The organism is Streptomyces sp. NPDC002788 (assembly GCF_053592115.1).
On sequence record NZ_JBSFVB010000009.1, the window covers coordinates 1 to 47693 of the forward strand.

The 47693-nt window shown below is 72.6% G+C and carries 38 protein-coding genes, 1 rRNA gene and 1 pseudogene; 19 read left to right on the top strand and 21 right to left on the bottom strand.

The annotated features are described in order from the left end of the window. A 16S ribosomal RNA gene (locus ACWD1U_RS17865) occupies positions 1-83 on the bottom strand; the annotation flags it as partial. Between the two features lie 548 nt (positions 84-631). Here ACWD1U_RS17865 and ACWD1U_RS17870 point away from each other — a divergent pair. Then, positions 632-1081 (top strand): PTS sugar transporter subunit IIA, encoded by a 450-nt coding sequence (locus tag ACWD1U_RS17870; RefSeq protein WP_451108506.1) that lies wholly within the window; start codon positions 632-634, stop codon positions 1079-1081. Between the two features lie 79 nt (positions 1082-1160). Beyond that, positions 1161-2831, top strand: coding sequence for a phosphoenolpyruvate--protein phosphotransferase (gene ptsP, locus ACWD1U_RS17875; protein WP_451108508.1), 1671 nt, complete (start codon positions 1161-1163; stop codon positions 2829-2831). A 62-nt stretch (positions 2832-2893) separates the two neighbouring features. Here the strand turns inward: ptsP and ACWD1U_RS17880 are convergent, their stop codons facing one another. Further along, entirely contained in the window at positions 2894-3784 is an 891-nt protein-coding gene (locus ACWD1U_RS17880) for a hypothetical protein (protein WP_451108510.1), read from the bottom strand. Positions 3785-3819: 35 nt separating this feature from the next. Beyond that, entirely contained in the window at positions 3820-5016 is a 1197-nt protein-coding gene (locus ACWD1U_RS17885) for an MFS transporter (RefSeq protein WP_451108512.1), read from the bottom strand. Positions 5017-5127: 111 nt separating this feature from the next. On the opposite strand from ACWD1U_RS17885, the gene ACWD1U_RS17890 reads away from it, so the two are divergent. Continuing rightward, positions 5128-6447, top strand: a complete 1320-nt coding sequence (locus ACWD1U_RS17890; protein ID WP_451108513.1) for an aminotransferase class I/II-fold pyridoxal phosphate-dependent enzyme — start codon at positions 5128-5130, stop codon at positions 6445-6447. A 3-nt stretch (positions 6448-6450) separates the two neighbouring features. Here the strand turns inward: ACWD1U_RS17890 and ACWD1U_RS17895 are convergent, their stop codons facing one another. Further along, the gene (locus ACWD1U_RS17895; protein WP_451108515.1) at positions 6451-8418 is read right to left on the bottom strand and encodes an acetoacetate--CoA ligase; all 1968 of its coding nucleotides are present in this window, start codon (positions 8416-8418) and stop codon (positions 6451-6453) included. A gap of 211 nt (positions 8419-8629) precedes the next feature. On the opposite strand from ACWD1U_RS17895, the gene ACWD1U_RS17900 reads away from it, so the two are divergent. Continuing rightward, on the top strand, positions 8630-10993 hold the full coding sequence (locus tag ACWD1U_RS17900; RefSeq protein WP_451108516.1) for a glycoside hydrolase family 31 protein: 2364 nt from the start codon (positions 8630-8632) through the stop codon (positions 10991-10993). A gap of 2 nt (positions 10994-10995) precedes the next feature. Here ACWD1U_RS17900 and ACWD1U_RS17905 read toward each other — a convergent pair whose 3' ends face one another. Together ACWD1U_RS17905 and ACWD1U_RS17910 are read right to left on the bottom strand one after the other, a co-directional pair. Beyond that, positions 10996-11529, bottom strand: coding sequence for an NUDIX domain-containing protein (locus ACWD1U_RS17905; protein WP_451108517.1), 534 nt, complete (start codon positions 11527-11529; stop codon positions 10996-10998). A 47-nt stretch (positions 11530-11576) separates the two neighbouring features. Next, positions 11577-12386, bottom strand: coding sequence for a M15 family metallopeptidase (locus tag ACWD1U_RS17910; protein ID WP_451108519.1), 810 nt, complete (start codon positions 12384-12386; stop codon positions 11577-11579). Between the two features lie 248 nt (positions 12387-12634). On the opposite strand from ACWD1U_RS17910, the pseudogene ACWD1U_RS17915 reads away from it, so the two are divergent. The 3 genes and pseudogenes from ACWD1U_RS17915 to glpK all read left to right on the top strand — a co-directional run. Beyond that, a pseudogene (locus tag ACWD1U_RS17915) lies at positions 12635-13364 on the top strand (diguanylate cyclase domain-containing protein); the annotation flags it as partial. Positions 13365-14036: 672 nt separating this feature from the next. Then, on the top strand, positions 14037-14834 hold the full coding sequence (locus ACWD1U_RS17920; RefSeq protein WP_451108521.1) for an MIP/aquaporin family protein: 798 nt from the start codon (positions 14037-14039) through the stop codon (positions 14832-14834). Positions 14835-14855: 21 nt separating this feature from the next. Next, entirely contained in the window at positions 14856-16376 is a 1521-nt protein-coding gene (gene glpK / locus ACWD1U_RS17925) for a glycerol kinase GlpK (RefSeq protein WP_451108523.1), read from the top strand. Between the two features lie 84 nt (positions 16377-16460). Here the strand turns inward: glpK and ACWD1U_RS17930 are convergent, their stop codons facing one another. The 4 genes from ACWD1U_RS17930 to ACWD1U_RS17945 all read right to left on the bottom strand — a co-directional run bounded on the left by ACWD1U_RS17930 (position 16461) and on the right by ACWD1U_RS17945 (position 21179). Next, positions 16461-17066 carry a GTP-binding protein gene (locus tag ACWD1U_RS17930; RefSeq protein ID WP_451108525.1) on the bottom strand — a complete coding sequence of 202 codons (606 nt, stop codon included), beginning with the start codon at positions 17064-17066 and terminating at the stop codon, positions 16461-16463. A 301-nt stretch (positions 17067-17367) separates the two neighbouring features. Beyond that, a complete protein-coding gene (locus ACWD1U_RS17935) occupies positions 17368-17763 on the bottom strand; it encodes a DUF742 domain-containing protein (protein ID WP_451108526.1) in 396 nt (131 codons plus the stop codon). Positions 17764-17772: 9 nt separating this feature from the next. Next, positions 17773-18207 carry a roadblock/LC7 domain-containing protein gene (locus tag ACWD1U_RS17940; protein ID WP_451108528.1) on the bottom strand — a complete coding sequence of 145 codons (435 nt, stop codon included), beginning with the start codon at positions 18205-18207 and terminating at the stop codon, positions 17773-17775. Beyond that, entirely contained in the window at positions 18204-21179 is a 2976-nt protein-coding gene (locus ACWD1U_RS17945; protein ID WP_451108530.1) for a nitrate- and nitrite sensing domain-containing protein, read from the bottom strand. The genes ACWD1U_RS17940 and ACWD1U_RS17945 overlap by 4 nt, the downstream gene beginning before the upstream one ends. Before the next feature lie 530 nt (positions 21180-21709). On the opposite strand from ACWD1U_RS17945, the gene ACWD1U_RS17950 reads away from it, so the two are divergent. Continuing rightward, positions 21710-22162 carry a hypothetical protein gene (locus tag ACWD1U_RS17950; protein ID WP_451108964.1) on the top strand — a complete coding sequence of 151 codons (453 nt, stop codon included), beginning with the start codon at positions 21710-21712 and terminating at the stop codon, positions 22160-22162. Between the two features lie 405 nt (positions 22163-22567). On the opposite strand, the gene ACWD1U_RS17955 is transcribed toward ACWD1U_RS17950, so the two are convergent. From ACWD1U_RS17955 to ACWD1U_RS17975, 5 genes are all read right to left on the bottom strand, one after another. Then, entirely contained in the window at positions 22568-27205 is a 4638-nt protein-coding gene (locus ACWD1U_RS17955) for a hypothetical protein (protein ID WP_451108531.1), read from the bottom strand. A 35-nt stretch (positions 27206-27240) separates the two neighbouring features. Beyond that, positions 27241-28122: a hypothetical protein gene (locus ACWD1U_RS17960; protein WP_451108532.1), complete on the bottom strand. Its 882-nt coding sequence runs from the start codon at positions 28120-28122 to the stop codon at positions 27241-27243. Then, positions 28119-28256 carry a hypothetical protein gene (locus tag ACWD1U_RS17965; RefSeq protein ID WP_451108534.1) on the bottom strand — a complete coding sequence of 46 codons (138 nt, stop codon included), beginning with the start codon at positions 28254-28256 and terminating at the stop codon, positions 28119-28121. The genes ACWD1U_RS17960 and ACWD1U_RS17965 overlap by 4 nt, the downstream gene beginning before the upstream one ends. Further along, entirely contained in the window at positions 28256-29782 is a 1527-nt protein-coding gene (locus tag ACWD1U_RS17970; RefSeq protein WP_451108535.1) for a hypothetical protein, read from the bottom strand. Before ACWD1U_RS17970 ends, ACWD1U_RS17965 begins: the two co-directional genes overlap by 1 nt. Positions 29783-29912: 130 nt before the next feature. After that, the gene (locus ACWD1U_RS17975; protein ID WP_451108537.1) at positions 29913-30608 is read right to left on the bottom strand and encodes a GntR family transcriptional regulator; all 696 of its coding nucleotides are present in this window, start codon (positions 30606-30608) and stop codon (positions 29913-29915) included. 171 nt (positions 30609-30779) lie between these two features. Here ACWD1U_RS17975 and ACWD1U_RS17980 point away from each other — a divergent pair, with 171 nt between their 5' ends. From ACWD1U_RS17980 to ACWD1U_RS18000, 5 genes are read left to right on the top strand one after another with little or no spacing between them, the layout of a single operon-like run. Beyond that, positions 30780-32081, top strand: a complete 1302-nt coding sequence (locus tag ACWD1U_RS17980; RefSeq protein WP_451108538.1) for an MFS transporter — start codon at positions 30780-30782, stop codon at positions 32079-32081. After that, entirely contained in the window at positions 32078-32905 is an 828-nt protein-coding gene (locus ACWD1U_RS17985; RefSeq protein ID WP_451108540.1) for a putative hydro-lyase, read from the top strand. Before ACWD1U_RS17980 ends, ACWD1U_RS17985 begins: the two co-directional genes overlap by 4 nt. Before the next feature lie 17 nt (positions 32906-32922). Next, entirely contained in the window at positions 32923-33681 is a 759-nt protein-coding gene (locus ACWD1U_RS17990) for a LamB/YcsF family protein (RefSeq protein WP_451108542.1), read from the top strand. After that, entirely contained in the window at positions 33678-34295 is a 618-nt protein-coding gene (locus tag ACWD1U_RS17995) for a 5-oxoprolinase subunit B family protein (protein ID WP_451108544.1), read from the top strand. Before ACWD1U_RS17990 ends, ACWD1U_RS17995 begins: the two co-directional genes overlap by 4 nt. Continuing rightward, positions 34292-35170 (top strand): 5-oxoprolinase subunit C family protein, encoded by an 879-nt coding sequence (locus tag ACWD1U_RS18000; RefSeq protein WP_451108546.1) that lies wholly within the window; start codon positions 34292-34294, stop codon positions 35168-35170. Before ACWD1U_RS17995 ends, ACWD1U_RS18000 begins: the two co-directional genes overlap by 4 nt. 49 nt (positions 35171-35219) lie before the next feature. Here ACWD1U_RS18000 and ACWD1U_RS18005 read toward each other — a convergent pair whose 3' ends face one another. From ACWD1U_RS18005 to ACWD1U_RS18025, 5 genes are all read right to left on the bottom strand, one after another. Further along, positions 35220-35387 carry a hypothetical protein gene (locus tag ACWD1U_RS18005; protein ID WP_451108547.1) on the bottom strand — a complete coding sequence of 56 codons (168 nt, stop codon included), beginning with the start codon at positions 35385-35387 and terminating at the stop codon, positions 35220-35222. Further along, positions 35384-36571, bottom strand: a complete 1188-nt coding sequence (locus ACWD1U_RS18010; protein ID WP_451108549.1) for a glycosyltransferase — start codon at positions 36569-36571, stop codon at positions 35384-35386. The genes ACWD1U_RS18005 and ACWD1U_RS18010 overlap by 4 nt, the downstream gene beginning before the upstream one ends. Next, positions 36568-37695 carry a glycosyltransferase family 4 protein gene (locus ACWD1U_RS18015; RefSeq protein ID WP_451108551.1) on the bottom strand — a complete coding sequence of 376 codons (1128 nt, stop codon included), beginning with the start codon at positions 37693-37695 and terminating at the stop codon, positions 36568-36570. Before ACWD1U_RS18015 ends, ACWD1U_RS18010 begins: the two co-directional genes overlap by 4 nt. Before the next feature lie 184 nt (positions 37696-37879). After that, positions 37880-39298 carry a HEAT repeat domain-containing protein gene (locus ACWD1U_RS18020; RefSeq protein ID WP_451108553.1) on the bottom strand — a complete coding sequence of 473 codons (1419 nt, stop codon included), beginning with the start codon at positions 39296-39298 and terminating at the stop codon, positions 37880-37882. 300 nt (positions 39299-39598) lie between these two features. Further along, complete coding sequence (locus ACWD1U_RS18025; protein ID WP_451108555.1) at positions 39599-39991, bottom strand: ankyrin repeat domain-containing protein; 393 nt, start codon at positions 39989-39991, stop codon at positions 39599-39601. 298 nt (positions 39992-40289) lie between these two features. Here ACWD1U_RS18025 and ACWD1U_RS18030 point away from each other — a divergent pair, with 298 nt between their 5' ends. Together ACWD1U_RS18030 and ACWD1U_RS18035 are read left to right on the top strand one after the other, a co-directional pair. Next, a complete protein-coding gene (locus ACWD1U_RS18030; RefSeq protein WP_451108557.1) occupies positions 40290-40484 on the top strand; it encodes a hypothetical protein in 195 nt (64 codons plus the stop codon). Between the two features lie 52 nt (positions 40485-40536). Next, positions 40537-42204 carry a hypothetical protein gene (locus ACWD1U_RS18035; protein ID WP_451108559.1) on the top strand — a complete coding sequence of 556 codons (1668 nt, stop codon included), beginning with the start codon at positions 40537-40539 and terminating at the stop codon, positions 42202-42204. 97 nt (positions 42205-42301) lie between these two features. Here the strand turns inward: ACWD1U_RS18035 and ACWD1U_RS18040 are convergent, their stop codons facing one another. Further along, entirely contained in the window at positions 42302-43801 is a 1500-nt protein-coding gene (locus tag ACWD1U_RS18040) for an SCO1417 family MocR-like transcription factor (protein WP_451108561.1), read from the bottom strand. Between the two features lie 64 nt (positions 43802-43865). Here ACWD1U_RS18040 and yczE point away from each other — a divergent pair, with 64 nt between their 5' ends. The 4 genes from yczE (at position 43866) to ACWD1U_RS18060 (ending at position 47352) form a co-directional block, all read left to right on the top strand. Beyond that, positions 43866-44555 carry a membrane protein YczE gene (gene yczE / locus ACWD1U_RS18045; RefSeq protein ID WP_451108563.1) on the top strand — a complete coding sequence of 230 codons (690 nt, stop codon included), beginning with the start codon at positions 43866-43868 and terminating at the stop codon, positions 44553-44555. Continuing rightward, on the top strand, positions 44552-45319 hold the full coding sequence (locus tag ACWD1U_RS18050) for a glycerophosphodiester phosphodiesterase (protein WP_451108565.1): 768 nt from the start codon (positions 44552-44554) through the stop codon (positions 45317-45319). The genes yczE and ACWD1U_RS18050 overlap by 4 nt, the downstream gene beginning before the upstream one ends. A gap of 49 nt (positions 45320-45368) precedes the next feature. Further along, positions 45369-46712: an MFS transporter gene (locus ACWD1U_RS18055; RefSeq protein WP_451108566.1), complete on the top strand. Its 1344-nt coding sequence runs from the start codon at positions 45369-45371 to the stop codon at positions 46710-46712. A 265-nt stretch (positions 46713-46977) separates the two neighbouring features. Then, positions 46978-47352 carry an RNA polymerase-binding protein RbpA gene (locus ACWD1U_RS18060; RefSeq protein ID WP_030247095.1) on the top strand — a complete coding sequence of 125 codons (375 nt, stop codon included), beginning with the start codon at positions 46978-46980 and terminating at the stop codon, positions 47350-47352. The last annotated feature ends 341 nt before the right edge of the window (positions 47353-47693 follow it).

Sequence of the window (47693 nt, forward strand, 5' to 3'; positions counted from 1 at the left end):
ACCGAAGTGGTTCATCGTTCGACTTGCATGTGTTAAGCACGCCGCCAGCGTTCGTCCTGAGCCAGGATCAAACTCTCCGTGAATGTGTACCGGTAATCCGGTCGACACCACGAGAGCGGAACAGCCAGGCGGAATAAGCCCGGCCGTTCACAGCGTCCTCGCTGTGTTTTTTCAAAGGAACCTCGCCCCAGCAGATGCTGGAGACGGGGTATCAACATATCTGGCGTTGACTTTTGGCACGCTGTTGAGTTCTCAAGGAACGGTCGCTTCCTTTGTACTCACCCTCTCGGGCTTTCCTCCGGGCGCTTCCCTTCGATGTCCCCAACTCTATCAGCGTTTTTCCGGCCCTCTGACCACCGTCCTGCAGGCATGCAGAAGGCGACCCAGAGATAGGATCTGACGAGTTGGTTGCTGCCGGGCCAGGGCGCGAGATCGCGTCGCTCAGCCCCATGCAGGAGTACGACTGTACACGCGGCCGTGGAGCGCGCGCAAATCCCTCTGAGGTATGGTCTAGACCACTTCGGGGTGCTCGCGAGGATCCGGCACTTCAGGTGACATACGCTGCTGAACAGTGCGCCGTCCGGTACCTACAGGGACGGCCATATCGATCTCCACCCCTGGGAGGCTTCCCATGACCACCGTGACGTCCCCGCTCGCAGGACGCGCCATCGGACTGGCAGCCGTGCCGGATCCCGTCTTCTCCGGGGCCATGGTCGGCCCGGGCACAGCGATCGACCCCGTACGTGAGCCTTCCGAGGCAGTCTCTCCCGTGGACGGCATCATCGTCTCCCTGCACCCGCACGCGTTCGTCGTCGTGGACCCGAGCGGACACGGCGTGCTCACCCACCTCGGCATCGACACCGTGCAACTCAACGGCGAGGGGTTCGAGTTGCTCGTCAACAAGGGCGACCTCGTCGGCCGCGGTCAGAGCATCGTGCGCTGGAACCCGGCCGCCGTCGAGGCCGCCGGCAAGTCCGCGGTCTGCCCGGTCGTGGCGCTGGAAGCCACGGCCGAGGCCCTCTCGGATCTTCGCGACAACGGCGATGTGAAGGCCGGCGACAGTCTCTTCCTCTGGAAGTGACGTCATGGCCGTCCTCAGACGGCGAGTACGACAAACAAACGCGGCGGCGGGAGCCGTCGCACTACCGGAGACGGGTGAGATGGAGACAACGCTGCGAGGCGTCGGCGTCAGCCACGGTGTGGCGATCGGCGAGGTTCGGCACATGGGAACGGCGGTCCTCGAGCCGCCTGCGAAGCAGATCCCCGCGGAGGAAGCGGAGCGTGAGCAGGGGCGCGCCCGCAAGGCTGTGGAGGCAGTGGCGGCCGATCTGATGGCGCGCGGCAATCTGGCCGGGGGTGAGGCCCAGGCGGTGCTCGAGGCGCAGGCCATGATGGCCCAGGACCCTGAGCTGATGGCCGATGTGGAGCGGCGGATCGCCGTGGGCAGTACGGCCGAGCGCGGGGTGTACGACGCGTTCGCCTCGTACCGCGAGCTGCTGGCGGGTGCCGGTGAGTACCTCGCCGGTCGGGTGGCCGACCTCGACGACGTGCGGAACCGTATCGTCGCCCGTCTGCTGGGGGTGCCGATGCCGGGTGTCCCGGACAGCGACGAGCCCTACGTCCTCGTGGCCCGTGACCTCGCGCCTGCCGACACCGCGCTGCTGGACCCGACTCTGGTGCTCGGTTTCGTCACCGAGGAGGGCGGTCCGACCAGTCACAGCGCGATTCTGGCGCGGGCGCTCGGTGTGCCGGCCGTGGTGGCGCTGCCGGGTGCCGGTGAGCTCGCCGAGGGCACGATGATCGCGGTCGACGGCAGCACGGGTGAGATCTTCGTGGACCCGAGCGATGAGAAGAAGGCTCAGCTCGAGGCTGCTGCCGCCGAGCGCAAGGCCGCGCTGGCGGCCTCGACCGGGCCTGGTGCCACCGCGGACGGACACAAGGTGCCGCTGCTCGCGAACATCGGTGGTCCCGCGGATGTGGCGGCCGCCGTCGAGGCCGGTGCCGAGGGTGTCGGTCTCTTCCGCACCGAGTTCCTCTTCCTGGACGACAGCAAGCAGGCGCCGGCCAAGGACAAGCAGGTCGCCGCGTACCGGCAGGTCCTCGAGGCGTTCCCCGAGGGGCGTGTCGTGGTGCGGGTGCTGGACGCCGGTGCGGACAAGCCGCTGGACTTCCTCACGCCGGCCGACGAGCCGAACCCGGCGCTCGGCGTGCGTGGTCTGCGGACGCTGCTCGACCACCCGGAGGTCCTGCGCACGCAGCTGACCGCGCTCGCGAAGGCCGCGGAGGGGCTGCCGGTCTACCTCGAGGTCATGGCCCCGATGGTGGCGGACCGCACCGATGCCCGGGCGTTCGCGGACGCGTGCCGTGACGCCGGGCTGCGGGCGAAGTTCGGCGCGATGGTCGAGATCCCGTCGGCCGCGCTGCGGGCCCGCTCGATCCTGCAGGAGGTCGAGTTCCTGTCGCTGGGCACGAACGACCTGGCGCAGTACACCTTCGCCGCCGACCGTCAGGTGGGTGCGGTCTCCCGTCTGCAGGACCCGTGGCAGCCCGCGCTGCTCGACCTGGTTGCGCTGTCCGCCGAGGCGGCGAAGGCCGAGGGCAAGAGCTGTGGCGTCTGCGGCGAGGCCGCGTCCGACCCGCTGCTCGCGTGTGTGCTGGCTGGTCTGGGCGTCACCTCGCTCTCGATGGGCGCGGCGTCGATTCCCTACGTGCGGGCGACCCTGGCCAAGTACACGCTGGCGCAGTGCGAGCGGGCCGCTGCGGCGGCGCGGGCGACGGACAGTGCTGAGGACGCGCGCAGCGCGGCGCAGGCGGTGTTGTCGGGCGAGTAGACCGCCCGGCCGAGGCTGCCCGGGAGGGGCGCTCCACCGAGGTGGGGCGCCCCTCCCGCGTTTCAGTGGTGGTGTCCTTGTGTGGGTTTCTCGTCCCCGAGGTCGGGGGGCGCGCAGTAGTCGACGTTGGATTCCGGGGAGATGAGGTCTCCCGATTCGATGTCGGTGCAGTAGGCGTCGAAGACCTCTCCTGCGGTGAGGGGTTCGAGTCCGTAGCAGCGAAGGCGCCAGCCGTAGACGCGGTCGGGGGTGCCTGGGGCGCCGGCGCGGATGACGAGGCCTCCGGGGCTTCGGGTGGCCAGGCCCAGGGCGAGGACGGTGGTGAACTCCAGCGCCTCCGTCTCGTCCAGTTCCGGGGTGCTGCCGTCGTCGGCGACGTGGAGGGCGGCGATGAGGGTCTCGGGTGGGCCGGTGACACTGCAGACGAGGTGCCGGTCGCCGGGCGGCGCCGTGGCGAGGATGCGGACGAGGAGGCCCGAGGCGCGGGTGAAGGCGGCGCGTCCGATGTCCTCACCGCAGGCCGTGCAGGCGCCCAGGCGGGCGAGGAGTGTCGTCGCGTACTCCCAGGTGGCCTGTCGGACGGCCTCGTCGACGAGGGACGCGAGGAGGTCGGCCAGCGGCTGGCCCTCGTACGGCAGGGTCGGGCCGGTGACCGCGAGTTGCGCTGTGAAGCGGGTGCGGCTCGACGGGTTGTCGGGGTCGAGGCCCTGTTGCGTGCAGAACTCGGCGTACTCCTCGGGGTCGAAGAGGGCCACCGTGGTGTGGCTGCCTTGCAGGGCGCGTGTCCTGAGGAGCCCTTCGACGTGTTTGAGGTAGCTCGTGTGATCGTCGAACGTGAAGCTGCGGTAGCGCCGCATGGCTCGGAAGTCGTGCTCGTCGGTCAGCAGGCCGATGGTGCCGGCGATTTCGCGGCGCAGGACGCGTCGCAAGGTCCGGTTGTCGGTGTGCGCCATTGTGTCCCCCTGTTGCGCGGTCGATCAATGCTCACTCACAGTAATCGGCCGCACTGACAGTGGCGTCCGGCGAGGCGGTCGCGGACGAGGCGGTGCTGGATCGCGCAGGTCAGGGCGATGGTGGCGCCGAAGGTGGCCCAGCCGATGGGGCCCGTGGCGATGGCCGTGGTGACGGCGAGTGGTCCGATGCTGCGCTGGGCGGACTGGGCCAGGCCGTGGACTCCGAGGTAGCTGCCCTGGGCGGTCTCGGGGGCGAGAGCGACGGAGAGTTCCCAGGAGATGGTGGCGTGGAGCATTTCGGCGAGGGTGAAGAGAACGGCGGATGCGGTGAGGAGGACGGTGGCGGTCGCGGCGCCTTTCGTGGCCGAGAGGGCCATGGTGACACCGCCGAGGGCGAAGACGGCAGAGAGGGGGAGCAGGAGGGTGCGGGCGGCTGTGGTGGTGGCGCCGAACCGGGAGAGCGGAACCTGGAGAGCCACGACCAGCACGTTGTTGAGGACCATCAGCAGGGGTGCGAGGCCGTGCGGTGCGTCGCTCGCGTGGGCGATCCACAGGGGCAGGCCGACCTTGAAGACGGCGTCGTCGAGGAAGAGGACGGTCTCGGTGGCGACGTAGGCGAGATAGGTGCGGTCGCGCCAGGGGTGGGCGGGCTCGGCCGTGGGGGCGGTGTCCTTCGAGGTGGCGACGGTGCGGGAGGGGGACGGAGGTTCGCCGCAGCGCCGGGTGATGAGCGCGTAGCAGATGAAGGACAGGGCATCGCCCGCGAGGAGCCACTGGTACGCGCTGGTGGTGCCGAGGGCGAGGGCGCCGGCGGCCGCGAGGCCGCCCAGGGCCCAGCCGGCGTTGGCGACGGTTCGGTGGACGGCCTGATAGCGGACGCGGTCCGGTCCGGCGACGCGGGTGGCGTAGAGCCTGGTGAGGACGCTCGCCGCGCGGTCTGCGAGGCCGCCGACGGCGCAGTAGGCGAGCAGCAGCGCGTAGGTGTCGGTCGTGAGGAGGGCCAGTGAGGCCAGGGCTCGCGCGACCTGGACGGCGATCAGGACGCGGGTGAGGGGAATCCGGTCCGCGATACGGCCGGCCAGGGGTGCACCAGCGATGCCGATGGCTCCGGCGGCGGCGACGAGGGTGCCGACTTCGGCGACGGTGAGGCCGGCGACGTACGTGAAGTAGAGGACGGCGACGGATGCCCACAGGCCGCTGCCCACGCGGTCGACGAGGGCGGCGGCGAGCATTCTTCGTCCGTCGAGGCCTCCGGGAATGCGTCTCGACCATGCCGCTGATCGGCGCGCTGGATGCACGGCTCCCCCTTGCCCCAAGATATGTATTGATACATACTATTTAATGTGGCAACACAATATGGGATCAGTGGAACGACGGCCAAGGGGATTGCCGCGTCCGTCGAACGCGGCGTGGCAGAGGGGGCCTTGGGGCCGGGGGCCGTACTGCCGCCGGTGCGGCGGCTGGCGGACGAACTGGGGGTGAGTCCGGGAACGGTCGCCACGGCCTACAAGGAGTTGCGGCAACGCGGCATCGTGGTCACCCGCGGGCGGGGTGGGACCGTGGTCGCACCTCAACCCGCGGTGGCGTCCCGGAGGCCGCCCAGAGTCCCCGAAGGACTGCGTGACCTGGCCGGCGGCCACCCCGATCCCCGGCTGCTTCCAGGCCTCGTCCCGTCCTCGGGCCTGTCCACGACGGCGCGGTCGCATCGTTCGACGCCCAGGCTGGCGCGGCTGGAAGACGCGGTACGGGACCTGTTCCGGCGTGACGGGGTGCCCGTGGAGCAGGTGACCTTCGCGCACGGTGCGCTGGATCTGATCGGGCGGCTGCTCTCCGTCGAGCTGCGGCCGGGCGACGCCGTCGCCATGGAGGACCCGGGGTACCACCATCTGCTGGATCTGCTGACGGCCTTGGGGCTGCGGGCCGTCCCTGTGGCCGTGGACGACGAGGGCATGCGCCCCGAGGCCTTGAGTGGTGCCCTTCGGGCGGGCGCGCGGGCGGTGGTGTGCAGTCCGCGGGCACAGAATCCGTACGGCGGGTGCTTCTCCGCAGAGCGCCGGGACACGCTTGCCGGCCTGCTCCGCGACGAGCCCGACGTGCTGGTCGTGGAGAACGACCACGCCTCCGCCGTCGCCGGAGCTCCCCTGCACTCACTGACCGCCGGAGCGCTGACGCGCTGGGTGCACGTGCGGACGGCGAGCAAGTTCCTGGGGTCCGACCTGCGCTGGGCCGCGGCGGCCTGTGACCCGACCACGCTGGCGCGGCACGACGGACGGCTGCTGCTGACCTCGGGCTGGGTCAGCCATCTGCTCCAGGAGACGGTGCACGGCCTGCTGACCGACGACGGCACGCGTGCGCTGGTGGCACGAGCCGGGGAGACGTACGCGCTGCGGCGGGACGCACTGCTCGGGGAGCTCCGCGGGCGGGGTTTCGAGGCGCACGGGGCGAGCGGGATGAACGTGTGGGTGCCGGTGCGGGACGAGTCGGCTGTGGTGAACGGACTGCGGTCGTACGGCTGGTGGGTCGCGGCGGGAGCGCGGTTCCGGCTGTCGTCCGGCCCGGGTGTTCGGATCTCCGTCGCCGGGCTCGAGCCTGCCGAGGCGGTGCGGCTGGCCTCGGACTTCACCGCCGTGTCCGGTGAGTCCGAGGCGACCTATGGAGGCTGACGGTCAGGCCCGTTTGCGGGCCAGATCCTCGTAGAAGTGCAGCAGATCCAGGTTGTCGATGGAACCCGCGTTGACCGCCTTCTCCAGCGGGGTGCCCTGGAGGAGGCGCTTGACCGGTACCTCGATGCGCTTGCCCGTGAGGGTGTGGGGGACGCCGGGCACCTCGATGATCTCGTCGGGCACGTGGCGCGGGGAAAGCTGCTCGCGGATGGTCCGCTTGATGCGGTTAAGCAGGGCCTCGTCGAGGACGGCGCCGGGAGCCAGGTGGACGAAGAGGGGCATCCAGTAGCCGCCGTCCGGCTGTTCGATGCCGATGACGAGGGACTCCCTGATCTCGGGGAGGCGTTCCACGGCTTCGTAGATGTCGGCGGATCCCATGCGGACGCCCTGGCGGTTGAGCGTGGAGTCGGAGCGGCCGTGGATGACCACGGAGCCGCGGGAGGTGACGGTGATCCAGTCGCCGTGCCGCCACACGCCGGGGTAGGTGTCGAAGTAGCTGTCGTGGTAGCGGCTGCCGTCGGGGTCGTTCCAGAAACGGATGGGCATCGACGGCATGGGGTTGGTGACGACGAGCTCGCCGACCTCGTCGATCAGGGAGTTGCCGCTCGGGTCCCAGGACTGCAGGTCGGTGCCGAGGCAGGGGGCCTGGAGCTCGCCGACGTGGACCGGGAGGGTCGGTACGGCGCCGGCGAAGCAGGAGCAGACGTCGGTGCCGCCGCTGACGGAGGCGATCCACAGGTCGTCGCGGACCTCGTCGTGCAGCCAGCGGAAGCCGTCGGGCGGAAGGGGGGAGCCGGTGGTGGCGACGCACTGGACGGAGGAGAGGTCGAAGTCGCGGGACGGGTGGACGCCGGCCTTGCGGCAGGCCATGACGTAGGCGGCCGAGGTGCCGTAGAGGGTGGCCTTCGTGCGTTCGGCGATGCGCCACTGGGCGCCGGTGTCCGGATAGCCGGGGCTGCCGTCGTAGAGGACGATCGTGGTGCCGGTGAGCAGGCCTGAGACGAGGAAGTTCCACATCATCCAGCCGGTCGACGTGTACCAGAAGAAGCGGTCCTCGGGGCCGAGGTCGCAGTGCAGGCCGAGTTGCTTGAGGTGCTCGACGAGGATGCCGCCCTGGGACTGGACGATGGCCTTGGGCAGACCGGTGGTGCCGGAGGAGTAGAGCACCCACAGGGGGTGGTCGAAGGGCACCTGCTCGAAGACGGGTTCCGTGTCGGCGGAGGTGAGGGCCGACCAGTCCAAGGCTCCCTCCGGTGCCTCGGTGCCCAGGAGGGGGATGTGGACGACGGCGCGCAGGGTGGGCAGTTCGCGGCGCAGCTCGGCGACGATCTCGCGCCGGTCGTGCTCCTTGCCGCCGTAGCGGTAGCCGTCGACGGTGAACAGGACGACGGGTTCGACCTGCTGGAAGCGGTCGAGGACGCTGCGGGCGCCGAAGTCGGGCGCGCAGGAGGTCCAGACGCCGCCGACGGCGGCTGTGGCGAGGAGGGCCACCACGGCCTGCGGGACGTTGGGGAGGTAGCCGCTGACGCGGTCCCCGGGGCGTACGCCGAGGGCGCGCAGCTCGGCGGCCAGGGAGCCGACCTGACGGCGCAGTTCCGCCCAGGTGACGGGGAGTGGTTGGTGCGTCTCGTCGACGTGCAGGAGGGCCGGCTCGTCCGCGTGGGTGCCGGCGGCGCGCAGAGCGTGTTCGGCGTAGTTGACGGTTGCCCCGGGGAACCACTGGGCGCCCGGCATCGAACGGTCGCCGAGCACGCGCGCCCAGGGGGCCGAGAAGCGGACGTCGAACCACTCCGTGACGGCTTTCCAGAAGGTGTCCAGCTCCTCCAGGGACCAGCGATGCAGGGCCGCGTAACCGCCCTCGGCGGGGGCGCCGTGCTGCTCGGCGGCCCAGGCCTGGAACCTGGTGATCCGCGCCCGGGCGATGCGCTCGGGGTCGGGCTGCCAGAGCGGCTGGGCATTGACGGTCGACATGGTCGGCTCCCGGACTGTGCGCGTGGTGTGCGTCCTCCGCGCACGGGCTGGGGTGTGCGCGTGAGCGGCTGGCACGGACAATGCCATGTGATGGATGTCGGCACCAGGGTGCGCCCCACATAGTCCGTGTCGTGAAGATGTGGTCCTGGCACGGGTGAACGGCAGTTGAACGACACACCCGCGTGGGGCCGTCAGTGGCAGGGTGAGCAGCATGAACGGTCGTGACCTTGTGCGTTCGGTGAAAGCGGTGGCTTCGGTGGGGGCGGCGCAGGGTGTGCGTACCGTACGAGCAGCGTGGCGCAGGCGGCGGGCCGACGCCACCGGGCTGCCGTCGCGGGGGGCGGAGCGGGCGCGGGTGCCCGGGCCCGTGCAGGCGGTGGAGCCGGGCCCCGGGGGCGGTGTCGTCCGGTTCAGCCGGTCGGAGCTGCGGATTCTCGTCGCGGTGAACGGGGCCGTCTTCTGGGGCTGGGACGGGGCCGAGCCGGAGCCGTCGTACGCGTTGGCCGGCCGGTGTCCGGAGCCGGATCCGCGGGCGAGGCTGGAGCCGGACACGGACGGCGGCTGGCGGGTGGTGGCCGAGCGCGTGACGGTCGTCGTCTCGCGGCACGGCGCGGTGGAGGTGCAGACGCCCGGCGGCGTGACCCTGCGGCGCGATCTGCCGCCGCGGTGGTGGGAGCCGGTCGGTGGCGGCCCGGCGCGGTGGATGCAGCGGTCGGAGGTGGCCGCCGACGCCCGGTTCTTCGGGCTGGGCGGACGTGCGTCGGGCCCTCGGCTGCCGGACGGGACGTACCGGCTGTGGAACACCGACCCGGGCCGTCCGTTCGCGCCTGGTGACGACCCGCTCCACGTCACGATGCCGGTGCAGCTGGTGGTGTCGGACGGCGGTACGCATCTGGTGTTCCACGACAGCTCGTGGGACGGCACGGTGACGCTGCGGGAGGGCGAGGAGGGCGCGGGTTCCGGGCATGACCGCGCCGGGACGAGCGAGCTGCGCATGGACGGGGGGCCACTGCGCTGCTGGGTCATGGCGGGCACCCCCGCGCGCGTGCTGCTCGCCTGGGCCTCGCTCACCGGGGCGCCCGCGCTGCCGCCCGCGTGGGCGCTCGGTCATCACGCGCGGTGGGGGTTCGGCAGTGAGCAGGAGGTGCGGAGGGCCGTCGCGGGCTGTCTGGAGCACGGGCTGCCGCTCGACGCCGTGCACCTGGACATCGACCACCTGGACGCGCACCAGGTGTTCACCGTCGACCAGGACCGCTTCCCGAAACTGCCCGTCCTGGCCGAGGAGCTCCGGCGGGACGGCATCCGGCTGGTGTCGGTCGTCGACCCGGCCGTCAGGGCGCTGCCCGGCAACTCCGTGTATGACGGCGGGACGGCTGAGGACGCGTTCGTGCGGGACGCGGCGGGTGAGGTCGTGGAGGGTGTCGCGTGGCCCGGGGAGGCGGTGTTCGCGGACTTCACGCACGCGGGTGTGCGTGAGTGGTGGGGCGGTCTCTACGAGGAGCGGCTCGAGCAGGGGTTCTCGGGTTTCTGGCACGACATGAACGAGCCGACGTCGTTCACCGCCTTCGGGGAGTCGACGCTGCCGCGTTCGGCGCGGCACTCCCTGGAGGGGCGGGGTGGTGATCATCGCGAGGCGCACAACGTGTACGCGCTGTGCATGGCGCGGGCGGGCTTCGAAGGGCTGCGGAGACTCGCGCCGCAGGAGCGGCCGTTCCTCTTCTCCCGCTCGGGGTGGGCCGGCATGCAGCGCTACGGCGGGGCGTGGTCGGGGGACGTGGCCACCGGCTGGCCCGGGCTGCGCGCGTCCCTGGCGCTGGTGATGGGGCTGGGGCTGTGCGGCGTCCCGTACTCGGGGCCGGACGTCGGGGGCTTCGACGGTGATCCGTCACCCGAGCTGTATCTGCGGTGGTTCCAGCTGGGCGCCTACCTTCCGCTGTTCCGTACGCATGCCAGTCTGCGGGCGGGGCGAAGGGAGCCGTGGGAGTTCGGGACCGAGGTGCTGGAGCACGCGCGCGTGGCGCTCGTGGAACGCCGGCGGCTGCTGCCGTACTTCATGACGCTGGCGCACCTGGCCCAGCGTACCGGAGCGCCCTATGTGCGGCCCCTGTGGTGGACGGCTCCGGAGGAGCGGGCGCTGCGGGACTGCGGGGACGCTTTCCTGCTGGGTGACAGCCTGCTGGTGGCGCCGGTGCTCGACCCGGGGGCCGATCGGCGTGCCGTGCAGTTGCCGCGGGGGCGCTGGTACGACGTGGCGACGGAGGAGGCGTACGAGGGACCGGGGCAGGTGCTAGTCGACGCGCCTGTGTCGCGGATCCCGGTGTTCGCGCGCGCGGGTGCCGTGCTTCCCGTTCGCGGGGAGGACGGAGCACTCGAACTGGAGGTGTGGGCACCCGCCCGGGGACGGACCGGTGGCGGCCTGGTCGTGCCGGACGGGGGTGACGGGTGGGACGAGCCGGAGATCGAGCGCTACACCGCCCGGTGGATGGGCTCGCGCGTGGTCGTCGAGCGGGAGGGCGAGGACGGCGTGCGCCGGCCGTCCCGCCCCGTGCGCGTCCGCGGGGCCGGGGAGCGCTGAGCTCAGTACCGGCCCTCGAACCAGGCCCGTACAGCAACGGTGTGCAGTGGGAAGGCCAGCTCCTGCGGCCTGCGCAGGAGGTGCCGGCCCTCCGTCTCGTCCGTGGCGGCGGAGGCGGGCAGACCCTCCGCCGGGCGTTCCGGGAGGAGGCCGAACAGCAGCAGGTGTCCGTCGGGCGAGCTCATCGCGTCGACGAGCCGTACGTCGCGGCCGACCGCGTCGATGCCGGTCTCCTCCCTCAGTTCGCGTACGACGGCCTGCCGCCAGTCCTCCCGGTGGTCGACGTATCCGCCGGGCAGGGCGATGCCCCCGCGCGCGGGAGCGATGGTTCGGGTGATGACGACCAGGGCGGTGCCCTTGGTGTCGTACACGGGCTGGAGGGCCACCGCGACCGGGAGCGGATTGCGGTAGGCCACGGTGCCGCACCCCGGGCAGGTGCGGGGCCAGCCGGAGATGCCCTCTCCGTAGGGCGCGCCGCAGCTCGAACAGTGGGAGTCCGGCGCGGAGTTGGAACTGGAGTGCTGATATTCGGACACGCGGCGGACTGTAGCCGATCACGGGGAGGGCGTCGTGGGCGGGCGGCTCAGTGGCGGCCTGCGAGCGACTTCCTGGACACGGGGAAGTCGAAGTACGTGTCCGGGTAGGGCTCGGGCTGGTAGGTGTAGTGCCACCACTCCTGCGCCAGGTTCACGAAGCCGAGACCTTCTAGGGTGCTCTTGAGCAGCAGCCGGTTGGCGCGCTGTTCGCCCTGGACGCGCGGGTCGAGGGTGTGCGAGAGGGTGTCGAAGCAGTCGAAGCCGGTGCCCATGTCGACCGAGTTGTCGGGGAACCGCTCGCCCTGCGGCGCGAAGCACGGCACGAGGGTCTCTCCGGGGCGGTACGGCCGGGTCGGCTTCGCGGGCAGCCTGACGAGGGTGACATCCAGGGTCGATCCGCGGCTGTGGCCGGACTTCTCCGCGATGTAGCCGTCCGCGAACAGCCGGGTCTTGTCGACGTCCGGGTAGAACTCGCCCTTCATCGCCTCGTCGTCGAGGTCCTCGGCCCAGCGGACGAAGTGGTCGACCGCGCGCTGTGGCCGGTAGCAGTCGTAGACCTTGAGCGTGTAGCCCTGGGCCAGCAGCTTCCTCTGGGCCCTGTGGAGGGCGTCGGCGGCGGGGCGGGTGAGGACGCAGACCGGCTGCTGGTAGCCGTCGATGCGTTCGCCGACGAAGTTGTGCGGGGTGGCGTAGCGCATCTCCTGGAGGATCGTCGGATCGACGCTTGCGAGCGCCACGAAGTCCTTCGGCGCCCTGGGCTCGGCCCGGGCCTGGGCGGGGGCGGTGGAGGCGGTCGCTGCCAGCAGGGCGGCGGCCGCAGTGATCAGGGCGCGTGCCACGCCGGTGAGTCGTGTCATGCTCCTGCGTCTATCAGGAGTCGGTGTTGCCGGGGAAGCGGGGCGCGACAACCGCCGGCCGGTGTCCTGCCGTTTCCCGGCAGGACGTGACCGGCTTTTGACGTTCCGTCAGGTTGCTCTGCGGAAAGGGGCTGCGGCGCGTACACGAACACCTCTGGTGGTGGGCTGGTTCGGTGGGGACGACCGGACCGCCGGGGCCGCCGCCGCTCCCGGCACCGGGCGCTCCGGGGACGGCTTCCGGCTGCTCGTACTCCGACCGGCCCGCGGCCGGGCTCGGTGGCGCGCCGCGGACGGTGAGGGGCGACGCCACCGCCTGGGAGGTGCTGGACGTGGTGGCGGTCGGCGGGCGGGATCGTACGTCGGACGACGTGGCCGTCGCGGACGAGCACGGGCGGAGCGTGTGGGTCGTACGGCTCGCGGGCCTCGAACGGGCGCCGGCCGAGACGCGGGCGGAGGAGGCGGCAGAGATCGATCCGCTGACGCGGTCGCCCGGCTCGGACGCGATCACCGGGGAGGTGGACCGGCGGATCGCGGCCGGGTGGCCGTTCGCCCTGAGCCGGCTGGACGTCGATCGCTTCAAGCAGGTCAACGACGGGGTCGGGTTCGCGGTGCGACGAACTGATCCGTGCGGTGGGGCGGGCGCTGCAGCAGGCCGGGGCGGACGGCGCGCGCGTCGGGCACGTCGGCGGGGACGACTTTCCGGTGCTCACCGATCCGGAGGGTCTCGGTCCGTTGGCCGCCTCGGTGCTGGACGCTCCCCGGTCGACCGGTGGCCGGCCGGTCACGCTGTCGCTCGCGACGGTGCTGTGCGCGCCGGGCAGGGTGGCGGATGACTGGCAGGCGGCGGCCCGCCCGGCACCGCTGAAGAAGGCCGCGAAGGCGTTGCGCGGGTTGCGCGGGGCGAGTTGGGTGCTGCGCCGGGCAGGCACGCCCGGGCGCGAGACCCGCCGGGGAGCCGCGTCGGAACCGGTACCGGCGGGCGGCCGAGAGGGGTGCGCAGGGTGCCTGGGCCGCCCTCGGGGGCGAGGGCCGGAGGCACCCGTCCCGCAGCTCAGGACCGTGCCCGAGCAGGGCCGCGACAGGCCCCGCACACGGCCAAGAGCCGTGCCGGACTCGTGCGGTTGAGAAACCGCCTGACCAGGTAGATCCTGGACACGAGTAAGCGAGGAGGTCAGGGTGCCGCTGGTCGGTCGCCGACGGCGGCGGTCCAGCGGAGGTCGGACGCCCCCCAGCCAGGCCTCGCGCGGCGCACCAAGGGCCGCGCGGAGCCACGAACAGATCTGAACAAGGACCCGACCGGGCGCCGCCACGGCCGTTCACCGGCCACCCGGCCCGGCAGGAGCCCGGCGGCCGTCACATGGCCGTCAACCGTTGCGGTCGGCGACCTTGACGCACTTCCAGTGCCGGTGAACACATCCGGATGTCAGTCGACATCGCCGTGCATACGCGGCGTATTCCGGCACTGCGCACGCGGAGCGCCTGCGCCAAGGCCCTTTCGCGAACGGGCGATTCGGCTGCGACGGCACCCTCATCACGGATGCCGGGCGGGGCACGGGATCTCCCTGCCTCCGGCTGAAGTAGCCATGGGTAACGCACCCTGCACGAGAGGTCTGGGGCAGTTCGTCCCCGGGCCCGGGCCTAGGAGCCGCCATGAGCAACGTAGACATCTTCGTCGGCGAGATCATCGGCACGGCGATCCTGATCCTGTTCGGCGCGGGCGTCTGCGCCGCCGTCACCCTGAGATTCTCGAAGGCCAGGGCGTCGGGCTGGATCGTCATTGCGTTCGGCTGGGGATTCGGTGTCCTGGCCGGCGCCTACACCGCCGCCCCGCTGTCGGGCGGCCACATCAACCCCGCCGTCACACTCGGCCTCGCCGTCGACACGGGCGTATGGGACAAGGTCTGGGTCTACCTGCTCGGGCAGATAGTGGGGGCGATGCTGGGCGCCGTCCTCGCGTACCTGGTCTACTTCGCCCAGTTCCGGGCCAACGTGCGGAAGACGGGCACCACTGAGGGCACGGAGGACGAGCCGGTGCCGACGCTCGGCATCTTCTCCACCATCCCTGAGATCAGGAACCCGGTCGCCAACCTGATGACGGAGATCCTCGCGACCATCGCCCTGGTACTGCCCATCCTCGCCCTGGTCGGCGACAACAGGGTCGTCAAAGGTGTCGGCATCGGGCCGATCCCGGGCGAGGGAGCCGGAATCTATGGCTCCGGCATCTCGATCCTGCTGGTGGCTCTGCTGGTCGTCGGCATCGGTCTCTCGCTCGGTGGGCCCACCGGTTACGCCATCAACCCGGCACGTGACCTCGGGCCGCGCATCGTGCACCAATTCCTCCCGATCCCGCACAAGGGAACGTCCGACTGGGGGTACTCCTGGGTCCCGGTGGTGGGGCCTGCGGTCGGCGGAATTCTCGCGGCCCTCATCTACAACGCAGCCTTCTGACCAAGCGATCAAGAGGTAGCCATGACGGACAACGCCGAGAAGTACGTCGCAGCGATCGACCAGGGCACCACATCGAGCCGCTGCATCGTCTTCGACCAGGACGGCGCGATCGTCGCCGTCGACCAGCGCGAGCACCGCCAGATCTTTCCCAAGCCGGGCTGGGTGGAGCACGACGCCACCGAGATCTGGTCCAAGGTGCAGGCGGTCGTGGCCGGGGCGCTCGCCAAGGCCGGTCTACGGGCCGACCAGCTGAGCGCCATGGGGATCACCAACCAGCGCGAGACGACCCTGCTGTGGGACCGCGTGACGGGCAAGCCGGTGCACAACGCCATCGTCTGGCAGGACACGCGGACGGCCTCGCTGTGCAACCAGCTGGGCGGCTCGGACGGGCAGGACCGTTTCCGCGAGCAGACGGGGCTGCCGCTGGCCACGTACTTCTCCGGGCCCAAGGCGGCCTGGCTGCTCGACAACGTGCCCGACCTCCGCGCACGCGCCGAGCGCGGGGAGATCGCCTTCGGCACGATGGACTCCTGGCTGATCTGGAACCTCACCGGCGGCACGGACGGCGGGCAGCACGTCACCGACGTGACCAACGCCGGGCGCACCATGCTGATGAACCTGGAGACCCTCCAGTGGGACCCCTCGATCCTCTCGGCGATGAACATCCCGGAGGCGATGCTGCCCGAGATCCGCTCCTCCGCGGAGACGTACGGCACCGCGGTCGGCCAGCTCGCCGGCGTGCCCGTGGCCTCCGCGCTGGGCGACCAGCAGGCCGCCGTGTTCGGGCAGGCCTGCTACGACGTGGGCACGGCCAAGAACACGTACGGCACGGGCAGCTTCCTGCTGCTCAACACGGGCAACCGCCCGGTGGCGTCGAAGAGCGGCCTGCTGACGACGATGGGGTACAAGATCGGCAGTGAGGCGCCGGTCTACTGCCTGGAGGGTGCGATCGCCATCACGGGCGCACTGGTCCAGTGGTTCCGCGACCAGCTCGGCATCATCCGTACCGCCGACGAGATCGAGCCCCTGGCGGCGAGCGTCGAGGACAACGGCGGCGCGTACATCGTGCCGGCGTTCTCCGGTCTGTTCGCACCCTACTGGCGTTCCGACGCGCGGGGTGTGGTCACCGGGCTGACCCGGTACGTCACGAAGGCGCACCTCGCTCGGGCGGTGCTGGAGGCGACGAGCTGGCAGACGCGCGAGGTCGTGGACGCCATGTACCAGGACTCCGGGGTGCAGATCACCACCCTCAAGGTCGACGGCGGCATGACGAAGAACAACCTGCTGATGCAGCACCAGGCGGACGTGCTCGACGTGCCGGTGGTGCGGCCCAAGGTCTCCGAGACGACCTGTCTGGGCGCCGCCTACGCGGCCGGTCTGGCCACCGGTGTGTGGAACGACCTGGACGAACTCAAGGCGCACTGGCAGAAGGACGTCGAGTGGACGCCGTCCATGGAGGCGTCGGTGCGGGACCGCGAGTACCACAACTGGCGCAAGGCCGTGGAGAAGAGCTTCGGCTGGGAGGAGGGCGACGAAGGCTAGCCACGCACGCGTGCAGCGTCGTTTCCGACTGCGGCCCGTACCCCGGTCACGGCGGGGGTGCGGGCCGTGCCCCGGCGGTCCGCGTCAGGTGGTCACCGTGGGGCGGCGGTCGGCCGCGTAGGCCATCGCGTGCTGGACGACGCCGATGAGTGCTTCCTTGACCGACTCGCGGTCGCGGGCGTCGCACATCAAGAGGGGGACGCCGTCGTCGAGGTCGAGGGCTTGGCGGACGTCCTGAAGCGGGTAACGCGGGGCTCCCTCGAAGCAGTTGACGCCGACGAGGAACGGTATCGAGCGCCGTTCGAAGTAGTCGACGGCGGCGAAGGAGTCCTCCAGGCGGCGGGTGTCGGCGAGGACGACGGCACCGAGCGCGCCCTCGGAGAGTTCGTCCCACATGAACCAGAACCGCTCCTGGCCGGGCGTGCCGAAGAGGTACAGCACCAGGTCCTCGCGGAGTGTGATGCGGCCGAAGTCCATGGCCACGGTCGTGGTGTGCTTGCCTTCCACGCCCCTGACGTCGTCCACCGGGCGCCCGGCCTCGGTGAGCAGTTCCTCGGTGCGCAGCGGTCTGATCTCGCTCACCGCGCCGACCAGCGTGGTCTTGCCCACGCCGAATCCGCCGGCCACCAGGATCTTGAGCGTGACGGGCTCGACCGGAGGCTTCCCGCGCTCAGAACGCCCGAAGATCATCGATCTCTTCTCCTGCATTGATGGGGGTCGGGCGACGGCGGGCCGTAGCCTCCGCCGCCCGGGTTTGCGATGACGAGCACGCCGCCGCCGTACCGGACCGGGAGTTCCCCGACGGCGTGCAGGCCGGTGCCGTCCGCGGGGGCGCTCAGGGCCTGGCGGACGGCGCGGGTGACGGTCGGCGGGGTGCGGACGTCCGTGGGCGGCCGGCCTGCCGGGTGTCGTGCGACGACATCGGTGAAGGTGGCGCCTCGGTCGATCCGGAACCGCCGGCCAGTCACCTCAGCACCCGCTTCCGCGCTGCTCACAGGGCCCGGAGGCCGTTGATCACGTCGCGCAGGATACTCTCGTCCGGCAGCTCGGCCGGGGGCACGGGCCGGTTCACGTGGACGAACTCCGCGTCCACGAGATCTCCGACGAGGACCCGTACCACCCCGATCGGCAGGTCGAGTTCCGCTGCGAGTTCGGCGACCGACTGCGGGACGTCACGGCACAGTTCGACGATGTCCACATGCTCCGGGGAGAGCATGTGGTCCGCTTCCGGATCGTCCGCGTGCGGTTCCGCGACCACGACCGCGATCAGGTCCAGGCGGTGCTGGCCCTGGCTGCTGGTGCGGCCGCGGGTCATGGCGTACGGGCGGACGACCGGTCCGGCCTCGTCGTCGTACCAGTGGCTTCTTCCCTGACCGTCAGCGCTCATGTCATCCCACTACCCGCCTGCGGGCAGATCGGTGCGCGGAGCGGCGCCCAGATGCACACCCACCCGCTTGACGAGCAGCGTCATCTCGTAGGCGACCTGGCCGACGTCCGAGTCGGCGTCCGAGAGAACAGCGAGGCAGCTGCCGTCGCCGGCGGCGGTCACGAACAGGAAGGCGTCGTCGAGTTCGACGACGGTCTGGCGGACGTTGCCGGCCTCGAAGTGGCGTCCCACACCCTTGGCGAGGCTGTGGAACCCGGAGGCCACGGCAGCGAGGTGCTCGCTGTCCTCTCTGGTCAGGTCCTTGGACAGCCCGGTCGGCAATCCGTCGCCGGAGAGCACGAGGGCCTTGCGGATGCTCGCGACGCGGGCCACCAGATCGTCGAGGAGCCAGTTCAGCTCCCCCTTGTTGGTAGCGGTGTGGCCGGTCGCCTTCGGTGCGGTCATCGACCGTCCCCCTCTGTCGTTCCTTGTGATGCTGTGCCGCTGTGGGCCGAATCGCCCGCGGCGTTCTCCTCACGGCCGCGCTGCCAGCCGCGCTGGAGCGAGGCCATGCGGCTGCGTACTTCCTCCGCGTCGCGTTCGACGGGCTCGGACCTGTCCTGCGCGCGGGGCTCGGTGCTCCGCTTGAGCTGCGGGGCCAGGTTGGCCTGCCGGACACGGCGGGGCAGGGGCGTGGTGCCGGAGCCGTCGCCCGGCCGTGCGGTTGCGGGAGCCGAGGCTGTCTCCTGGGGTACGCCGGACCCGGGGTGTGCGGGTCCGCCTGTGTTCCCCGGCGTGGCGCCGGGGCGGAGGTCGGATGCGTCCGCGCCGCTCGATGCGATCTCCGCGCGGCGGGTCCGCCTGGGGAGAGCGGACGTTTCGGCCCGGTCGCCGACGGGCGGGGCCGGGGATGCGGTGGGGTCCTCGCTGCGGCCTGCCGCACCGGTGCCCCGGCGAGTGGAATCAGTCCCCCGGCGGCGGGCCGGCAGGGGCGGCGGCGCGTCCGGCAGGGCCTCGCCGCTCCGGCGACGTGACGGGAGTGCGGAGGTGACCCCCGAGTCGGTTCGGCCGGTGCTCGTGGTGGTCTCGTCGTCGGTCCTGCCGCGCCTGGGGCGCTGGTCGGTGACCGGGCGGCCGTGGGAGCTGACCAGTTTCGGGGTGTGGCGGCGGGCCAGCGGGACAGGGGCGCTCGGCTCGTCGTCGCCGTCGGCGCGTTCGCGTGCGCTGCCGGCGTCGGCGGTCTGCCGGTGCGGATCGGGGTGACGGCCGGCCGTGTCGTCCTCGGACCGGACGAGGGAGTGGCGGCGGGGGCGGAACAGGCCGCCGTGCTCGCTGTCCTGGTCCTCTAGGGCGCCGGGGAAGTCGCCCGCGGCGTCCAGGTCGACGGGGGCCTCCAGCTCGATCGGTCCGTCCAGGAGGGAGCCGGGCAGGCCGTGCCGTTGCGCGGGCGCCTGGGACAGCGCGGCGCGGCGGGCGTCCTGCGGCTCGCTGTCCGGGGCGAGCTGGGGGCGGTCGAGCCGGAACCCGAGGCCGTTGGTGTCCGGGACGTCGTCCGTCAGCAGCGCGTCGGGGATGAAGACGACAGCGGTGGTGCCGCCGTACGGGGAGGGCTGCAGGGAGACGCGGACGTTCTGACGCTGGGCGAGACGGCTGACGACGAACAGGCCGAGCCGGTCGGTGTCGGACAGCTCGAACTCGGGTGTCTCGGCGAGCCGGAGGTTGGCGTCCAGCAGCGCTTCGGCGGCCATGCCCAGACCCCGGTCGTGGATCTCCAGGGTGAAGCCGTTGGCGACCCGCTCGCCCAGGACCTGCACGGCGGTGTGCGGCGGGGAGAAGACCGTGGCGTTCTCCAGGAGTTCGGCCACGAGATGCGTGAGGTCGGCGACGGCCGGGCCGGTGACGGCGATTCGCGGAAGGCGGCGGACCTCGATGCGCTCGTAGTCCTCGACCTCGGCGACGGCGGCGCGTACGACGTCCATGAGCTGGACCGGCTTGCGCCACTGGCGGGAGGGTGCGGCGCCGGAGAGGATCACGAGGCCCTCGGCGTGCCGGCGCATACGGGTCGTCAGGTGGTCGAGGCGGAACAGGTCGGCGAGTTCCTCGGTGTCCTCGGTCCGGCGCTCCATCGCGTCGAGCAGGGTGAGCTGCTTGTGGAGCAGGACCTGGCTGCGGCGTGCGAGGTTGACGAAGACCTCGGAGACACCGGCGCGCAGTTCGGCCTGTTTGACGGCGGCTTCGACGGCGGCGCGCTGGAGGGTGTTGAGGGCCTGGCCCACCTCGCCCATCTCGTTCTTGTCGTACTCCAGGCGCGGGACCTCGGTCTCGACGTCGACCTGCTCGCCCGCGGAGAGGCGGCGCATCACGCTGGGCAGCCGTACTCCGGAGGCCTCGTGGGCCTCCAGGCGCAGTTGTCGCAGATCGCGGATGAGGGTGCGGCCCACGCGGACGGAGAGGAAGAGGGAGAGCAGGAGCGCGATCAGGCCGAGTGCGCCGGCGATGACCGCCTTGGCGATGACGCCCACGGCCACGGGGTGGACGCGGTCCTGGTAGCGGTCGTTGGCCTGGTCGTCGAGGGTGCCGAGTTCGTCGAGCACGTTGCCGGCGGCGCTGTCCCAGCTCTTCGCGGTGACGCCGCGGGGTGTTCCCGTCCCGGAGTCGAGGGCCGCTTCCTCGGCCACGCGCAGTGGAGCGGAGGAGGCGCTCTTCCAGAAGCTCTCGTAGCGGTCGCGTTCCGCGACGGGCAACTGCTGGAGGCTGACGTCGTACATCAGGGTGCGCTGGGCCACGAGGTCGGAGATCTCGCGCTCTTCGGAGCGGGAGATCCTGCCGACGATCAGGGCGGAGCCGAGGAGGGCGTCCTCGCGGGAGAGAAGTTCGCGGGCGCGGGCGAGGTTGACCAGCGCGCGGTACTCCTTGTCCAGTTCGATGTTGTCGACCACGTGCAGGTTGGTGAGGAGGACGTAGCACGGGTCGACCAGCCGGTTGTAGAGGTCGAGGGCCTGGGAGCGGTTGACGGTGCCGTCCTCGACGCTGCGGCGCAGCGACTCGATGCCTTCGAAGGCGTCCAGGACCGCGGTCAGCTGCTCGTCGGTGTCCCGGCCCATCGCGTCGCGCACGTCCGGGTTCCGGGCGTTGTCGCGGATGCCGGCGACGGCCTCGTCGGTGGCGGTGCGGCTGCGGCGCAGCGCGGCCAGGCCGTCGGAGGCGCGGGGGTCGGCGAGGTAGACGAGGGTCTGGCGGCGTTCCTCCTGCAGAACACGGACGGTGTCCTCCATCGGATAGCCGATCTTCTCCACCACGGTCGACACGTTGAACAGGCCGCCCGCCTCACGCCCCGTGAGCACCGTGGCGAAGGCCCAGATCGCCGTCAGGGACACCAGCGGCACGAGAAGCAGCGCCACGATCTTCCGGCGGATGGACTTCCCGCGAAAGCGCATGGCCTCCCCCAGCTCGGGCCCCCGGGGCTACCGGGGGTACACATGTGCGTCAACAAACGGCGCGAGCCTACTACCGACGCCGGGGGAACTCGAAGCCAGCCCGGAGTCTGAAGTTCCGCACCGGCCACGAGGCATGGTGAGTTGTCCGGGCATTGCGGGAGTTGTCTCCCCGAAACCGATGGCGGTCGTGTGAGCCAATCGCCGTGGCCGACCAGGGCGGTTGGCTGAAACTTTTCGTTTCGGGGAATCTTCGTGAGCAGTTGTTCGTCCTTCCCTACGGGAGATGGGGGCGGAACGGACCACAGGAGCCGCATCCCGCACCCGGGCGGCGTAAAACAGCGCAAGCCGGGCAGCCACTGGAAAGCACGGGTCTTCGGATACGAACGAGCGGTCTGCCGGCGGTGGGGAGTGACACGGTGATGGGCACGGCGGAGCGGCGCGAAGCGCCCAAGGCTGGTGGGACGCAGGTGAGGGGACATCGGAACCCGGGGGTGACCGATCGCGACGATCCGGTCGGCGAATCGGGGACCATGACGCTCGGAGCGGGGGCCCTGGCTCCGGAAGGGGACCGTGACATACGCGGGCAGCAGTACTACCGGCCCCTGTGGGTCGAGGAGCCGGCGCGGCGGCGCCGGTTGCCGGATCCGGTCCGGACGGCGGCCGTGCGGGCGGTCCTCCTCATAGCCGTGACGCTGATTCAGGCCATGGTGGCGTCCCTGTGCACAATGGCCGGGTCATGGCTGGCGTTCCCCATGGTGATCAGCAGCGTGGTCAGCACGATCGCGGCCACCTGGGGGGCGCTCGACGTGTGGGTGACGCGCCAGGTCTGGAACCAGCGCAACGGCGTGGTGTCGGTGCCGAGCAGCACGGCGCGGGCTCTGCGCCGCGAGCGGCGCCGCGCCCGGCGGCAGGCACGCGCCACCGAGCGGGCGCAGGAGCGGATACGCCGGCGGGGCGGGGCCGGGCAGTTGTCGCATTCGTGAAGTGCGGCGGACGGCAGAGGTTCTGACGAGGCGGCTGCTACCGGGAGTCAGGGCCCCGGCCGGTGTCCCGGCCGGCACCCCTCACCGTGCGGCGGACTGCACCCGCTCCTCCCCGCACCCGCCGCGCGAGTTCGCTCTCTCGCCCGCATGAAGGGCCGCGGGCGGTCCACGGCGAGCACCGCGGCCGTACGGCCCTCCCGGACGTACCGGGCGGGGAAGCCGCCCTCGGCCGGTGCGCCGTCGGAAAGTTCGCCCTCGGTGACGAGGACGGGGTCGCCGTCCCTGCGGCGGTCGGCGAACTGGATGCGGGCGCCGCACCGGCCGGACCAGGCCGACTCGCGCGGCGAGGAGTCCCGGACCCCGACCCGGAACGCGCGCGCGCGATCACTGGAGGAGGACGCCCGATCAACCGGTGGTCGGCGCAGGGCGTTTGAACATCCTGGTCGCCGTGATCTCGCTGTGGACCGCCTCTCCCGCCTGGGGCTGCTGCGGCAAGCCCGGACGGAGGTGTTCCTCGACGCTGATGTACTTGAGGCCGGCCCTCAGGTCGGCGTCGTTGCGCATCCGGATGACCAGGGGGAACTCGGCCAGCGCTGTGGTGTCGAACAGGCCCGTGGTGTACAGGAGCTGAACGCCCAGGGCGTCCGACACCGCCCGCTGGAGTTCCAGCAGGTACGTGGCGTTGGCGCGGCCGATGGGGTTGTCGAGGAACAGGGTGCCGGCGTGCCGGTGCTTGTCCCGGCCGCGGTCGTTCGAGCGCAACGCGGCCATCGTGCAGTACAGGGCGATGGCGGCGGTGAGGAGCTGGCCGCCGGAGAAGACGTCGCCCATCTGCCCGACGGGCACGCGCTCGGCGCGCAGCACCGCGTCCGGCTTGAGGATCTCGACGGCGACACCCTTGGGCTGCAACGCCGCCGCGACGCCCCGCAGCAGCAGGGACATGCCGTCCCGCCTCAGGTCGGAGTTCTTCTTGACGGCGGCGCGGGTCGCCTCGTCGATGACGTCGCCGAGCCGTTCGGTGAGCGTGGCCTGGTCGGGTTCCTCGAAACGGATGCGGAGGAACTCCTGCCCGGACCACTCCCCGAGGCCTTCGGGAAGGCGGGAGAGCCGCTGGGCGGAGCGCAGGGTGGCCAGGGCAGACTCGACCAGGCCGCGCAGCCGGTCCACGATCGAGTCGCGGTTGCGCTCCAGCTGCGCCAGCTCGTCGGTGAGGACCCGCAGCCGGGGCGCGAAGGCGTCCGCCCACTTCTGGGCGTGCTCCGGCAGCGCGGAGGCGGGAAGTTCGCGGATCTGCTGCCGGGCCGGGGTGCGGACCTGCTCGTAGCGCGTGGAGTTGGCATGCCGGACGAGGATGTCACTGGCCTCGCGGACGGCGGCCTCCGCGGCGGACAGGTCGGCGGCGCAGCCGCGCAGCGAGCGGCGGGCCTCGGCCGCGGCCCGCCGGGCCTCCTCCGGGCTGCCGGGGTACGGCTCCGTCTCCTCCTGCTCCTCCTCGGCGCTGTGTTCGCGCAGCAGGTCACGGAGCATGGCGGCGATCTCGTCGAAGCCGCTCGCCGCGTCCTCGGCGGCGCGGTGGGCGTCGAGGAGTTCGGTGTGCGCCTCGCGGGCCTGGTCCAGTGCCTCGGTGCGGGAGGCGAGTTCGGCGGTGGCGGTGCGCAGCAGGGCCTGCGCGTGCTCGGCGTCGCGCGGCTGGAGGTCCTCGGGGAGGTCGGTGTGGGCCTCGCCGTCCTCGGGCGCGAGCCGTTCGGCCTCGCCGCGCAGGCGCCCGAGCTGCTCGCTCGCGGTCGACATGCGGGTCTCCAGGAGCTGCACCAGCTCCTCGGCGCGGGCGGCGGCGGCCTGACGGCTGGGCCCGTCGGAGCCGTCGGGTGATTCGAGGAGCTGCCCGGCCCGCGTACGGACCTTGTTGCTCAGCCGGTCCAGCTCCGCGCGGGCCGCGCTCTCGTCGCTCTCCGCACGGGCCTGCTCGGCCCGCAGGTCGGCACCCACGCCGACCTTCTCGTACACCTGGGACGCTGCCCGGTAGGCCTCGCGCAGCGCGGGCAGGGAGGCCTTCGGGGTCTGGGCGTCGTCCTCCGGTACGTCGTCAGGGGCGCCCGCGATCTCGGAGCGCTCGGCGCGCAGGGCGCGGGCGGTGCGGCGGGCGTCGTCGGCGGCGCGCTGGGCGCCGCGCCGGTCCTCGTCGGCGGCCCTGGCCCGCTCCAGACAGGCTTGGGCACCCGCCTCCGACTCGGCCGCCTCGTCGGCCAGTTCGCGCAGCTTGACCTGCCAGCCGGCCCGCTCGCGCAGCCGGAAGGCGAGCCCGGCGAGGGCGTCGGCGGAGCGGCGGGCCCTCTGGGCGGCCTCCTGACGTTCGTCCCGGAGACGGGCCGCCTCGGCGGCGGCCTCGTCGGCCTCGGCCCGCACGGTGCGCGCCTCGGCCAGTTCCGCCTCCGACTCCTCGGCGAACGCCCGGGTGTCGTGCGCCGCCCGGGCCAGTTCGGCCAGTCGCCCGGCCGGGCAGCCGGTGCGCCAGGAGGCGAGCCGGGCGGCCAGCTCCCGGTCCTTGCCGAGCCGGGCGGCGAGCGCGCGGATCTCCTCGTCGCGCTCGGCCGCCCGGGCGCGCAGGGTCTGCCGTTCCTCGTCGGCGGCGTGCTCGTCGTGCATGGCCGGGTTCGGCGGCACGAGGAACACGTCGCCGCTGTCGGTGTCCGGAGCGGGGGTCGGGGCGAGCAGGGCGGCGGCGGTGCCGACCGCCACGGCGGAACGAGGCAGCAGTGCCGCGTCGCCCAGCGCCTCCCGGGCGCGTGCGTGGGAGTCCGGGTCGGTGATGATCACGCCGTCGACGAGTTCGGGCCGGGCGGCCAGCACGCGCGCGTGGTCGGCCGGGTCGACGGCCTGTGCGAGGTAGCGCCAGCCGGGCAGCGCGGGGATGCCGTGCTCGCCGAGGAACTCGACCGTGGCCAGCACGTCCGGGCCGGGCGGCAACAGCCCGCCGTCACCGAGTGCGCCGAGGATGCGGGAGTCGTCGGCGGCGGCCGTACGCAGTTCGAACAGCTGCCGCTCGGCCGAGGTGACGGCGTCGTCGAGCAGTTCGCGCAGGTCGTCGGCGAAGCGGTCGAGTTCCTCGGGGCTGAGCCCCCGCTCTGCGGAGGTGGCGGGGGCGGTCGGCTCGCTGTCCGTGCCGTGGCGGGGCCGCGGGATGCCCGGGGGGGTCTCGGGGGTCAGGCTGAGCAGTTCGGCCAGCCGCTCCTCCCCCGCCAACGCCTCGGCGGTGCGGCGCTCGGCCTCATGGGACCGCTCGGCCGCCGTCGCGGCGTCCGCCGCGCGGGCCGCGGTGAGTTCGGCGCGTGTCTCGGTGGCGGCGGCCTCGCGGGCGTGCTCCGTGGCCAGGCGGGACGCCTCGCGGGCCGAGTCCCAGGCCGCCACGGCGGTCTTCTCGGCGTCGCTGGCGGCGAGGGCCGCGCGGGCCGGGTCGGCGTCCGGCGCGCTGTCGTCGAGCCAGCCGGCCCGGACCGCCTCGGCGGTCTCCTGCTCGACCTCGGCGAGGCGCTGTTTGAGGTGCCCGATCTCACTGCGGGCCCGCTGCGCCTGCGTGGCGGCGGCGGTGGAGTCCCGGTAGGCGGCGTCGCTGACCTCCTGGAGGGCGGCGGACCGCTCCTCCTCCTCGTCGGCGAGACTCTCGGCACTCTCCGCCGCCGCGTGCAGGGCCCGTACGAGGTCGACGGCGGCCCTGGCCCGGGCGGCCAGCGCGGGGGCGGCGTCCCGCTCGGCCTCCCGGATCGCGGCGGATACGCGGGCGACGCGGTCGGAGGCGGCGCGGTGGCGCAGGACGGCCTCGGCGGCCTGCCATGCCGAGTACAGGGTGCGGGCGTCGGCGAGCTCGCGCTTTTGCGCGGCGGCGGACTTCTCGGCCGCGGCGAGGGCCAGCGAGGCGTGCCGGTAGGCGAGTTCGGCGGAGATCAGCGCGCTGCGCTCGCGGGCCGCCTCGGCGTGCGTGACGGCGTGGGCGGCGGCGGTGACCCGCTGGGCCAGGTCGGCGGCCCGGGCCCGCTCCCGCACGCCGCGGGCGGACAGCCTGCGGGCCAGGGTCCGGGTACGGCGCTCGGCTCCGGTGTGGATGTCACGCGCGCGTGAGCGGGCCTCGGCGGCCTCGACGATCCGCCCGAGGAGGTCGACCGACCCGGCGGTGAAGTCGCGTTCGGCGATCAGCTCGGCGCGCCGGCCCAGCTTGTTGCCGAATCCGCTCACCAGGTCGGCCAGCCCGTCGGTGTCGCGGGTGTCGGTGACGGCACGCAGCAGCAGGTCGGTGAAGTCGGCGTCCTTCTTGACCGCGAAGAGACCGGCGGCCTCGCCTTCGTCGGCGTTCATCTCCCGCTGGTAGCGGAAGAGTTCGGGGTCCAGGCCGAGATCGCCCAGGTGCTCGATCCAGCGGTCGTGGATCTCCTCCCAGTGCACTTCCAGATGCGGGTACGTCTTGCCCGCCTCGGTGAGGGCGTCGCGGAAGCCCTTCATGGTGCGACGCCGCCCGCGCGCGCCGGACTGGCCTTCGACCGGGGCCCGTACGGCGGTGGACTCGGCGACGGGCAGGTTGTCGAGGCTCAGTCCCGGCCCGGGCCGGAACGAGTACCAGGCCTCGGCGAACTTCCGCGGGTCGTTGGATACCTGCCGTCCGCGCCACTCGCTGACCTTGCCGACGACGACGCACTCACCGGTCAGCACGTGCTGCCACTCCAGCGCGACGTGCCCGCAGTCGTCGGCGAGCAGGAACTTGCGCAGCACGCCGGAGCTGGCGCCGCCGAGGGTGTTCCGGTGTCCCGGCAGCATCACGGAGAAGATCAGCTTGAGCAGCACCGACTTGCCGCCGCCGTTCTCCAGGAACAGCACCCCGGCGGGCGCGGGCCGGCGCGGCGGGCCGACGGGCTCCTCCTCGAAGAACTCCGCCTGCGTGGGCGCGGGGTCGGGCACGATCTCACCGACGCCCCGCAGGTCAAGCACGGTGTCGGCGTAGCGCGCACCGGCGGGCCCGATGGAGTAGAGGCGGACCCGGGACAGCTCGTACATGGCGGACTCTCGTAAGTCTTCGTGAGGTGGGGGGTTCAGGAGGAGTGGAAGGGCAGCCCGGCGTCGGCGACCAGCTCCAGGTCGTCGCTCTCCTCGGGGGGCAGCAGCGTCGGCGTGCCGTCGGTGACCGGGACGACGCCCAGCTCCAGCAGCTCGGCCATCGCGGCGCTGCCCGCCATGTCGCGGACCTGGAGCTGGTAGCGGGCGGTGGTGCGGTAGGTGCCGCCGTTGTCGTCGCCGGTGCGCTGGAGGAATCCGGAGTCGGTGAGGAACGCGACGGCCTTGGCGACGATGCCGGTGGTCGAGCCGGCGAGGCGGCGCGCGTCCTTGGTGGCGCCGGTCGAGCTGCGCCGCACCCAGATCCGCCAGGCGGCCTCGAGGCCGGGCGCGTCGGTGGCCGGGTCGGTGTTCTCGCCCTGTTCGGCGGCGCGTTCTTCCAGCCGTCGGCAGGCCTGGCGTACGAAGGCGTCGACGCCGTTGACCGTGACCCGGCCGATGTAGCCGTCGTCGGCGAGGTCCTCGGGTCGCGGGAACGCCATGGCGGCGACGGCGAGATGGGCGAGCCCGTGCAGGAACCGGTCGCCGCCGTCGGCGGACGTACGACGCGCGTAGTCGCCCATGCGGACGGCGAACACCGAGTCCTCGGCGGCGGTCACGGCCATGCCCGCGCGCGGGGACACCTCCAGCACGATCAGTCCCAGCCCGGTCGCCACGGCGTCGGCGAGCCGTGCGAACGGCGGGTCCTCCCGGTACCGCCGCAGCAGGTCCGTGTACTCCTGGTCACGGGCGGGCTGCAGCTTGGGCTGGAGACCGAAGGAGACGAGCCGAGCCGCGTCGGCGGCGTCGGCGGGAGTGACGGCTGCGGTGGCCGTGGGGGCCGGGCCTTCCGGCTCACTCCACTCGACGTGCTCGGTCACGACTCGAACTCCTTGATCTCCAGGACGGACGGAAGGGCATCGCCCTCGGGGGCGCGGGGCGATGACATGTGCGGCTGCTCGGCGTGGGCGCGACCGGTCGCGGCGGGCCCGCGGCCGCCCACCGGCGAACGCATCACGCGGCCTCCGTCCGGTCCGCCGCCATCCCCGCCGCGTCCAGCAACGCCGTGCCGACGATGAGATCCGCTCCGCCGAACTCCGGGTCGTCCAGCTCCGTGCCGTCGTCCACGGCGAACAAGAGCTTCTGCTCTCCCTGCCGGTAAGCGGTGCCGACCGGCGGACTGGCCGCGTGCACCGCCAGCAGGGCCACCAGATACGGCAGCTCGGGATCCTGGCGGCGAGCCTCGGCCAGCAGCCCCGACAACCGCCGCGGCGCATCCGCCGGCAGGTCGAGCAACTCCTGCGCCGCCGCCATCTGCTCCTCGCTGAACCGGCTGTCGTCAGGCGTGGCGATGACGTCCGGCTCGGGCATCTCCGCGCCCAGATGCTCCCGCTCCACGGGCGGCGTCAGCAGTATGTCGACCAGGTCCCCGACCCGGACGGACACCGGCGTGCGCAACCCGGTGCCGCGCCCGAAGAAGGCGTCCGTGACCCGCACGGCCTGATTCAGCGGCAGCGGCAGAACGGGCGAGAGGAGATGCCCGTACAGGTCGATCCCCGCAGTCGTCATCGGCGTGGCGAAGGCCTGGCGGTCCTGCTCGGCGCGGAACAGCGGTCCGGCCTCGAGCAGCCGGGACTGCAACTGCGTGTGCCGCCGGATGCAGTCCTTGACGATGTCGACGAGCTCGGCCGTGCGGCGCTTGTGCTCCGGCTCCTCGGACTCGTCACGCGCCTTGCGGATGTTCGTGAGGATGGCGTTCTCGTGCCGGTAGCGGTCGGCCACGTGCTCCAGGGCCTCGGCGATCATGTCGGGCACGGTGGTGAGCCAGTCCACCGCGCGGACGTTGCGCCGGGTCGCGTCCAGGGCACGGCGCAGGGTCTCCGAGTACTGCACGGTCCGGTAGCGCGCCTGTTCGGCCGCGAGCTGGGCGTCGGCGAGCCGGCCGCGGCTGATCAGCACTTCCAGCTTGACCTCGGCGGCGATCTGCGCGCTGGTGACGTCCGTGTCGAGGGCGCCGACCAGGACGTTGACCGCCTCGTCCGTCGTGCGGAGGTAGACCGTGCCGCCGGGGCCGGGGACCTCCTCGATCAACTTGAAGTCGTAGTCGCGGCGCACATACGTGCCGTCCGCCCCGAAGGTGCCGTACACCGCGCGGAAGCCGCGGTCGACGCTGCCGACGTTGATCAGGTTCTCCAGGACCCAGCGCGCCACCCGCTCGTGCTCGGCGGCGGGGCGCTGCGGGGCCTGGGCGGCGATGCGCGGGATGAGGCGGGCGACGATCTGGCCGTGGTCCGCGCCCGTGTCGAAGTCCATGTTCAGGGTGACGAGGTCGATGGCCGCGAGGGCGATCTCCGCCATGCCGTACACCGAGTACTCGCCCGCGAGGTTGGCTTTGCGCGCGTCGAGGTCGTGCAGCGGCGCGGTGCAGGCGAGCGCGCGCAGCCGCCGCGCCAGGCCCTCGTCGGCGGCCGGCCCCGGTGCGGGGCGCGGCCCCGCGCTGAGCTGGGGCGGAACGCTGTCCGTCGATGCAGGCGAAGTCACGGTGCACAGACTAGGTCCTGGCTCTGACAACCACCCAAACGACGCGGTACGCCTCCCCGGCCGCCGCTCCCGGACCGCCGGCTTTCCAGCCGCCCGCTCCCCGACCGCCCGCTCCCCGACCGCCCGCTCCTCAGCCGTCCTCGCCGACCCGCCGCCGGTACACCTCGACCACGCGCTCCAGCGAGTCGTCGAGGTATCCGGCCAGCAGACCCTCGGCCTCCTGGCGATCGCCCGCCTGAAGGGCCCGGAGAATAGCCACATTTCGCGCCATGTACGGTTCGTGCAGGCGCTGTGGCTCGTCCACCACGTGGAACGCCAGCCGCAGTTCGGCGAAGACACTCCGCATCAGCTCGTCCGTACGCTCGCTCGCGGCCAGGGCGACCAGCTCCCGGTGGAAATGGATGTTGGCCGTACCCACACCCTTCCAGTCACCTTCCCGAGCCGCCCCGCGCCCCTCCTCCACGGCGGCGGCGAGCCCGTCGAGACCGTACGGCGGTTCACCCAGCCCCCGGACCACGGCGCACTCGACGAGTCGCCGGGTGCGGTATATGTCCTCGACGTCCTCCACCGTCAGGACCCGGACGAAGACCCCCCGGTTCAACTCGTGAACGAGCAGGCGTTCGTGCGTGAGCAGCCGGAACGCCTCGCGCAGGGTGTTGCGTGAGACGCCGAGCGAGCCGCCGATGCCGTCCTCCGACAGGCGGGTCCCGGGCGGGAAGTAGCCCTCGGCGATGCGGCTTCTGAGGATGTCCGCGACCCGTTCCGCGGTGCTGGTACGCCCCAGGAGGGCCCGGTCGTCCGCGAGGTCCTTCAGCTGCACTGCCATGCCCGAATTCAACCGCAGATCCCGAGAACGAACCAACATGGGTATTGAAGGATCGTTGAACGATCCCCTACGGTGCTGGACACGGCGTCGTCACCTCACCGCGGCGCCGACCGCTTCCGTACGGCCCGCCTCACCCGGAAGCACCCTCCCTCCTCCCTCTGCGAGGTGCGCATGAGCACGACTCCTCCGCCGCAGGCCCTGACCGACAACACGCACACCACCGCCGCCGAACGCGTCTCGGACGACGGGGCGCTTGGCTGGGTGCGCGCCCTGGGCCCGCGTGGCCGCCGCGCGTTCGCCGGGGCCTTCGGCGGCTACGCCCTGGACTCGTACGACTACTTCACGCTGCCGCTCGGCATGGTCGCGCTGTCGGCCTACTTCGGCCTGAACAGCGGCCAGACCGGCCTCTTCACCACGGTCACGCTGGTGGTCTCCGCGGTCGGCGGCGCCCTCGCGGGTGTCCTCGCGGACCGCATCGGCCGGGTGAAGGCACTGATGCTCACGGTCATCACCTACGCGGTGTTCACCGTCGCCTGCGGTTTCGCGCCCAACTACGAGACCCTGCTGGTCTTCCGTGCGCTCCAAGGGCTCGGTTTCGGCGGCGAGTGGGCGGTCGGCGCGATCCTGGTCGCCGAGTACGCGAGCGCCAAGCACCGAGGCCGTACGCTCGGCGCGATCCAGAGCTCCTGGGCGGTGGGCTGGGGCCTCGCCGCGATCGTCTACACCGTGGTCTTCTCGCTGGCCGGCGACGACCTGGCCTGGCGCATCATGTTCTGGACCGGGGCGCTGCCCGCGCTGCTCGTCATCTGGCTGCGGCGCAGTGTGCACGACGCGCCCGAGGCGACCGCGGCCCGCGAACAGAGCGCGGAGAAGGGCTCGTTCAAGGCCATCTTCAAGCCCGGCCTGCTGCGGATCACGCTCTTCGCCGGACTGCTGTCGACCGGTGTCCAGGGCGGCTACTACACACTGGCCACGTGGGTGCCGACGTATCTGAAGTCCGAGCGCGACCTGTCGGTCGTCGGCACCGGCGGCTACCTCACGTTCCTCATCTCGGGGGCCTTCATCGGCTACCTGACCGGCGGCTACCTCACCGACAAGCTGGGCCGGCGGCGCAACATCTGGCTCTTCGCGCTGCTGTCGGCGATCTGCATCCTGGCGTACGCGAACATCCCGAGCGGCGCCAACACCCTGCTCCTGGTGCTCGGTTTCCCGCTCGGGTTCTGCATGTCGGCGATCTTCAGCGGCTTCGGCTCGTACCTGAGCGAGCTGTACCCGACGGCGGTGCGCGGCACGGGGCAGGGCTTCACGTACAACACCGGGCGCGCGGTGGGTGCCGTGTTCCCGACGACGGTCGGTTTCCTGGCGGACAGCTGGGGCGTGGGCGGCGCGCTGGTCTTCGGCGCGATCGGCTACGGCATCGCGGCACTGGCGCTGCTCGGACTGCCCGAGACGCGCGGGAAGGAGCTCACGTGAACCGCACGAGCACCGAGGACCGCTCCCTGGTCCTCGTCGACGAGGGCGCTCGCGCGTGGAGCGCGGCATCGGCCCGGGCGCGCTTCCGGGAGGGGCTGACGGGCTCCACGGCCGGGATCGCGGCAGGCCACACCCAGGTCAACCTGATCTCGGTGCCCGCCGACTGGGCCTACGACATGCTGCTGTTCTGCCAGCGCAACCCCAAGCCCTGCCCGGTCCTCGACGTGACGGACGCCGGGTCCTGGACGACCGTGCTCGCGGACGGCGCGGACCTGCGCACCGACCTGCCGCGCTACCGGGTGTGGCGGGACGGCGAGCTGGTGGACGAGCCGACGGACGTGCGCGCGTACTGGCGGGACGACCTGGTGTCGTTCCTGATCGGGTGCAGCTTCACCTTCGAGTGGGCGCTGGGCGAGGCGGGTGTGCCGATCCGCCACATCGAGCAGGGCCGCAACGTCCCGATGTACGTGACGAGCCGGCAGTGCCGCCCGGCGGGGCGGCTGCACGGGCCTGTGGTGGTGTCGATGCGGCCGGTGCCGCCCCGGCACCTGGCGGCGGCGATCCGGGAGAGCGGTCTGCTGCCGGCAGTGCACGGCAGCCCCGTGCACTGCGGTGATCCCTCGGGGCTCGGCATCGCCGACCTCGGCCGCCCCGACTTCGGCGATCCGGTGGACGCCGAACCGGACGACATCCCGGTGTTCTGGGCCTGCGGGGTGACCCCGCAGGCGGCCGTCATGGCCTCGCGCCCGCCGTTCGCCCTCACCCACGCCCCGGGGCAGATGTTCGTCACCGACGCCCGCGACGAGCAGTACCGCGTGGCCTGACAGGAGAGACTGGAACCATGGCCTGCATCGATCTGAACGCCGACCTCGGCGAGGGCTTCGGCCGCTGGCGGCTCACCGACGACGAGCGGCTGCTGTCCGTCGTCACCAGCGCCAACGTGGCGTGCGGCTTCCACGCCGGGGACGCCGTCACCATGCGCCGGGTGTGCGAGCTGGCGGCGGAGCGCGGGGTGCGGATCGGCGCCCAGGTGTCCTACCGGGACCTGGCCGGTTTCGGGCGGCGCGCGATGGACGTGCCGCCCGCCGAACTGGGGGCCGAGGTCGCCTACCAGATCGGCGCCCTGCAGGTGTTCGCACGCGCGGCGGGCGCCCGCGTGGCCTACGTCAAACCGCACGGCGCGCTCTACAACCGGGTCGTGCGCGACGAGGAGCAGGCCGCCGCCGTGGTCGACGGTGTGCTCCTCGCGGACGCCACCCTGCCCGTCCTGGGCCTGCCCGGCTCGCGCCTGCTGGAGCTGGCCGGGAAGGCCGGGCTGCCGGCCGTCACCGAGGCGTTCGCGGACCGGGCGTACACCGACGCGGGCACCCTGGTGCCGCGCCCCCAGGAGGGCGCCGTGGTCACCGACCCGGAGACCGTCGTGGAGCGGTCCCTGAGCCTGGCCCGCACCGGGCGGGTCACCTCCCGCTCGGGGGCAAGCATCGAGGTGCGGGCGCGTTCCCTGTGCCTGCACGGAGACACACCCGGCGCGGTGGAGCTGGCTCGCCTCGTGCGGGCGCGGCTGGAGGCGTCGGGGGTCGTCGTGGAGGCCTTCGCATGAACGTGCTCCCCGTAGGCGAGGACGCCCTGCTCCTCGAGGTCTCCTCGGGCCAGGAGGCCCAGGCCCTGCACGCCGAGCTGCTGCGGCGCCGCGCGGAGGGCTCGCTGTCGGCCCGCGAGATCGTCCCCGCAGCCCGCACGGTCCTGCTCGACGGACTCGACGCGCCCGCCCGGCTGGCCGCCGAGCTGACCGCCGCCGAGCTGCCGTCCGCTCCGCCGCCCTCGCACGAGGTGGTCGAGCTCCGGGTGCGCTACGACGGACCGGACCTGGCCGACGTGGCCGCGCACTGGGGCGTGCCGGAGCGGGAGGTCGCCCGCATCCACGCCGAGACGGAGTTCCGGGTCGCCTTCTGCGGTTTCGCACCCGGCTTCGGCTACCTCACCGGCCTGCCCCCGCGCTACGACGTCCCGCGTCGGTCCACCCCGCGCACGGCCGTCCCGGCAGGCTCGGTGGCGCTGGCAGGCCCGTACACGGGCGTGTACCCGCGCTCGTCACCGGGCGGCTGGCAGCTGATCGGCACGACGGACGCCGTGCTGTGGGACCACGCGCGGGTGCCGGCCGCGCTGCTGTCGCCGGGCATCCGCGTGCGGTTCGTCCCCGAGGCGGGGTCGTGACGGACCGGGCGCTCACGGTCGTACGAGCCGGTGCCCTCACCACCGTGCAGGACCACGGCCGCCCCGGCCACGCCCACCTCGGCGTCCCCCGCTCCGGCGCACTGGACCGGCCCGCGGCGGACCTCGTCAACCGGCTGACCGGCAATCCGCCCGGGGCGGCCGTGCTGGAGACGACCCTCAACGGCTGCGCCCTGCGCCCCCGTTCGGCCGTCACCGTGGCCGTGGCGGGCGCGCCCTGCCGTGTCATGGTGGACGGGCGGCCCGCCGCCTGGGGCGCGCCGGTGCACGTGCCCGCCGGTGCGCTGCTGGACGTCGGTCCGGCCCTGTCGGGCGTTCGGGCCTACGTGGGCGTCCGCGGGGGCATCGCGGTCGAGCGCGTGCTCGGCAGCCGCTCGACCGACCTGCTGTCGGGGCTCGGGCCGGCCCCACTCGCGGACGGCACGGTACTGCCGCTGGGGCGGCCGACGGGCGTTCACACGCGCGTGGACGTGGCCCCGCAGCCCGCGCCGCCGTCGGAGCTGGTCCTCCGGGTCACACTCGGCCCGCGGGACGACTGGTTCACACCGGAGGCCGTACGCACCTTCGTCTCCCGCGCCTACCGGGTGTCCTCCGCGAGCAACCGCATCGGGCTGCGCACGGAGGGGCCCGGCCTGGAGCGCGTCCGGCCCGGGGAGCTTCCCAGTGAAGGCATGGTGCTGGGCGCCGTCCAGGTCCCGCCCGACGGCAGGCCGGTGGTGTTCCTGGCCGACCATCCGACCACCGGCGGGTACCCGGTGATCGCCGTGGTCCGGGCCGCCGACCTCCCGGCCGCTGCCCAGGCAGTTCCCGGCACCCCGGTCCGCTTCATGGCCGTACGCCGCCCGCGCCTGCTGTGAGAGGGGTGCCGGGCCCGGCGCCGCTCTCGCACCAGCCCCGCAGCACAGGTCAGACCGCGTCCGGCTGGTCCTCCACCGACAGCGGGGAGAGGGCCGCCGACACCGCCGCGCAGACTGCCGGCAGCGCGGCCCACTCGCGCCACACCCCGTCGCCGGCGGGGCCGCGCACGCGCTCGGCCGACGAATCGCCGAGGGCCACGGACCGCGGTGGCCTCACGCCGCGCCCCCGGACACGAACGGCCGTACGGGAACGGCCGCGTCGTGCGCGGTGAGGAAGGCGTCGACCGCCGCGTTCCACCCGAAGCACTCGGCACGCGCGCGTGCGGCCTCGCGCCGGTCCGCCTCCGGTCGTTCCAGCAGCAGGTCCACGGCGTCGGCGAACGCCTCCCCGTGGTCCGCTGCGACCGCTCCGGCGGAGCCGATCACCTCCGGCAGCGCGGACGACGCGCTCGCCGCCACGGGCGTGCCGCACGCCATGGCCTCCAGGGCGGCGAGCCCGAACGTCTCGGCGGGTCCGGGAGCCAGGGCCACATCGGCGGACGCCTGGAGCGCGCCCAGCAGCCCGCGGTCGGCCACATGCCCCAGGAAGGTGACCGGCAGGGCACTCTCCCGCGCACGCTGTTCGAGCCGGGGGCGCAGCGGACCGTCCCCGGCGACGACCAGCACCGCCCGCCGCCCGCGCCGCAGCAGCGACTCCAGGGCGTCCAGTGCCGTGCCGGGCCGCTTCTCCACGGACAGCCGCGAGCACATCACGAGCAGCGTCTCGTCCACGCGCGCGTGCCGCGCCCGCACCTCCGGGTCGCGCAGCGCGGGATGCCGCTGCACCAGGTCGACACCCAGCGGGGCCCTCACCACGTTGCGTGCCCCGATCCGCGCGAACTCCCGCTCGGCGAACTCGGTGGTGCACACCACGCGCGCGTACGTGTGGGCGGTACGGATGTTGAGGGCGTCGGCGGCGCGCCGGGCGGCTCCCTCGGGCAGGCCCCAGGTGCGCAGCACACCGTCGGCGGTCTCGTGGGAGACCATCACGGCCGGGACCCGGGCACGCCGTGCCCACCTGCCGGTCCACCTCAGGGTCGTGCGGTCGGACACCTCCAGCCGGTCCGGCGCGAGCTCCTCCAGCAGCCGGGCCACGCGCCGCCTGTCGGTGAGGACGCGGTAGCCGCCGGTGCCGGGCAGCAGCGGCCCGGGAAGGGTGATCACGCGCCCCTGCTCGGTGTCGTGGTCGCTCGTCCGCTCACCGGGGACCACGAGGACGGGCTCGTGGCCCGCCGCCCGGTAGCCCTTGCCGAGTTCGCGCAGGGCGGTGCGCAGACCACCGGAGGCGGGCGCCACGAAGTTCGCCAGCCTGATGATCCGCAGCGCCTGGCGGCTTCCGCTTCCCGCGTGTGTGCCGCTCATGCCGCCACCGCCGTCCGCCGCCCGGCGAGCACGTTCGTGTAGTGCCCGATCAGCTGGTCGCCGACGGCCGCCCAGGTGCGGCCCTCGACCATGGCCCGCCCGGCGGCGCCGAACGCGGTCCGCAGCCCGGGGCCGGCGGCCAGGGCACGTACCGCGTCCCGTACCGCGGCGACGTCGTGCGGGGGCACCAGCAGCCCGGTGCGCCCGTGCGCGACGAGGTCCAGCGGCCCGCCCGCGGCGGGTGCCACCACGGGCAGACCGCTGGCCATGGCCTCCTGGACCGTCTGGCAGAAGGTCTCGAACGGACCCGTGTGCGCGAAGACGTCGAACGAGGCGAAGACCCGGGCGAGGTCGTCACCGGTGCGCCGGCCCAGGAAGACCGCGCCGGGCAGCGCCTGCTCCAGGCCGGGCCGGCTGGGGCCGTCGCCGACGACCACGACCCGGACACCCTCCATGCCGCAGGCACCGGCGAGGAGTTCGACGTGCTTCTCGGGGGCGAGCCGGCCGACGTAGCCGACGATCAGCTCGCCGTTCGGGGCGAGTTGGCGGCGCAGGGCCTCGTCGCGGCGGTCGGGCCGGAACCGTTCGGTGTCGACGCCGCGCGGCCACAGCTCGACCCGGGGCACCCCGTGCGTCTCCAAGTCGCGCAGGGCCGCGCTGGACGGGGCGAGGGTGAGGTCGGCGGCACCGTGCACGGAGCGGATGCGCCGCCAGGCGGCGGCCTCTCCGGCGCCCATGTAGGTACGGGCGTATCCGGCCAGGTCGGTCTGGTAGACGGCGACGGCGGGGACGCCGAGGCGGGCGGCGGCGGCCATGCCGCGCACACCGAGGACGAAGGGGCTGGCCAGGTGGACGACGTCCGCACGGTGCTCGATGAGCGCGGCAGCCAGACGCCTGCTCGGGAGGGCGACACGGACCTGGGGGTAGCCGGGGAGCGGAAGGGAGGGGACGCGGACGACGGGGCACGGCGCGGACACGTCGGGCTTGTTGCCGGGGGCGGGGGCCGGGGCGACGACGACGGGGGCGTGACCGCGATCGACGAGGTGCCGGGCGGTCTGGAGCGCGCAGTGGGCCACGCCGTTCACGTCGGGGGGAAAGGATTCGGTCACGATGACGACACGCATACCGGTGTTGTCGCCGTGCCGGACGTGGCCGCGTCAACGTGGACCTTTCCCCGCGAAGAACGTCCCATGAGCGTTCTGAGGTGCACACGCGCAGGTCAGGTCGTGTCCATGCCCTCCTGACCCGCGGGCCATCCGAGGTTCATCTCCGCGGCAGGGTTCCGCCTCGGTGTTCTCGCAGCGGGGGTCACACAGCGGTCTCCTCAGGACCGATCCGGCTGCGTACGGCCGTCTGGACCTCGTCCTCCTCGGCCGGATCGGCGGCGAGCCGGCGCAAGCGCTCGACGACACGGGCGTCGCCCGTCTCGGCGTGCCGGGCGGCGAGTTCGCGGGTGGTCTCCTCGCAGTCCCACAGGCATTCGACGGCGAAGCCGGTGCCGAAGGCGGGGTCGGTGGCGGCGAGAGCCCGGGCGGCCCGGCCGCGCAGACGGGAGGAGGCGGTCTCGCGGTAGATGTGGCGCAGGACGGGCGCGGCGCAGGCGATGCCGAGCCGTCCGGTGCCGTCGACGAGGGTCCACAGGGTCGGTGCGTCGGGGCCTTCGCCCCGCACGGCCTCGCGCAGTGCCGCGAGGACCGGGTCGCGATCCTGCGACCCGCCCCGGCATGCGAGCACGCGTCCGGCTGCGGCGCCCAGCGCGTCCGGCCGCCGGACCCAGCCGCGGGCGCGGTCGACGGCGGCGAGCGAACGCATGCGTTCGAAGGCGTCGACGGCTGCGTCCACGACGAGCGTCGAGCCGGCGGTCACGGCGCCCTCGATCAGATCGAGGGCGTCGGGATCGTTGCCGTCGGCGAGGTAGCGCAGGGCTGTGCAGCGGGCTCCGTCGGAGCCGTCCCTCGCCGCGCGGACGATCTCGTCCCGGTCCTCGGGGCCCGCGACGGCGCTGAGACAGCGAGCGGCCGGCACGTGGAGTGCGGCGCCCCGCTCGATGCCCTGCTGGGCCCATTCGAAGACGGCCTGCACGCTCCACCCGGGGCGCGGGCCCGTCGGTCGCATCTGCCGCTGCCAGCGGTCGAAACAGCCGGCCTCGTGGGCGGCACGCACGCGGGTGGCGATGGATTCGCGCGGATCCTCGGCCCACAGCCGCCACGGCCGGGGCTCGAAGGCGTCACGGACGGTCGCGGCCAGCCCGGCCTCGCCCTCCGGGTCGGCCGGGAAGCGCGCGAGGACGGGCGCGGCGAGGGCGCGCAGCCCCGCGTCGTCGTCCCGGAGGGCCAGCTCGTCGAGGGCCCAGGCCCAGTTGGAGCCGTGGGCGGCGTACCTGCGCAGCAGTTCGAGCGCGTCCCGCCTGCCGTAGGAGGCGAGGTGTCCGAGGACGGCGAGAGCGAGCCCTGTGCGGGACTCGTCGGTGTCCAGGACGTCCTCAGTGTCGAAGAGGTGCGCCTCGATCTCGTCCAGTTCGCCGTTCAGGTCGAGGTAGAGGCGGGCGTAGTAGAGGGAGCGGTTCTCCACCTGCCAGTCGTGGCGGGGATCGCGCAGCACGCAGTGGTTCAGTGCCGCGAGCGCCTCGGGGCGCGGGGCGGTGAGCGCGTGCAGTGTGCCGTCGCCGCGGCCCCGCTGGAGCAGGCCGAGCAGCGTACCGCTGGGCGCTATGACCGGATCGAACATGGGAAACAGCCTCACATCAAGCGTCGACGCAACCGGGGACGTGTACTACCTGGCCGCGCGACAACACGTCGGAGTGCCCGCCGTTTCCTGCTTGCTGTAGACCATCTTCCTCTGCCTCTCGTCGGTGGCCCCTGCGGACCGCGTCACGGCCCGCGCGGTGCGGCAACACTTGCCCAACCATCACGTCCGTGAACCACGTCGTCATGATGACTCGGCACTTCCGTCTGCCGCGACCGAAATTTCGGCGGCCCCGTACCGCCTCCCCCGTTTTCCGTGTCGTTCCAGGTCAGACTGGTCGGCTCAGCGCTCGCCGAACAGTTCGAGCAGTTCCGTCCGGCCGAACATACGCGCTGTGTCGACGGCCGAGGGCGTGCCGGCGGACGGGTCGGCGCCGCCCTCCAGGAGGGCCTTGACGACGTCCGTCTCACCCTTGAACGCCGCTCCGGCGAGCGGGGTCTGACCTCGGTCGTTCACCCGGTTCGCCTCGGCGCCGCGGGCGAGCAGCGCGCGCACCGCGTCGGAGTGGCCGTGGTAGGCGGCGAGCATCACGAGCGAGTCGCCGCGGTCGTTGGTGAGGTTGGCGGGAACGCCCGCGTCGACGTACGCCACGAGTTCCTCGGTCCGTCCCCGCCGGGCCAGATCGAAGATCTTGGTCGCCAGCTCCACGACCTCGGGGTCGGGGACTTCGGTCATCGGCCGGACCGCCTCTCCACTACGCGTCACGTTCGGTGCGTACGTCTGCCTGTGCCGCAGCCGTACGAGTGAATCGCCAGGGTACTGGCTCGCGCGGCACATGACCCGATGTGCCCGAGGTAAAGATCACCGCACACCCGGGTGAGCGCGACAGTCAAGCTCGGCCGGACCGGGGACCACTCCGCCAGCACGGGGAAATCGTCAGAACTTCCCTCATTTGCACCTTTTATCGTATGGATACATCCTGTGAGCCTGGAAGTACTCATGGTGACTGTCCCCGCTAACCAGGAGAACTCAAATGATCCTCTCCATCTCAGGCGTGGTCCTGCTCGGCATCGTCGTCTTCATCTTCTTCCGCAAGGACGGGCTGAAGGCCTCCCACGCCGTTGTGGCGGTGCTCTTCGGCTTCTACCTGGCCAGTACGGCCATCGCCCCGAGCATCAAGGCGGGCGGCGAGAGCCTGGCGAGCCTCCTCGGCGGAATCAAGTTCTGACGACCCCGCCCTCCGTACGCATCCCGCCCGTACGCACTCACTGGAGGCACTAGTGGCCCGGCGCCCCCTCCCCCGCATTCTGAGCAACGGCGGCGCGCAGCTCGCCCGGAGCCGGGAGCTGGCCCGGACGGCCGCCGACAGCGCCGCGGACGTCCTCCATCCGCTGATCACGGTCACGCGCGGTCTGGGCCGGCTGGCCGGAGCCGGACGACGCAGGTGGACGCAGACCCCCAAGGAGAGACGGGGGGCGCTGCTGTTCCTGGTGGCCTCGGTGATCCTGGTCGTGGCGCTGGTGCCGTACGGGCCGCTGCTGGCCGCCATCACCCTGATGGCGGCGGCGGCCTGGCAGGGCCGGGACCGAACCCCGGCGGCATCCGGCGGGCCCGACGAGTCGCAGGCCCAGCGCCTGAAGTCGCTGTACGAGGCGCTCGTGCCGTACTTCTCCACCGCCGAGGATCCCGAGCCGCTGTACGCGCACGGCGGCGCGTGGGACAAGGCCTTCCCCACCTACGCGTTCGACGGCGGCGGCCGGATCTCCCAGCTCGTGGTCCGCTACCCGGCGTACTTCACCGACGGCGAGGCCGAGTCCCGCGCCAGGATCGAGCACCTGCTCGCCGCCAAGTCGGGCCGTGACCGCGAGTACCACTTCACGTGGGACGAGGAAGGCAACCAGTTGACGCTCGGCGCGCTCCTGCCGCTCCCCGTCGACATCACGGCCCAGCGTTTCGTCGCGGCACCCGGCGAGACGGTCCTCGGCTTCACCGACCCCACCCGGGTCCAGCGCACTCTCCCCCTCAGGCACGGCGAAGAGCAGCGGGACGTACCCCCGGTCGTCTGGCGCACGGGCCCGCGCTCCACCGAGCCGCACCTGCTCGCCCTCGGTCAGCCGGGCACCGGCACCTCCACCCTGCTGCGGTCCATCGCCCTGCAGGCCCTCCAGCACGGCGACGTGGTGATCGTCGACGGCGGCGGCACCGGCGAGTACGCTTGCCTGACCGGCCGCGACGGAGTCCTGGCCGTCGAGTGCGGTCTCGCCGGGGCGACGGCGAGCCTCGAGTGGGCCGCGACCGAGACGGAGCGCCGCCTCATCGCCGCCAACCGGGCCCACCAGGCGGGGCACCCGCCGCCCGACGACACCAAACGTCCCCTGTGGATCCTCCTCGACCGCCCGACCGCGTTCACCCATCCGGCCGCCGCGGACGACCGCAAGGACCCGCTGTCCCTCCTCCAGGTCCCCTTGCGCCACGGCCGCCCGGCGAACGTGACGGTGGTCGTGGCCGAGCAGCTGGACAGCATGGACGCCCTCGGTGAACCGGTACGCCGGCACACCCGCGCGCGAGTGGTCCTCGGCCCGGCGACGGCGGAGCAGCTCGAGTCGGTCCTGGGCGCTCCCCCGCACACCACCCCCGTCGACCAGCTCCCTCCCGGCCGCGGCTACGCCCGCCTCGGCACGGGCCCGGTCCACCGCCTCCAGGTGCCGGCCACGCCGAACCCCAACGACGACGCGACCCCCGACGCCCACCGCGAGGCGGTACTGGCCCTCCTCCCTCCCCGCACGACACCGGCGGACGGGGAGACGGTGCCGGAGCCGGAATCCCGGCCCACGGATCAGGAAGCGGCACCGGCACCGGAGGAACCGGAACCCGAGCCGGAGGCGGTGCCGGTCCTGACGGAGGAACCCCTGCCGAACCCGGTACCGGCGCTGACCAAGGAAACCTGACTGCGGCACGCGTGCCGCCGGGGCCGCACGGATGGGGCACGCGAGGCGCCCGCACCGCCGGGCTGCGCACCCACCCCGCCTCCACCGGGGCCCAGCGCTAGGCGACGAACGTACGCGGCGCCTCCGTACCGCCGACCCCGCCCGACTCCACGAGCCCCGCCGCCGCGGCCAGCCGCACAGCCGCCTCCTCGGCCACGGCCCCACCCACGGTGAACGGCAACCGCACGTACCCCTCGAACGCCCCGTCCACCCCGAACCGGGGCCCGGACGGCACCCGCACCCCCACGCGCTCCCCCGCCTCCGCCAGCCGCGACCCGGACAGCCCCCCGGTTCGCACCCACAGCGTCAGCCCGCCCTGCGGCACCTCGAACTCCCACCCCGGCAACTCCCGCCGCACGGCAGCCACCAGCTCGTCCCGGTTCGAACGGGCCTGCTCCCGCCGCACTTCCACGGCCTGCTCCCAACCCCCCGTCCCGAACAGCCAGTTGACAGCGAGCTGTTCCAGCACCGGCGTACCGAGATCGGCGTAGGCCCGTGCCGCGACCAGGCTGCGGATCACGTCCGGCGCGGCCCGCACCCACCCGATCCGCATCCCGGCCCAGAACGCCTTGCTCGCCGACCCCACCGTGATCACGGTCGACCCGGCCGGGTCGAACGCGCACACCGGGCGCGGCATCCGCACCTCCGGGTCGAGCCACAGCTCGCTCATCGTCTCGTCGGCGATCAGCACCGTCCCCGCCGACCGCGCCGCGTCCACCAGCCGCCGCCGCTGGTCCTCGTCGGCGAGCGCCCCGGTCGGGTTGTGGAAGTCGGCGACGACGTACGCGATGCGGGGCGCGGCGTCCCGCAGCACCTGCCGCCAGCGGTCCATGTCCCACCCGGAGAGCCCTTCCGCCATGGCGACGGGCACGAGCCGGGCCCCGGCCTCCCGCATCAGCTGGAGGATGTTGGCGTACGAGGGCGACTCGACGGCGATGCGCTCCCCCCGCCCGCCGAACAGATGGCAGATCGCGTCGATCGCGCCCATCGCCCCGGTCGTCACCATGATCTGCTCGGGCATGGTCGGGATCCCGCGCGCGGTGTAGCGCTCGGCGATCATCGACCGCAGCGCGGGCAGTCCGGCCGGATAGTCGCCGTGCGTGTGCGCGTACGGCGGCAGCTCCTCCAGCGCACCCCGCACGGCGCGGGTGAGCCAGGGCTCGGGGGCGGGCAGCGCGGCACAGCCGAGGTCGATCATCGAGCCGAGGGCCTCCGGCGGCAGGGGCTCCAACCCCCGTGCCGGCAACGGGTTCCCGGCCGGTACGGCGGTCCAGCTGCCCGCGCCCCGCCGGGACTCCAGGAACCCCTCGCTGCGCAGCGCCTCGTAGGCGGCGGCGACCGTCGTACGGCTGACGGACAGCGAGAGGGCGAGTTCCCGCTCGGCGGGCAGCCGGGCGGCCACCGCGACACGGCCTTCGAGCACCAGCAGGCGGATGCCGTCGGCGAGCGCGCGATAGGCCGGCGGCCGGCGCGTGCCGGGCCCCGCCGGGCGGTCCTGCTGGGAGTTGAGCAGCCGGGCGAGCTGCGCCGCACCCACGGCCGAGGTCCACTGCGCCATCGGAATCAGTCCACCTTCCCAGGATTGGCCCTGGATGGCCTCTCCATCCAAGCCACAGGGTGTCATGCGGCAGTCCACTACCACCACAGGGGGGCACTTCATGTCCACGCGGAGGCATCTCGCCCGGAGACTCACCCAGCTCTACGCCGGTCTCGCGTTGTACGGGGCGAGCTCGGCGCTGCTCGTCCGGTCGGGCCTGGGTCTTGAGCCGTGGAACGTGCTGCACCAGGGCCTCGCCGAGCGGACGGGGCTGTCGATCGGAGTGGTGCTGACCATCGTGGGTGCCGCGGTGCTGCTCGCGTGGATCCCGCTGCACCAGCGGCCGGGGCTGGGCACGATCTCCAACGTGCTGGTCATCGGCATGGCGATGGACGCGACGCTGGCCCTGGTGCCCGACGCCCACGGCTGGGCGTTGCGCGTGAGTCTGATGACGGCGGGCATCGTCCTGAACGGCGCGGCGACCGGCCTGTACATCGCGGCGCGCTTCGGTCCGGGCCCGCGCGACGGTCTGATGACCGGACTGCACCAGCTCACGGGCGTCTCCATCCGCCTGGTGCGCACGGGCATCGAGCTCACGGTCGTGGCGACCGGGTTCGCCCTGGGCGGCACCGTCGGCGTCGGCACCCTCCTGTACGCGGTGGCGATCGGCCCGCTCGCCCAGCTGTTCCTGCGCGTGTTCGCCGTCCCGTCGGCACCGGGCGGGAGCACCGTCGTTGCCACCGGTCAACCCCGAGGGGTGATACTGCGTCCGTGACCCCGCGGATACGCCACCCCTACCTCGACCATCCCGGCCCGATCGCCTTCGCCCACCGGGGCGGGGCCGCGGACGGTCTGGAGAACACCGTGCGGCAGTTCCGGTGCGCCGTCGAGGCGGGCTACCGGTACATCGAGACCGACGTCCACACCACGCTGGACGGCAAACTCGTCGCCTTCCACGACGCGACCCTGGACCGGGTCACGGACGGTGCGGGCCGGATCGCCGACCTGCCCTGGCACGAGGTACGGCAGGCCCGTGTGGCGGGCGTCGAACCGCTGCCCCTTCTCGAGGAGCTCCTGGAGACCTTCCCCGACGTGCGCTGGAACGTGGACGTCAAGGCGGAGGCCGCCCTGCTGCCCTTCCTGGACCTGGTCGGCCGGACGGACTCCTGGGACCGGATCTGCCTCGGTTCGTTCTCCGAGGCCCGCGTGGTCCGCGCCCAGCGGCTGGCCGGCCCGCGCCTGGCCACGTCGTACGGCACCCGGGGCGTGCTCAACCTGCGGCTGCGCTCCTGGGGGCTGCCGGCCGCGGTGCGCCGGTCGGCGGTCGCCGCTCAGGTCCCCGAGATGCAGTCCGGCATCCAGGTCGTGGACGGCCGCTTCATCCGCGCCGCCCACGCGCGCGGGCTCCAGGTGCACGTGTGGACCGTCAACGATCCCGAGAGCATGCACCGTCTTCTGGACCTCGGCGTGGATGGCATCATGACCGATCACATCGACACATTGCGCACGGTCATGGAGGACCGCGGGGTCTGGGTCTGAGACCCCGGGCCGGCCGGCTCCGCGCGTGCACGGGGAAGCGAGGGCAGGGGTGGGCACCGACACCGCGCGGACACCGCCCGCCGACGGGGCGGACCTCAGACGCGAGCAGCGCGGCTGGTACGTCTACGACTGGGCGTGCTCCGTCTACTCGACGAGCGTGCTCACCGTCTTCCTCGGCCCCTATCTCACGTCGGTCGCCGAGTCGGCCGCCGACGCCGACGGGTACGTCCACCCCCTGGGCGTCCCGGTGCGCGCGGGATCCTTCTTCGCGTACTCGGTGTCCCTGTCGGTGATCGTGGCCGTGCTGGCGATGCCCTTGGTGGGCGCCGCCGCCGATCGCACCGGCCGCAAGAAGCCCCTGCTCGCGGCCGCGGCCTACGTGGGCGCCACGGCCACGACGGCCATGTTCTTCCTGGGCGGCGACCGCTACCTGCTCGGCGGTGCCCTCCTGGTCGTCGCGAACGCCGCGCAGTCCGTGGCGATGATGCTCTACAACTCCTACCTGCCGCAGATCGCCCCGCCCGAGCAACGGGACGTGGTGTCCTCCCGGGGCTGGGCCTTCGGCTACGCGGCGGGCTCACTGGTCCTCGTCGCCAACCTGGTCCTGTACACCGGGCACGACGCCTTCGGCGTCTCCGAGAGCACGGCGGTCCGCATCTGCCTGGCCTCGGCGGGCCTGTGGTGGGGCGCCTTCGCCCTGATCCCGCTGACGCGACTGCGCGATCGCAGGTCCGCCGCTCGGGAGGCGGCCCTCCCGGGTTTCCGGCAGCTCGCGGCCACCGTCCGCGACATGCGCCGCCACCCGCTGACCCTGGCCTTCCTGCTCGCGTACCTCGTCTACAACGACGGCATCCAGACGGTGATCTCCCAGGCCTCCGTCTACGGTTCCGAGGAACTGGGCCTCGGGCAGTCCACCCTCATCGGCGCCGTCCTGCTGGTGCAGGTGCTGGCGGTGGCGGGCGCGCTGACGATGGGCCGGCTGGCCCGGACGTACGGCGCCAAGCGCACGATCCTCGGCTCTCTGGTCGCCTGGACGGTGACGCTCGCGGCCGGTTTCTTCCTGCCCGCCGGGGCGCCGGTGTGGTTCTTCGTCCTGGCCGCTGGGATCGGCCTGGTCCTCGGCGGCAGCCAGGCGCTGTCCCGCTCCCTGTTCTCCCACCTCGTCCCGCCCGGCAAGGAGGCCGAATACTTCTCCGCGTACGAGGTGAGCGACCGCGGCATGAGCTGGCTCGGACCGCTGCTGTTCGGGCTCACCTACCAGCTGACCGGGAGCTACCGGGACGCGATCATCTCGCTGGTGGCGTTCTTCGTGCTCGGGTTCGCCCTGCTCGCCCGGGTTCCGGTCCGGCGTGCGATCGAAGAAGCGGGGAATCCGGTTCCTGACAGGATTTAGCACTGAGCACGAAAGGGCTGTAGTGTACGCGTTTGGCCTGCCAGGCGTACCGTTACTGCGCGTCAAAGATGCCGAAACGCTGGGTTATATCTGCTTCAGATGTGACAAACCGGGCGCTGGTGGGTACAACAAGGGCGGCTACGACGGCGACGCACGACCCGGTACGGGACTCGGAACGGGAATCTTTACCGCCGACCGGACGTTGACCGGATGACGACGACAGCGACACCTGTCCTGTGGGCGACAAGCCCGGGAGGCACGATTCATGAGTGAGCGAGCTCTTCGCGGCACGCGCCTCGTGGTGACCAGCTACGAGACGGACCGCGGCATCGACTTGGCTCCGCGCCAGGCCGTGGAGTACGCATGCGAGAAGGGGCACCGGTTCGAGATGCCCTTCTCGGTCGAGGCGGAGATCCCGCCGGAGTGGGAGTGCAAGGTCTGCGGGGCCCAGGCACTCCTCGTGGACGGCGATGTCCCGGAAGAGAAGAAGGGCAAGCCCGCGCGTACGCATTGGGACATGCTGATGGAGCGGCGCACCCGTGAGGAACTCGAAGAGGTCCTCGAGGAGCGCCTGGCGGTTCTGCGCTCCGGCGCGATGAACATCGCTGTTCATCCCCGGGACAGCCGCAAGTCGGCCTAGTCCCGGCAAGGCCTGGCTGATTGTTCAGCGCACGTCAGTGACCGCGGGCGCCGTACGCGTTGTACGGCGCCCGCGGTTTTGCCGTGCCCGGATGAGAACCCTGGCTGAGCCGGGAGTACGCGACCTCGCTGAGCCGGCCGGAAGCGGGGCGACCGCCGGGAGCAGCCGAGCGCCGATCACGCACGGCTCCCTGTACCGCCCCCGCCGGGCCCTCAGGGGTCCTTGCACTATGAGCGTCCGATCAGGTCGCGGGGGGGGGGGGGGGGGGGGGGGGCGGGGGCCCCCGCCCCCCCCCGCGGGGGGGCGCCGGAAGGGACCCCCCGCGCCCGGGCGGCGGCCGC

Coding starts and splice junctions, on each gene's coding strand:
- ACWD1U_RS17870 (WP_451108506.1), top strand. CDS start 632: ATGACCACCGTGACGTCCCCGCTCGCAGGACGCGCCATCGGACTGGCA.
- ptsP (WP_451108508.1), top strand. CDS start 1,161: ATGGAGACAACGCTGCGAGGCGTCGGCGTCAGCCACGGTGTGGCGATC.
- ACWD1U_RS17880 (WP_451108510.1), bottom strand. CDS start 3,784: ATGGCGCACACCGACAACCGGACCTTGCGACGCGTCCTGCGCCGCGAA.
- ACWD1U_RS17885 (WP_451108512.1), bottom strand. CDS start 5,016: ATGCTCGCCGCCGCCCTCGTCGACCGCGTGGGCAGCGGCCTGTGGGCA.
- ACWD1U_RS17895 (WP_451108515.1), bottom strand. CDS start 8,418: ATGTCGACCGTCAATGCCCAGCCGCTCTGGCAGCCCGACCCCGAGCGC.
- ACWD1U_RS17900 (WP_451108516.1), top strand. CDS start 8,630: ATGAACGGTCGTGACCTTGTGCGTTCGGTGAAAGCGGTGGCTTCGGTG.
- ACWD1U_RS17910 (WP_451108519.1), bottom strand. CDS start 12,386: ATGACACGACTCACCGGCGTGGCACGCGCCCTGATCACTGCGGCCGCC.
- ACWD1U_RS17920 (WP_451108521.1), top strand. CDS start 14,037: ATGAGCAACGTAGACATCTTCGTCGGCGAGATCATCGGCACGGCGATC.
- glpK (WP_451108523.1), top strand. CDS start 14,856: ATGACGGACAACGCCGAGAAGTACGTCGCAGCGATCGACCAGGGCACC.
- ACWD1U_RS17930 (WP_451108525.1), bottom strand. CDS start 17,066: ATGATCTTCGGGCGTTCTGAGCGCGGGAAGCCTCCGGTCGAGCCCGTC.
- ACWD1U_RS17935 (WP_451108526.1), bottom strand. CDS start 17,763: ATGAGCGCTGACGGTCAGGGAAGAAGCCACTGGTACGACGACGAGGCC.
- ACWD1U_RS17940 (WP_451108528.1), bottom strand. CDS start 18,207: ATGACCGCACCGAAGGCGACCGGCCACACCGCTACCAACAAGGGGGAG.
- ACWD1U_RS17945 (WP_451108530.1), bottom strand. CDS start 21,179: ATGCGCTTTCGCGGGAAGTCCATCCGCCGGAAGATCGTGGCGCTGCTT.
- ACWD1U_RS17950 (WP_451108964.1), top strand. CDS start 21,710: ATGACGCTCGGAGCGGGGGCCCTGGCTCCGGAAGGGGACCGTGACATA.
- ACWD1U_RS17955 (WP_451108531.1), bottom strand. CDS start 27,205: ATGTACGAGCTGTCCCGGGTCCGCCTCTACTCCATCGGGCCCGCCGGT.
- ACWD1U_RS17965 (WP_451108534.1), bottom strand. CDS start 28,256: ATGCGTTCGCCGGTGGGCGGCCGCGGGCCCGCCGCGACCGGTCGCGCC.
- ACWD1U_RS17975 (WP_451108537.1), bottom strand. CDS start 30,608: ATGGCAGTGCAGCTGAAGGACCTCGCGGACGACCGGGCCCTCCTGGGG.
- ACWD1U_RS17980 (WP_451108538.1), top strand. CDS start 30,780: ATGAGCACGACTCCTCCGCCGCAGGCCCTGACCGACAACACGCACACC.
- ACWD1U_RS17990 (WP_451108542.1), top strand. CDS start 32,923: ATGGCCTGCATCGATCTGAACGCCGACCTCGGCGAGGGCTTCGGCCGC.
- ACWD1U_RS17995 (WP_451108544.1), top strand. CDS start 33,678: ATGAACGTGCTCCCCGTAGGCGAGGACGCCCTGCTCCTCGAGGTCTCC.
- ACWD1U_RS18010 (WP_451108549.1), bottom strand. CDS start 36,571: ATGAGCGGCACACACGCGGGAAGCGGAAGCCGCCAGGCGCTGCGGATC.
- ACWD1U_RS18015 (WP_451108551.1), bottom strand. CDS start 37,695: ATGCGTGTCGTCATCGTGACCGAATCCTTTCCCCCCGACGTGAACGGC.
- ACWD1U_RS18020 (WP_451108553.1), bottom strand. CDS start 39,298: ATGTTCGATCCGGTCATAGCGCCCAGCGGTACGCTGCTCGGCCTGCTC.
- ACWD1U_RS18025 (WP_451108555.1), bottom strand. CDS start 39,991: ATGACCGAAGTCCCCGACCCCGAGGTCGTGGAGCTGGCGACCAAGATC.
- ACWD1U_RS18030 (WP_451108557.1), top strand. CDS start 40,290: ATGATCCTCTCCATCTCAGGCGTGGTCCTGCTCGGCATCGTCGTCTTC.
- ACWD1U_RS18040 (WP_451108561.1), bottom strand. CDS start 43,801: ATGGCGCAGTGGACCTCGGCCGTGGGTGCGGCGCAGCTCGCCCGGCTG.
- yczE (WP_451108563.1), top strand. CDS start 43,866: ATGCGGCAGTCCACTACCACCACAGGGGGGCACTTCATGTCCACGCGG.
- ACWD1U_RS18060 (WP_030247095.1), top strand. CDS start 46,978: ATGAGTGAGCGAGCTCTTCGCGGCACGCGCCTCGTGGTGACCAGCTAC.